The sequence below is a fragment of the Microbacterium sp. NPDC079356 genome, from assembly GCF_049545465.1.
In the GTDB taxonomy this organism is placed as follows: domain Bacteria; phylum Actinomycetota; class Actinomycetes; order Actinomycetales; family Microbacteriaceae; genus Microbacterium; species Microbacterium gawkjiense.
Genome location: NZ_JBMWDN010000004.1, coordinates 111,526 through 164,851, shown reverse-complemented (window position 1 = coordinate 164,851; position 53,326 = coordinate 111,526). Strand labels below are relative to the sequence as shown.

The window sequence follows — 53,326 nt, the reverse complement described above, 5'->3', positions numbered from 1 at the left end:
CGAAGTACGGGCCGCCGAGGCCCGGGAGGAGGATGCCGAGGGTGTTGGTGCGCTGATACGAGAGGGCGCGGCCGAGGGACGAGGGGGTGTATCCCAGGCGGTCGATCGCCTCGCGGACGCGCTCCTTCGTTTCGCCGGCGACGCGGGGGTCGTCGTGCGTCACGCGCGACACCGTCGCGACCGAGACGCCCGCGGCCCGTGCGATGTCGCGGATCGTGGGGCGGGAGCTGCCGCCGTGCGAGCGGGTGCGCGACCGGGGGGTCTGCGCGTCGTGCGTCGTCATGTCCCTCCGTCACCTCCTCGTGAGATCGGGATCCGGCGATGTAACCGGATACATCGAGCGACTGTAGCGCTGGTAACCGGTTACATCAAGACCTTGCGCCCGCAGAATGGAGGGATGAGCTCGCTTCTCGTCGTCGCGCATCCGGATCCGCAGTCCTTCACGCACCACGTCGCCGACCGCCTCGCCGCCGCTCTGCCGGCGGGCGAGGTCGAGATCGCCGATCTCACGGCTGAGGGCTTCGACCCCCGCTTCACGCTCGCCGATCGGCACGCGTACGCCGTGGCGGGGGAGTACCCCGCGGACGTCGCCGCCGAGATGGCCCGCATCGACCGCGCCGACCATCTCGTGCTCGTCTTCCCGGTGTTCTGGTGGTCGATGCCCGCCCTCCTCAAGGGCTGGATCGATCGGGTGTTCGCGAACGGGTGGGCCTTCGGCGTCGGCGAGGGCGGCGGCATCCGTCCCGGACTCGGCAGGCTCACGGTGCACCTGGTGCCCGTCGCGGGATCGGATGCCGCGCTCTACGAGCGGCGCGGGTACGACCGCGCCTTCGCGACCCAGATCGAGACCGGCATCCTCGACTACTGCGGGGTGCGTCGCGGGCGGACCGAGTTCCTCTACGACGCGGATGCCGGTGGTGCCGCCGCCGACGTCGATGCCGTCGTCGCGCGCATCGCCGCCGCGGTCCGCGCCTGACGCTGCAGGGGGGCCCCGGGGCCCGAACGAACCGCGGGGGGAGGTCGGCTCGACGGCCCGGGGCTCCCGGACGCGTCGCCATGACAGGGGAGAGGCGATTCCGCGCGGACGACCCGGGGCTGGGTTGCCCGCGACGATACGCGTGCATCCGCCCGAGCGGAAGGGGTGAGACCCGGCTGGAGGGGGGTCTCCCCCGGACCCCAGCCGGGTCGTGGTGCTGTAGCGGGGCCCGCATGCGGAAACGCCTTTTGTCCCCCAGAGACCGATCCGAGTGCGGGCAAACCAGCTCCCCAAATGATGGTCCTACAGCACGTGAGAATCTACTCATGTTGGGTGGCGTTCTTGTCCCCCTTTCGGGGGACAAGCGTCGTGTGGTAGAACTTTCGGCCGCCTACGAGGATCGGCGTCGGAACGCGTCGCCGAGCCAGCGGTCGTAGGCCGCCCACGGGTCGCCGATGCGCTCTCGCACGGCGTCGATGTGCGCCGCGAGCACCCCGGTGAGCGTGAACCATTCGCCGCCCTCGCGAAGCTCGGCGAACTCGCGGTGCCGCTGCTGTTCCAGAGGGCGGTCGCCCGGTTCGAAGGCCAGCAGCTCGTCGTGCATGATCGCGGCCAACCGGCGCCGTGGCGTCGCCGACGTGCCGATCTTCACGCGGTCGCGGTACCGCAGGTAGTAGACGACGTCGATGCGCGGCGGCGGGATGTCGGGGTCGGGAGCGTCGCCCAGCCGCCATCCGCAGCGCGTGCAGTACCAGGCGTCGTCGCGGCGCTCGCCGATCGTGCCGCCGCAGAGGCGGCAGCGCGAGGGCAGGGCATCGGGCACGTGAGCATGGTGGCATCGACGACCGACACCCTGTCGATGTCGACGTTCGCCCGGCCTGGATGTAACCGGATACATCGGGTACAGTCCCCGTGGTGATCCCGGCGGCCTGAGACTCGCGCGCCGTCGCTTCGCGAGGAGATGGAGGTTCCCGAGGACCGGTTCGAGCGGATGCCTCCTCTCGAACCGACATCTCCTCGCGAACGCGACAGGGGCGCGGTTCCCGAAGGACCCGCGCCCCTGCGATGGGTGCCGCGGGGCGGCATCCGCTCAGTCGTCGAGTTCGGTCTCCAGCACCGTGCCGGACGCGTCGAGGGTGACCTCGACGATCTGACGGTCGCCCGTGAGGATCGACACGTCGAACGGGGAACGGTTGTCGTCGTCGGCGTCGACGTCGATGATGCGCCCGGGCTGCTCCGCGAGGGCCGCGTCGACCATGGCCTGCAGCGTGGCGGTGTCGAGCACGTTCTGCGGCGCGCGGTCGTCGGCGTCGGGTCCTTCCGTCTCGCGCACGACCGCCTGGCCGTCCGCGCCGACGAGGACCTCGGTCTCGGACCCGTCCGCGCCCGTGAGGGTGACGTCCCAGCTGCCGTCGCGGTTCCCGTCGATCGCGGTCGGCTCGCCGTCGGCGACGCCCTGCGCAGCCTTCGCGATGCCGTCGAGCGCTGCGGCGTCGGACGCACCGAACTCGCCGGACGCGGTCGTCGCCGCGGTGTCGTCGTCGACGTCGGGCGCGTCATCGTCGGTGTCGTCGACGCGCGTGCCGTCGGCCTCGCCCTGCGTTCCGGCGGCGGGGTCCTGCGTGCCGTCGGCCGCGCCCTGCTGGCTGACGGCGACGCCGTCCAGGCGGTCGTCGTCGTCGAGTGCGGAGCCGATCGCGACGCCGCCGCCGACGAGCACGAGTGCGCCGAGCGCTGCGCCACCGGCGATCAGCGCGGTGCGGCCGCGCCGCTTCGCGGGCTTCTCCGCCGCCGGCTCGGCGGCGGGCGTGTATGGCTGGGTGGGGGTGGACGGGTCGGGGGTGATGGTGTTCTCGCTCATGCACCCAGAGTGCAGATCGGGCACTGAAGCCCACCTGAAGCGACCTGAAGCGGTCTTCAGGATGTCGGGATGCCAGGATCGAGGGATGTCCGAGAGCCTCTCCTCCGCCGCCTTCCCCCTCGATCGTGACGCCGCCGACCGGATGTGGGCCGACTACCGCGCCGCCCATCCCGCTGCCGCGGCGGCAGGACCGGACCACACGGTCGAGCACTTCGGCGACAGCCCGCGGCTCGCGGACCAGCTCCTCGACGCCGTGCTGAACGGTCCGAAGCGGGCGACCTCCGAACTGGTCGCGGAGTTCTTCGAGCACGGCGACCAGCTGCCGCGGATCGGTTCGCACTGGATCGCGTGCGACGGCACCGGCGCGCCGCGCATCATCATCCGCAGCATCGAACTGCGCGTCGGCCCGTTCGCGAGCGCCGACGCGGCCTTCGCGTTCGACGAGGGCGAGGACGACCGCTCCCTGGAGAGCTGGCAGCGCGAGCACCGCCGCTACTTCACGCGGGTCGCCGCCGCCCGCGGCGCGGAGTGGTCCGAGGACGACGAGATCGTCTTCGAGCGGTTCGCCGTGGTCTGGCCGCCCGAGCACGCCGACTGAGCGCTCCTGCCTGAGCGCTCCTGCCTGAGCGCCACCGCCGCCCTCAGTCCGCGGCGGGCAACCGGACCGTGAAGCGCGCGCCGCCCAGCGGCGATTCGCCCACCGTCACCGTGCCTCGCGAGGCCCGCACCACGCCGGCGACGATCGCGAGGCCGAGGCCGCTGCCCCCGGCATCCCTCGCCCGACCTTCGTCGAGACGCACGAAGCGCTCGAAGACGCGCTCGCGCTCCGAGGTGGGGATGCCGCTGCCGTCGTCGTCGACCGTCAGCACCGCGTCGGCACCGTCGCGGGCGACTCCCACCGCGATCCGGGATGCCGCGTGCCGCGCCGCGTTGTCGGCCAGGTTCCGGGCGATCCGCCCGAGCAGACGTTCGTCGCCCGTGACCTGCACCGCCGTGATCGCGGAGCCGTCGACGCTCACTCCGGCTGCGCGCAGGCGCGACACCTCGGCGAGGGCGAGGTCGTCGAGGTCCACGACACCCCGCTGCGAGGGGGCCCGCTCGTCGAGCCGGGCGAGCACCAGCAGGCCCTCGACGAGGTCCTGCATCCGAAGCCCCTCCTCCGTGACGACCTCGGCGAGGTCGTCGAGGCTCGTCGCCTCGGGGTGGGCACGCGCGAGTTCCGCGTGCTGGCGCATGGTCGCGAGCGGCGAGCGCAGCTCGTGCGAGGCATCCGACACGAACCGGCGCTGGGCGGTGGCGGACGCGTCGAGCCGGTCGAGCATGCGGTTCATCGTGCCGGCGAGGGCCGCGATCTCATCACCCGACGACGGCTCGACGACCCGCCGGTCGAGGCGGTCGCCGGTGATCTCGTCGACTTCGCGGCGGATGCGCTCGACGGGACGCAGGGCGCGGCCGACGACCCACCAGGTGACGGCCGCGACCACGACGGCGACGAGCAGGGTGGATGCCGCGAGCAGCCATCCGGCGGTGGCGAGGGTCGCGTCGTCGTCCTCGACGGGCACCGCCAGCACGACCCGCGCGTCGGCGGACGGCTCATCGTCATCGTCGTCGCTTTCGCGGCCGCCGTCGTCGTCGACGTCCGCCACGACGACGAGGACGCGTTCGCCGTCGTACACGACGGTCTCGCCGTCGCGGTCGGCGGGCAGCGCTCCCGCGCGGGCATCGTCCGAGGCGGCGACGACGGTACCCGCGCCGTCGACGACCTGCACGATGTCGTCGTCGAGGTCGTCGACGGCGTCGCCCCCGAACTCGTCGACGCGCACGGCGATCTCCCCCGCCCGTGTCTCGGCGGTCCGGGTCGTCGCGCCGCGGATCTCCGCGCCGAGCACGGCACTGAAGCTCAGCGAGGCGAGGACCATGACGACCGCGACGATGAGGGTCGCCGCGGCGGTGATGCGCGTGCGGAGCGACCTGACCCGCGGCATCCGCTCAGCCACCGTCGGCCGCCAGTCGGTACCCGGCGCCGCGGACGGTCTCGATCGCGTTCCGGTCGAAGGGACGGTCGAGCTTGCGGCGCAGATGCCCGACGTAGACCTCGACGATGTTCGGGTCGCCGTCGAAGTCGTCGTCCCAGACACCGGCGATGAGGTCGCGCTTGGAGACGACCTGGCCCTTGTGGCGGATGAGATGCAGCAGCACGGCGAACTCACGCGAGGTCAGCTCGACGGCCGTGTCGCCCCGGCGGACGCGGCGCGCGGCGGGGTCGACGTGCAGGTCGCCGGCCTCGAGCGCGACGGGACGTTCGACTCCGCCGCGGCGGATGAGGGCGCGCAGCCGCGCGACCAGCACGGGGTACGAGAAGGGTTTCGTGACATAGTCGTCGGCGCCCGCGTCGAGCGCGTCGACCTGGTCCCACTCGCCGTCTTTGGCGGTCAGCATGAGGACGGGGGTCCAATTCTCCTCGGCGCGGAGGGCCTCGCAGACCTTCCAGCCGCTCAGGCCCGGCATCATCAGGTCGAGCACGATCGCGTCGTAGCTCGTCTCGCGGGCGCGCCACAGCCCGTCGACGCCGTTGTGCGCGACGTCGACGGCGAACCCCTCGGCTTCGAGCCCGCGCCGCACGCCGTCCGCCAGGCGCACCTCGTCGTCGACCACCAGAACACGCATGCGCCCAGTGTGGCGTGCGCACGCTGAAGCGCGGCTGAAGCGGATGCCGGGGCGAGGCCGGCTTGTCCCGAGGGAACGGCGAATCGCGGCATCCGTTGTCGGGGTCATGCAGAACCGCTCATGCGTCGGGGTCTAGCGTGGGAGGGTGACCCCCTCGTTCGAGGCTCCGGCCGAAGCATCCGACGTCGTCCGCGTCCTCGCCGTCGACGGTTCGTACGACTCCTCCGACGCGGCTGAGCGCTACCTGCCGCTGATCGACGCCCTCACCGACACCGAGCTCGAGACGTTCTACCGCGACATGGTCGTGGTGCGCGCCTTCGACCGGCAGGCGACCAACCTGCAGCGTCAGGGCCAGCTCGCGCTGTGGCCGCCGTCCCTCGGGCAGGAGGCCGCGCAGGTCGGCTCGGCGAGGGCGACGCGCGCGCACGACCATGTCTTCCCGTCCTACCGGGAGCACGTCGTCGTCACGACCCGCGGCGTCGACCCGATCGACATCATCCGGCTGATGCGCGGGCTCACCCACGGCGGGTGGAACCCGGCCGAGCACCAGAACACGCACATCTACACGCTCGTCCTCGGCGCGCAGACCCTGCACGCGACGGGACTCGGCATGGGGCTCGTCTTCGACGGTCGCACCGGCACCGGCGACCCCGAGAAGGACGAGGCGGTCATCGTCTACTACGGCGACGGCGCCTCGAGCCAGGGCGACGTGCACGAGGCGATGGTGTTCGCCGCGAGCTACCGGACGCCGCAGGTCTTCTTCCTGCAGAACAACCACTGGGCGATCTCGGTCCCCGTCTCCACGCAGTCGCGCGTCCCGCTCGCCCGCCGCGGCGACGGCTACGGCATCCCCGCTGTCCGCGTCGACGGCAACGACGTCCTCGCGAGCTACGCGGTCAGCAAGGTCGCTCTCGACGAGGCGCGCGCCGGCGGCGGCCCCCGCGCGATCGAGGCGCTGACCTACCGTATGGGCGCACACACGACGAGCGACGACCCGACCAAGTACCGCACGAGCGACGAGGAGCAGTCGTGGCTGCGCCGCGACCCGATCGCACGCATGCGGGCCTTCCTGCAGAACCGGGGCGCCTCGGCATCCTTCTTCGACGAGGTGGATGCCGCAGCCGCCGCCTACGCCGACGACGTGCGCGTGCGCACCAACGCCCTGGGCGATATCCCCACCGGCGTCATGTTCGACCACGTCTATGGCGACGCCCACCCGCTCGTGCAGGAGCAGCAGCGCTGGCTCGCCGAGTACGAGGCATCCTTCGAGGAGGGGAACGCGTGAGCGACATCCAGACCCTGCCGTTCGCGAAGGCGCTCAACGCCGGCCTCCGCGCGGCGATGACCGCGGACGACCACGTCCTGCTCATGGGCGAGGACATCGGGCCGCTCGGCGGCGTCTTCCGCGTGACCGAGGGCCTGCACGCCGAGTTCGGACCGCAGCGCGTGCTCGACACGCCGCTCGCGGAGTCCGGCATCGTCGGCACGGCGATCGGCCTGGCGATGGCGGGGTTCCGTCCCGTCATCGAGATCCAGTTCGACGGGTTCGTCTTCCCCGCGTTCGACCAGATCACGTCGCAGCTCGCGAAGCTCGCGAACCGTCACGAGGGGCACGCGCACTTCCCCCTCGTCATCCGCATCCCCTACGGCGGGCACATCGGCGCCGTCGAGCACCACCAGGAGAGCCCCGAGGCGTACTTCGCGCACACCCCGGGTCTGCGGGTCGTGTCGCCGTCGACGCCGAACGACGCGTACTGGATGATCCAGGACGCGATCGCCTCGCCCGACCCGGTCATCTTCCTCGAGCCGAAGGCGAAGTACTGGATGAAGGGCGAGGTGGATGTCGCGGAGCGGGCGCTCCCGCTGCACGCCTCCCGCGTCGTCCGCCGCGGCACCGACGTCACGCTCGTCGGTCACGGTGCGATGGTGACGACGCTCCTGCAGGCGGCCGCGCTCGCCGAGGGCGAGGGCACCTCGTGCGAGGTCATCGACGTGCGCTCGCTGTCGCCGATCGACTACGAGCCGATCCTCGAGTCGGTGCGCCGCACGGGGCGCATGGTCTACGCACAGGAGGCCCCCGGCAACGTCTCGGTGGGCTCCGAGGTCGCGGCGACCGTCATGGAGAAGGCGTTCTACGCGCTCGAGGCCCCCGTGCTCCGGGTGTCGGGCTTCGACGTGCCGTTCCCGCCCGCCAAGCTGGAGGGGCAGTACCTCCCCGACGCGGACCGCATCCTCGAGGCCGTCGACCGCGCCCTCGCCTACTGACCCCTCCGACGATGCCTCCCCTACCCGCGACCCCCACACATCCGCGAGACTGCACGTGTGCATCGAGACTGCGGTTTCAGCCCGCGGTCTCGGCGCGCGTCTGCAGTCTCGCGGGGATGGAGATGACATGAGCACGCAGACCTTCCACCTGCCGGACGTCGGCGAAGGCCTCACCGAGGCCGAGATCGTGCAGTGGCGCGTCGCGCCGGGCGACACGGTCGACGTGAACGACGTCCTCGTCGAGATCGAGACGGCGAAGTCGCTCGTCGAGTTGCCGTCGCCGTTCAGCGGCACGGTGGGCGACATCCTCGCCGCCGAGGGCGCGACGGTCGAGGTCGGCGCCGCGATCATCACGATCGCCGGGGGCGAGGGACAGCCGGATGCCGACATCGGCCGCTCCGAGCACGGCGAGAAGCCCGCCGAGGAGCCCGGTGGCTCGGTGCTCGTCGGCTACGGCACCGGGGGCGAGGTGAAGTCGCGCCGCCGCAAGCCGGCCGAGAAGCCGGTGACGAAGGCGGTCGGCGTCGTCGCGAAGCCGCCGATCCGCAAGCTCGCCCGCGATCTGGGGGTCGACCTGTCGGACGTGACGCCGAGCGGCGCCGCCGGCGAGGTGACCCGCGAGGACGTCGTCCGTCACGCCGAGCAGGCGTCGGTGTTCCGCAACATCGCGACGCCGGAGCTGCCCGAGGAGCGCGAGCTGTCGATCCCCGTCGCGGCACCCGCGGCATCCGTCCCCGCCCCGTCGGCGCCACCGGCGGACGCCCGCGAAGAGGCCATCACCGTCAAGGGCGTGCGCAAGGCGACCGCCAACGCGATGACCTCGAGCGCGTACACCGCGCCGCACGTGTCGGTCTGGACCGACGTCGATGCGACCCGCACGATGGAGCTCGTCAAGCGGCTGAAGGCCTCGCCGGACTTCGCCGACGTGAAGATCTCGCCGCTGCTGATCTTCTCGCGCGCGGTCATCTGGGCGCTGCGCCGCACGCCGATGATCAACGCCGCGTGGGTCGAGACCGAGAACGGCGCCGAGATCCGCGTGCGCCACTACGTGAACCTCGGCATCGCGGCGGCGACGCCGCGCGGCCTGCTCGTCCCCAACATCAAGGACGCGCAGGACCTCAACATGCGCGGCCTCGCGAGGGCGCTCGAGAAGCTCACGGTGACGGCGCGCGACGGCAAGACGACGCCGGCCGATCAGCAGGGCGGCACGTTCACGATCACGAACATCGGTGTCTTCGGGATGGATGCCGGGACCCCGATCATCAATCCGGGGGAGTCCGGCATCATCGCCATGGGCACGATCCGGCAGAAGCCGTGGGTCGTCGACGGCGAGGTGCGTCCGCGCTTCGTGACGACGGTGTCGGGATCGTTCGACCACCGCGTCATCGACGGCGACGGCATCAGCCGGTTCATCGCCGACGTCGCCTCGGTGCTCGAGGAGCCGGCGCTGCTGCTCGACTGACGAGCGACGTCCACACCGACGGACGTGCTCGTCAACCTGTCGGGCCTGGCGGGCGTGTCGCTCACCCGCGGGTGACCGGAGCCGGTCGGTCGGTCGAGCCGCCCGCCCTGCCGTGGAACCATCCGCCGAGGGCGTCCGCCGACTCGCGGGTCGTCGCATCGTCGTCGGCGGTCCGGAGGGCGTCGACCGCGCCGTCCGATCCGTCACCGGGGGCCGTCGGCTCGTAGCCCATGGACCACGCCGCGTACTTGCGTTCGGTCGTCTGCTCCTCGAGCAGCACACGGACGTCGGTGTGGCGGGGATCGCGACCGATGCGCTCGAGGAGCGCACGGACCGCGGCATCCGGTCCTTCGAGGATCTGGATGAAGTCGAGGTCGCGGTAGACCAGCATCCCCGTGATGCCGTCGCGGGAGTTGTTCACGCGGCTCTGGCTCAGGAGGTCGACGAGGTCGTCGTGATCGAAGGGCTCGGCCGCACGGCTCGCATAGACGATGAAGGTCAGCTGCTCGGTCATGCTCGAACTCCCCGGAGTGGTGGCGCGCCGGAGGATGCGGGTGCCCCCGGTCCGATGACAGTAACAGGCGGCGAAAACCGGCTCGGGGCTCTTGCGCAAGCCCGTGGTCATGCGCCAAGGAAGGGTGATGTCGAGGACACGGACTGGCGCTTCTCGCTGATGAACTGGGGTCACGACCCCCTCAAGTAGGAGCCCCGGAAGCACCTCGACGATTTGAGAACGATTATCAACACCGCCTAGACTCGTGGCATGACCTCTCGTGTGCCCGCACTGCTCGCCCTCTCCGTCGGATCGGTCCTCGTGCTCGCGGGCTGCGCCACCGCGGCGAGCCCTGCAGCGGGCGGCGACGGCGATCGGCTGAAGGTCGTCGCGTCGACGAACGTCTACGGTTCGTTGGCCCAGGCCGTCGGCGGCGACGATGTCGAGGTCACCTCGATCGTCGATTCGCTCTCGCAGGACCCGCATTCGTACGAGGCGTCGGCGCGGGACCAGCTCACCGTGTCGCAGGCCGACCTCGTCATCGAGAACGGCGGCGGCTACGACGCGTTCGTCGACGCGCTGATCGATGCGAGCGGCACCACCGCCCCCGTCATCACCGCCGTCGAGTACTCGGACGACTACCCCGGCAACGAGGGGCACTCCGACGACGCGCACGCCGAGAACGACGCGCACGCCGAGGGCGACTCCCACGCCGAGGAGGACCACGCCGAGGGCGACGACCACGCGGGCCACGACCACATCGAAGGCTTCAACGAGCACGTCTGGTACGACCCGCACACGATAGAGCACGTCGTCGAGGACATCGCCCACGAACTGGGTGACCTGGATGCCGCCAAGGCCGACACCTTCGAGGCGAACGCGAAGAAGCTCATCGACGGCATCGCCGGCCTCGAGACCTCTCTCGAGAAGATCAAGGCCGACCACGCGGGCGAGAAGATCTTCGCGACCGAGCCGGTCCCGCTGTACCTCACGGCCGCGGCCGGGCTCGAGAACGCGACCCCCGAGGCGTTCAGCGAAGCCGTCGAAGAGGGCCAGGACGTCCCGCCCGCGACCATGCTCGAGGCGACGAAGATCCTCGGCTCGGGTGAGGTCCGCACCGTCATCGTCAACGCCCAGACCGGCGGCGCGGAGACGAGCGAGGTGGAGGGCCTCGCGACGAAGGCCGACATCCCGGTGCTGAAGTTCACCGAGCTCCTGCCCGACGGGCTGACCTACCTCGAGTGGATGCAGCAGAACATCGACGAGCTGGCCGGTAGCCTGACTCGGTGACCCGCCCCGACGACATCCCCCTCCGCATCCGGGGCGCCGCGCTCCGCCGCGGCGGGCGGGAGCTCTGGAGCGGCCTCGATCTCGACGTGCAGCCGGGCGAGCTGATCGCCGTGCTCGGCCCCAGCGGCTCGGGTAAGACGACTCTGCTCCGCGCGATCCTCGGCCTCGAGGACCTGAGCGAGGGCACGGTCGAGGTGGGCGGCAAGCGCGTCCACCGCGCCGGCAACCGGGGCATCGGGTACCTGCCGCAGACCCGGCCGTTGCCGCGCGACACGGCGCTGCGCGGGCGCGACCTCGTCGCGCTCGGGGTCAACGGGCACCGCTTCGGTCCGCCGATCCCGCGCCGCAAGGACCGCGAGCGGGTCGACGAACTGATCGCCGCCGTCGGAGCGACGGAGTTCGCCGACCGGCCCGTCGGCATCCTCTCCGGCGGCGAACAGCAGCGCCTTCGGGTCGGGCAGTCCCTCGCCGACGACCCGCGGCTGCTCCTGTGCGACGAACCTCTGACGAGCCTCGACCTCGCCAACCAGCAGGCCGTCGTCGGGCTCATCGACCGGCACCGCCGCAGCGGGGCCGCGGTCCTGCTCGTCACCCACGACATCAACCCGCTGCTCGGCAAGGTCGATCGCATCCTCTACATCGCGAACGGCCGCTTCACGCTCGGGAAGCCGAAGGACGTCCTCACCTCGCCGGTGCTCACCGACCTCTACGGCGCGCCCGTCTTCGTGCTGCGCGCCGGCGACCGTCTGGTCGTGGTCGGCGCGCCCGACGCCGAGGCATCCCACCACCATCACGAGGACCACGCATGAACTGGGACGACATCGCGAACGCCATGTTCGGCGGCGTGCCGGTCTACGGCGAGATCCTCGCGCTCGTGCAGAACTCGGTGTGGGCCGGGGCGATCCTCGGCTTCGTCGGCGGCCTCATCGGGGTGTTCGTACTGCAGCGCGACATGGCGTTCGCCGTGCACGGCATCAGCGAGCTGTCGTTCGCGGGGGCGGCCGCCGCGCTGCTGATCGGAGCCGACGTCGTCACCGGGTCGATCGTCGGCTCGATGGTCGCCGCCGCCCTCATCGGGTGGCTCGGCGCCCGCGCCCGCGACCGCAACTCGATCATCGGGGTGCTCATGCCGTTCGGCCTGGGCCTCGGCATCCTCTTCCTCGCCCTCTACAACGGGCGCAGCGCCAACCGGTTCAGTCTGCTGACCGGACAGATCGTCTCGGTGCAGTCCGACCAGCTCACGTGGCTGATCGTCATCTCCGCCGTCGTGCTCGTCGCGCTGTTGCTCATCTGGCGACCGCTGCGCTTCGACTCGCTCGACCCGCAGTCGGCGGCCGCCCGCGGCGTCCCGACGGGGCTGATCTCGCTCGCCTTCATGCTGCTGCTCGGTCTCGCCGTCGCTGTCGCCGTGCACATCATCGGCGCGCTGCTCGTCCTCGCCCTGCTCGTGACGCCCGCCGCGGCCGCCGCCCGCATCGCGCACGGTCCCGTCGCCGTGCCGCTGCTGGCCGCCCTCTTCGGCGTGGTCTCGGCGGTCGGCGGCATCCTGCTCGCCGTCGCGGGCACCCTCCCCGTGAGCCCCTACATCACGACGATCTCGTTCGTCATCTACCTCGTCTGCCGCGTCGTCGGCGACCGTCGGGGGCGGGTGCAGCGGACGGATGCCGCCCACGGCGCCCAGGCCGTCGCCAGCACGCGGGCGTAGAATCCGGCCATGGCCCAGCGCAACACCTGGCAGCGCGAGCGCGTGCGTTCGGCGCTGTCCGACGCCCCCGGATTCGTGAGCGCCCAGGACCTGCACGCCGCCCTGCGCGACGAGAACACCGGCATCGGGCTCGCGACCGTCTACCGCGCCCTGGCCACCCTCGCCGCGAGCGGCGAAGCCGACCAGCTGCAGTCGCCCGACGGCGAGGCGATCTACCGCGCGTGCGCCAGCACGGGACACCACCACCACCTCATCTGCCGTGTCTGCGGCAAGGCCGTCGAGATCCAGGCCGACGAGGTCGAGACGTGGGCAAAGCGCATCGCCGCGGCGAACGGGTTCACCGACGCCGAGCACGTCGTCGACATCTTCGGCACGTGCGCGGACTGCGCCCGCACAGCGGCATCCGGGGCCCGTGCGGACTGAGGTCCGCCCCGCGGAGCCGCGTTCGACGTCGACCTCCCCCGCGGGGTCGGCCGGCCGCGGCGGGCTCTGGCTGGGGGTCGGGTTCCTCGCCGTCCTCGCGCTGATCGGGGTGGCGCTGTGGAGCCCGTCGCCCGAACTCCCGACGCGCGCACAGGACGGGCTGACGCTCGCCCTCAGCGTGCTCATCGAGTCGCTGCCGTTCGTCGGGCTCGGCGTGATCCTCTCGATCGTCGTGCAGGTGTGGGTGCCGCCGGGTGTCATCGAACGGTGGATGCCGCGCAACCCCTGGGGCCGTCGCGCCGTCCTCTCCCTGCTCGGCATGCTGATCCCGGTGTGCGAGTGCGGCAACGTGCCCTTCGCGCGCGGGCTCATGATGCGCGGCTTCTCGGTCGCCGAGACGCTGACCTTCCTGGTCGCGGCGCCGATCGTCAACCCGATCGTGATCATCACGACCCACCAGGCATTCGGGTTCGATGACGGCATCCTGGTCGCCCGCCTGCTCGGCGGCTACCTCATCGCGAACGTCATCGGGTGGCTGTACAGCCGGCATCCCGATCAGGACGCCCTCGTCACCGACCGCTTCCGCGACGCGTGCCTCGCCGAGCAGGGCGTGACGGGCGACCGGGGGCGGCGCAGCCTCGCCCAGTTCGTCGTCGAGCTGCGCGCGGTCATGCCGGCGCTCATCATCGGATCGGCGGTCGCCGGAGCCGTGCAGGTCGTCGTGCCGCGCGACGTGCTGCTGTCGATCGGATCGAACCCCGCGCTGTCGATCGCGGCGATGATCCTGCTCGCGATGATCGTGTCGATCTGCTCGAACGTCTCGCCCTCCGGCGGGGCGCCCGTCGAGCTCGGCAACGCGATCGGCATCGACGACCTGGCCGGAACGACCGCCTTCATCGAGCGCGTCGATGGCCCCGCCGTGGTGGACCTGACGACGGCGGACGAGAAGCCGTTGCCGCCGACGCCCGCCGACCTCGGCCAGACCGGGTCGGTGACCGCGCTCGCCGACGGCTCCACGCCCCGCGCCCTCACGCCCTTCGACGGCATGACGCCGCTCGCGACGACGATCACACGAGTGGATGCCGACGGTGCCGCCACTCCCGCCGCCGAGGTCGCGCCGACCGACGCGCTGCTGCAGACGTGCGTGTCGCCGAGCGGCCGGTACGCCGCCCTCGTCGTCGCGCCCGACATCGTCACCGACACGTACGACGGGTACCTGCTGCCGCTGCCCACGAAGCTCGAGACCCGGATCTACACGCTCGACGGCACGCAGGTCGTGGCGCTGCGCGGATTCGACATCTCCTGGTGTCGCAAGGCCCCGGCGCTGTGAGCGCCCTCGTCCCCGCGACGCGTGAGGCCCTGGAGGGGCTCCCGGCCGACGTCGCGCCGACGCTGCTCGGTGGTGAGCTGCGGGTGACGACGGCGGGCGGGCTCGTCGCGTTGCGGATCACCGAGGTCGAGGCGTACCACGGGCACGGCACCGGCGCGCTCGCCGACCCGGGCTCGCACGCGCGCATGGGACCGACCGCCCGCAATGCGACGATGTGGGGCGAGCCCGGCCACCTGTACGTGTACCTGAGCCACGGCATCCATTCGTGCGTCAACGTCGTGTGCGGCCCCGAGGGTGTCGCCGGCGGAATCCTGCTGCGCGCGGGCGAGGTCGTCGAGGGGCAGGATGCCGCGCACGCCCGTCGACCCGCCGCGCGCCTCGCACGCGACCTGGCCCGCGGACCGGGCAGGCTCGGCGACGCGGTGGGGCTGCGGCATCCGATCCACGACGGCATCGACGCCGTCACCGGCGCGGAGCAGGCCGGCGCGCGGGCGCGGCTCTCCGTGCGCGCGGAGCCGCTCGGCGAGATCGCGACCGGACCCCGCGTCGGGGTCGCGGGCGTCGCCGGGACGGACGCGTTCCCGTGGCGCTTCTGGATCCCGGGCGACCCGACGGTGTCGGCGTTCCGCTGGGGGCGCGGTGCGCGCGAGGCCGCCGGCGGGTGAACCGGTGACGGTTGCCGAGGAGATGACGGTTATCGAGGAGCGGATGCCGCGGCTCGGCCCTCGGGAGCCTCCATCTCCTCGCGGAGCGACGGCTAGGCGGCGCGGGTCGCGAGGATGCTGGTCGTTCCGCTGGTCCCGGTGTTCCTGACGTTCGTCGTGCTCGTCCTGGCCCTCACCGTCTGGGCCGGCGCCGTCGTCCTGCGCGAGAGCGCTCGCTGACGCGACGGCCGGCGTCGGCGTCGTCCGCGAAGCGACGCGGGAACACGCGCGGGTGCCCGGGTGTTCGGGACAGGGTGGGATGCCGCATCCCCCCGACTCCGTGAGGTGATCCCCATGACCGACGCTCCGATCGACGCCGCCGCCCGGCTGGAGGCCGCCCTCGCGTCGCTGGATCCGTCGGCGCGCGTGCAGGCCGCGATGACGGCGGGCACGCACCCGCGGTCGGAGTACATCCCGGTGCTGGTGGCGCAGTGCCGCATCGAGCCGCAGTTCCTGGTCCGCGAGATGCTGACCTGGGCGCTGACCCGTCACGACGCCGACGAGGTGCTCGACCTGCTGATCGGCGAGCTGCGCTCGCGCGGTGCGCAAGTGCGTGCGCAGGCGCTGCACACGATGTCGAAGATCGGGGGACCGCGGGTGTGGCCGGCGGTCACGACCGAGCTGCTGAAGGATGCCGACGACACGGTCGCGCGCACCGCGTGGCGGACCGCGGCGCGGCACGTGCCGGCAGCCGAGGCATCCGCTCTCGCCGATGTGCTGGCGACGCAGTTCGCGCGCGGCGAGGATGACACCCGACGGAGCCTGAGCGAGGCGTTCGCGACGATCGGCGAGCCGGCGCGGCCGCAGGTGGACTGGGCGCTGGCGACCGGTGGTCCGTACACGCGGGCGCACGCCGCGGTGACCGCCCGGCTGATGGACGACCCCGAGGTGACGTACGCCGAGGCGGTCGTCGCGGTGGCGGAGTCGGCCTGAGTCAAGGCGACACGCCCGGCCGTGCTAGACTGACTCTTCGTCTGCGCGCACTCCAGCACGCAGTTCGCATCCCACCTCCGGAAGACGGCTCTTGAGTCGTGTCCGGATGCGGGGTGCAGACAAGGGATCTTGGGTGGGGCCGTCCGGCTTCACGGTACTAAGGAGACATCACCATGGCAGCAGTGTGCCAGGTGACTGGAGCAGTTCCCGGCTTCGGTCACAACATCTCGCACTCGCACCGCCGGACGAAGCGCCGCTTCGACCCGAACGTGCAGAAGAAGACCTATTTCGTTCCTTCGCTTGGTCGCAAGATCACGCTGAACGTCTCGGCTAAGGGCATCAAGGTCATCGACGCCCGCGGCATCGAGTCGGTCGTGAAGGACCTCCTCGCGAAGGGTGTGAAGCTCTAATGGCGAAGAAGGCTCAGGACGTCCGTCCGATCATCAAGCTGCGCTCGACCGCCGGCACGGGGTACACCTACGTGACGCGCAAGAACCGCCGCAACAACCCCGACCGCATCGTGCTGAAGAAGTACGACCCGGTGATCCGCAAGCACGTCGAATTCCGAGAGGAGCGCTGATCTCATGGCCAAGAAGAGCAAGATCGCGCGCAACAAGCAGCGTGAGGTCGTCGTCGCTCGCTACGCCGAGAAGCGTGCCGAGCTGAAGAAGACCCTCGTCGACCCGAACGCGACCGACGAGGCCCGCGAGGCCGCCCGCGTCGGCCTGCAGAAGCTTCCCCGCAACGCGTCGCCCGTGCGCCTGCGCAACCGCGACGCCATCGACGGACGCCCCCGCGGCCACCTGTCGAAGTTCGGCATCTCGCGTGTCCGCTTCCGCGAGATGGCGCACCGTGGCGAGCTGCCCGGTGTCACCAAGTCGAGCTGGTAAGCGACAGCATCCGCACGAAGCCCCCGTCCTCGGACGGGGGCTTCGTCGTTTGCCGGGGGTGGATCCGCTCGCCGCGTCGCGGTCAGACGAGACTCGCGACGAGCTCTTCGACCCGTCCTCGGATGTCGTCTCGGACCTCCCGCACCACGTCGATGGGCTGGCCGGCGGGGTCGGTGAGCTGCCAGTCCTCGTAGCGCTTGCCGGGGAAGATGGGGCAGGCATCGCCGCATCCCATGGTGATCACGACATCGGCCTGGCGGACGGCATCGGTCGTGAGGATCTGAGGCACGGCGCCGGTGAGGTCGATGCCCTCCTCCGCCATGACGGCGACCGCGTTCGGGTTGATGGCGTTGCCGGGCTCGCTGCCGGCGGAGAACACGTCGACGCGGTCGCCCGCGATCGCGCGGAGGTAACCGGCGGCCATCTGCGATCGGCCCGCGTTATGGACGCAGACGAAGAGGACGGCGGGCTTGGTGGTGTCGGTCATGAGTGCTCCTGCGGTGTGGTGTCGGGTCGGATGGGGACGACGGCGCGGGCGGCGGTGCGATCGGCCGTCGGGTAGAGGACGAGAAGGAGCGCGACTCCGACGGCGGCGCCGACGAGTTGCGCCAGGATGAACGGCATCGCGGAGGCGGGGGCGATCCCGGTGAACGTGTCGGTGAAGATCCGGGCGACGGTGACGGCGGGGTTCGCGAACGAGGTCGAGCTGGTGAACCAGTAGGCAGCACCGATGTAGGCCCCGACCGACGCGGCGGTCACAGCGGCCGTGGTCGTGCGCGCGAGAGCGAACACCAGCAGCACCAGTCCCGCAGTGGCGACCACCTCCCCGACCAGCTGCCCTGCGGTCGCGCGGGGAGTGGTCGAGAGCGTCGGGGCGACGTTGAACATGACGCTCGCCAGCAGGGTGCCGGCGACACCGCCCGTGATCTGAGCGGCGACGTACGCGCCGAGGTCGGTCGACGAGAGGCCGCCGGCACGACGGCGCGACAGCACCCAGTCGGCGAGGGAGACGGCGGGGTTGAGATGGGCTCCCGACACGGGGCCGATCAGGAGGATCAGCACGGCGAGGCCGAGGGCGGTGACGAGGCTGTTCTCGAGCAATTGCAGGCCGACATCGTTCGGAGACAGTCGCTGCGCGGCGATCCCCGATCCGACGACGACCGTGACCAGCATCCCGGTCCCGAGGAACTCGGCGGCCAGGCGGCGCATCAACGGCGGTCGCACCGACGACGGCGGGCGCGGTCCGGCATCCATGATCAGACGGATGCCGGGGACCGGCCGACCTGCAGCAGCGCGGCGGGCGGGGCGCAGCATGCACCACCGAGCGAGGATCCGGCTGCGTCGAACAGTCCCGTACCCCCGCACACACCGGTGTCCGGCAGGGACAGCTCGACACGGCGGGCGGCCTCGCGGTCGCCGGCGAGCTCCGCCACGACGCTTCGCACCTGCTCGTAGCCGGTCAGGGCGAGGAACGTCGGCGCGCGCCCGTACGACTTCGCTCCCACGAGGTAGAAGTCGGGTTCGGGCTGGGCGAGGTCCGCGGCACCGGTCGCGGCGACGGACCCGCAGGAGTGTACGTTGGGGTCGATCTCGGCGGCTATCCGGACGGGTGCCTGCAGCGTCGGGTCCAGCTCCAGCCGCAGCTCGGAGAGGAATGACAGATCGGGACGGAACCCGGTCAGCACGACCACCCGATCCGCAGTGAGGGTGCGGCCGTCCTCAGCGACCAGGACGGCGCTTTCGCCCGCGCGAGTGACACGCTCGAAGCGGAACCCGGTGACGAGCGAGACGAGTCCGGCGTCGACGTACTCCTTCGCCGTCTTCCCGAGCGCCCCGCGAGCGGGCAGCTCGTCGGCGTCGCCCCCGCCGAAGGTGTTGCCGGCCGTCGCTCGTCGCAGCGCCCACGTCACGGTGGTCGACGGATCGCGCCGCGCCATGCGCGCAAGGGCGAGGACAGCGGTGACAGCGGAGTGGCCGGAACCGATCACGACGGTGTGCGTGCCGGCGAACCCGGCTCGATCTCGGAAGTCCGGGATGCGGTAGGAGAGCAGATCCGCTGCGGCAGTCTCTCCCAGCGCCGGGAGCCCGTCAGCGCCGGCGGGGTTCGGGGTGGCCCACGTGCCCGATGCGTCGATGACGGCACGAGCCTGCAGCCGATACTCCTCCCCCTCCGTGGGAGCGACGTGAACTGTGAACGGCTGATCCCCGCGTCCCGCGTCGACGAGCCGATCCCGGCCGAGACGCGACACGCCCGTGACGCGGGCACCGAGGCGGATGCGATCGCCCAGGGCCGCTGCGAGGGGGGCGAGGTAGGTCTCGATCCACTGCTCCCCGGTGGGGTACCCCGCGGTCGGTGCCTGCCATCCGGTGGCGCTCAGGAGGCGCGCTGCGGCCGCGTCGATGAGTTCGGGCCATTCGGAGAACAACCGGACATGCCCCCACTCGGCGACAGCCGCGGCAGGGGAAGCGCCGGCTTCGAGCACGATGACCGGCAGGCGCCGCTCGACCAGGTGTGCGGCCGCCGCCAGCCCCTGCGGGCCTGCGCCGATCACGACCACGGGCAGTGCGTTCTCCATCTGGACCTTCCGATACACATCGACGAACCTCGATGGATTGAGAATGCCCAACGCATCGACAGATGTCAATACGACGTGAAAGGATGGGCTCATGCCCACGCATCTCCCGCTTCTCGCACCCACGGACGGGGCGGTGTGCTGCGGCATGGTCACGGGCAGTGTGATCTCGGTCGCGGATGCGGAGCGTATCGCGCGGGTCTTCAAAGCCCTCGGGGACCCGACCCGCGTGCGACTGCTCTCGCTCATCGCCGCATCCGACGATGGAGAAGCCTGCATTTGCGACCTCACCGAACCGGTGGGTCTGTCCCAGCCGACCGTCTCGCATCACATGAAGCAGCTCGTCGACGCGGGACTGGCCACCCGCGAGCAGCGCGGCCGTTGGGCCTACTACCGCGTCGTCACCGACGCCCTCGACGCGGCATCCCAGGCTCTTCGCCCATGACCCACGCGACCATCCGTGCCATGACTGCGAACGATTGGCCACAGGTGGAGTCGATCTACCGCGAAGGCATCGCCGCGGGAAACGCCACGTTCGAGAGCGAGCCCCCGTCGTGGAGCGACTTCGATCGAGGAAAGCTCCCTGTCGGCAGGCTCGTCGCGACAGACTCCGATGGCGCCGTGCTCGGCTGGATCGCCGCGTCCCGGGTCTCGGCGCGAGAGGTCTATCGAGGCGTCGTCGAACACTCCGTGTACGTCGCGCATGACGCCCGCGGGCGCGGGGTCGGGAGAGATCTCCTCGCCGCGTTCCTGAGCGAGGCCGCACCCGCCGGCATCTGGACGGTTCAAGCCAGCATCTTCCCCGAGAACGCCGCCAGCCTCACTCTGCACGAGCGGGCGGGCTTCCGCCGCATCGGCCACCGCGAACGCGTCGCGTACATGACCTACGGCCCCTGGGCGGACACCTGGCGCGACACGATCCTCATCGAACGCCGGCTGGGCTGAACGGCCCCGAAACCCTCTTTGGCGGATTGTCGATGGCGGATGACGCAGCTTCTGACGACGAGCGATGGCTTGTCATCAATGGACGTCGATGGCGACGCACCGACCCGTCGCTGCCCGCGGAACTCGTGGCGGCGCTGACCTCCCATCTCGGGCGCGGCAGATCAGGGGTGCGCCGCGCTCAGGGTGATCCGGATGCCTTGGCAGCCGCCCGCAGACGCGTCGACCTGGCCAAGCACGGGCTCGGCGAGCGAGGTCCCTACTGGTGGGACGAGCCGGAGAGCGAGCGGCTGCACCGAGCGAGGCAGGCGCTCGCCGAGCTGAAAGGACTCGAGGACTGACGGGTCTCGACGCGTCGGCGCACCTCGCGGCATCCCTCACCGCGGTCGAGTCCGCGCCCGACGACCCGGGGCTACGCTCGAACGGTCGGAGGGAGCCCCATGCCGCTGGATCCGTTCTTCCGCGAGCGACTGCGCACGCACCGCCGCTACCTCGTGAAGAAGGCGTGGACCGAGCTGACCGCGCGGTTCCGGCGGGCGAAGCCGTCAGCGCCGGCATCCGCTTCAGCCACGAAGACGAAGCCGCTCACGCCGCGCGAGCGTCACCGTCGCGCGGCCCTCAACTGGGACCGCATGGAACTGCGGACCGCCGGCATCCCGGGTCCCGACATGGAGACGACCGAGCACACCGTGCCGGTCGACGGGTACCCCGACGTCCGCATCCGCATCTACCGCCCGGCCTCGGCCCCGACCCCGGCACCGGCGTGCCTCGTGATCGGCGGCGGTGCGTTCCGCATCGGCGGCATCGATTACCCGACGGCGGATGCCTCGTGTCGCCGCCGCGCCGACCGTTCCGGCGTCGTGCTCGTCGCGGTCGGCTACTCGCTCGCGCCCGAGCACCGCTACCCGACGCAGGTCGAGCAGGTCCACGCCGCGTGGGTGTGGCTGCACGCGCACGCCGCCGAGCTCGGCCTCGATCCGGACCGGATCGGCCTGAACGGTGCCTCAGCGGGGGGATGCCTCGCGGCATCCCTCACTCTGATGAACCGCGACCGCGGGACCCGACAAGCGACCCTGCAGATCCTCGAAGTCCCCGTCACCGACCTCACCGGCCGCTGGATCGACCTGCGCGCGACGTACGCGCTCGGGGTGTCGGCGTTCATCGCGCTGCGCGAGCTGCGCTCGGTCGCCCGCACCTACCTCGGCGACCGGTCCCGCGCGCGCGAGCAGTACGCCTCGCCGATGCGCGCGGCGTCGCATGCGGGACTGCCGCCCGCCGTCATCCTCACCGCGGAGTACGACCCGCTCCGCCGCGACGGCGCGACGTACGCGGCGAAGCTCCGCGACGCCGGGGTCGACGCCAGCGCGACGCGCTACCTCGGCGTCACGCACGACACCCCTCTCTATGTCGGCGCGCTGCCCGCCGCGCGCCGCTGGGAGGACGACGTCGTCGCCGCCCTGCGCCGCATCTGACGCGGATGCCGCGACACCGACCGCGGAGTTTCGCCCCGCATCCGGCCGTCACCCCGCCCAGGCGCCCGGATTGCGCCGAATCTCCGCGGCTGTTGCCGCCGCTCGCCCGTCGCCCGCCGCATCCGAATCCCGCGCCGTTCTCCGAATCCGATGACAGGCGACGGATGCCGACGGCACAACCGCGCGCAAAAGCAACCCCTCCCGCGGAAATCCGCGGAATCCGCCCGAATCGGCAACATCAGCCTCAAAAACCCCTTCTGACACACGACACGCCGGTCGATTACGGTCCAGATGACCGAAGATCCGCGGAATTCCGGGGTTCGTGGGTATATTCGGGACCGGTCGCAACGACCAACCGGCGGAATCCCGTCGGTCCGAGTAACTGAAGACGGCGACCCGCCGTCTGGAGGAGCACCATGGCCATCACCAAGACCGAACTCGTCGCCAGCATCGCCAGCGCCACCGGCGAGAGCCAGGCCACCGTCTCGCGCGTCGTCGACGGCCTGTTCTCGTCCGTCTCCGAGGCCGTCGCCAAGGGCGAGAAGGTCTCGATCCCGGGCTGGATCGCGTTCGAGCAGGTCGAGACCTCGGCTCGCACGGGCCGTAACCCGCAGACGGGTGCCGAGATCAACATCCCCGCCGGCAAGCGCGTCAAGGTCAGCGCCGGCTCGAAGCTGAAGGCTGCCGTCAAGTAAGACGCTGCAGACGTACGAAGGGGGATGCCGAGAGGCATCCCCCTTCGGCGTTCCCCCACCCACCTGCGCGTAGGCTTGACGGGTGAACCCGCGTGCTCTCCGCTTCGCCGGCCCGGTGATCCTCGCGGGCGCGGGTCTCGTCGCGCTCCTGCTGGGCCTGGCCTACGGTGGCGGCGCCGCGCCGCTCGTGATCGGCGACCCCGGTCCGGTCGTCCGCTGGGGTCTCCCGGTGGCGGAGCTCGTCGTCAACCTCTCGGCCGCGCTCCTCGTCGGTTCGCTCGTGCTCGCCGTGTTCGCATTCGCGTCGGGCACGAAGGAGTTCGACCTGGCATTGGATGCCGCCTCCGCCGGCGCGGCGATCCTCACCGTCTCGGCGGGCACGACGGCCTACCTCACCTTCCTCAAGGTGATCCCGGCGCGACCGAGCGCCGACGCGGCGTTCGGCGAGCAGCTCGGCAGGTTCCTCGTCGACACCGATCCGGGTCGCGCCTGGCTCATGACCACGGTGGCGGCTGCGGCGCTGACCGTCCTCGCCTTCGCCGTCCGCGGATGGCTCGCGACGCTGCTTGTCACGATCCTGGCGATCGCGGCGATGGTGCCGATGGCGACCGCCGGCCACACCGGCAGCGAGGCCAACCACAACTCGGCCGTCACCTCGCTCTCGCTCCACATCATCGCGGCGGCGGCGTGGCTCGGCGGGCTGCTGCTGATCGTGCTGCTGCGACCCGTGCTGTCGCGCGACAAGCTGGTCGTCGTCCTGCAGCGCTACTCGAGCATCGCGCTCGCCGCCTTCATCGTGGTCACCCTCTCGGGTGTCGCCCGTGCCCTCATCGGGCTCGTCAGCCCCGCGAACGTCTTCTCGCCGTACGGCGCGCTCGTCATGGTCAAGGTCGGTGCCCTGCTCGCGCTGGGTGTGCTCGGCGCGATCTACCGCCGACGGCTGATCGCCGGCATCCGCGACACCGCCGTCGCCGCACGCTTCTGGATCCTCGTCGCCGTCGAGGTGCTCTTCATGGGCATCGCCTCGGGCGCGGCGGTCGCGCTCTCGCTCACCCCACCGCCGGTCGACACGACGATCCCCACCGACGCGACGCCCGCAGAGGTGCTCACCGGCTCACCGCTGCCGCCCGAGCTCACCCCGCTGCGCTTCGTGACGATGTGGGACGTCGACCCCATCTGGGCCTTCGCCGTCGGGTTCGGCCTGTTCTTCTACCTCGCGGGGGTGCGCCGGCTCGCCCGCCGCGGCGACCGCTGGCCGATCGGCCGCACCGTCCTGTGGGTGACCGGGCTCCTGCTCCTGCTGTACGTGACGTGCGGACCGGTCAACGCGTACCAGGACTACCTCTTCAGCATGCACATGGTCGGACACATGCTGCTGTCGATGGCGATCCCGATGTGCCTCGTCTTCGGTGCGCCCGTGACCCTCGCGTCCCGCGCCATCCGCAAGCGCGACGACGGCACGCGCGGCGGCCGCGAGTGGATCCTCTGGGCCGTGCACAGCCCCTACGCGAAGATCATCACGCATCCGCTCGTGGCGGCGGCCCTGTTCATCGTGTCGCTCTGGGCGTTCTACTACACCGACATCTTCCGCTGGACGCTGTACGACCACCTCGGTCACGAGTGGATGGTGCTGCACTTCCTCACGGTCGGCTACCTCTTCGTCCTCTCGCTCGTCGGCATCGACCCCGTGCCCTACCGGCTGCCGCACGCCGGCCGCCTTTTGACCCTCATCGGCGTCATGGCGATGCACGCGTTCTTCGGCATCGCGATCATGATGTCGTCGGGACTGTTCGTCGCCGAATGGTTCGGCTCGATGGGGCGGACGTGGGGCCTCGACCCGCTCGCCGACCAGTACATGGGCGGCGGCATCGCGTGGTCGATCGGCGAGATCCCGACGCTCATCCTCGCGATCGTCGTCGCCGTGCAGTGGAGCCGGTCGGACGAGCGGCGGCAGCGACGCGACGACCGGCAGGCCGATCGCAGCGGCGATGCGGAGCTCGAGGCGTACAACGCCCGGCTCGCCGCGATCGCCGAACGGGATGCCCGGCGCGAAGCCGCGCGCTGAGCCCGGTCAGTCCGCGGCCGACACCGCGATCGACGCGGTGCCGTCGGGGAGGATCGTGATCTTGCCCGTCAGGAAGAACGGGACGAGTTCGGTCACGTCGTAGATCGAGCCGTCGAAGATCGACTGGATCTGCACGTCGATCTTGGCGACCGCCTGCGTCCGGGTGATCGCCCACCCGGCGCCGTCGGGCTCGAGGGTGACGACCGGGTTCTCCTCGATCGACCACGTGGGCGGCTCGACGATGCGGTTGCGCACGTAGTACCCGAAGGGGCATCCCGTCGGCTGCAGTACCTTCTGCGTCGCGCACTCCGCGAGGAACGCGTCGACCTCGCGCTGGACCACGCCGACGAACTCGTCGGTCGGCTCCGCCTGGAACGAGACCGGGATCTCGGCGAGCGGGGTGTCCGACAGCACGGCGACCCCGGGGCTCGTCGTCGCCGCGGTGTCGACGGTGATCGAGTAGAGCCCCGGCGAGAAGGCGAGCATCGGGATCGGCTCGAGCGGGTCGGCCTCCTCGGCCTCGGGCGAGACCTGACGCTTGTCGATCTCGAAGCCGTTCACCTCGAACTGCATGGACCCGCGGACCCCGAGCTCGATCACCGCGAGAGGGCTCTGCGCGAACCGCCAGCGGGGGAGGATGCCGCCCTCGTCGTCGTCGCGCTCGACCTCGAGCGTCGTCTCGCCGGCGTGACCGCCCACGCGGTAGGTGACGGTGACGGCCGTCGTGCCGTCGGCATCCGTCTCCTCCGACACCGGCTCGACGTCGGACAGCGGCGTGAGGGTGCTGCCGCGCAGCAGCGCCGCGCTGGCATCGGCCGGCAGGCCCGCGGCGGCGAGGTCCTTCGACGTGGCCGAGACGCCGGGCACGAGCAGGGCGTCGGTCGCGCGCCCGTCGGCGAGCAGGTGCAGGTAGTCGAGCACGAACGCGGTCGGGCTGTAGAGCTGGCGGTACAGGACGGCTGACGTCGCGCCGACGGCACCGAGGAAGAGGATGCCGACCACCCCCAGCACCGTCAGGTCGAACGCGAGCTTGCGGCGCCGACGGGGTCCGGCGACGGTGGCCGTGCGGGTGCGGGCCGCGGGGGCGTCGGGCGCGGCGGCATCCGTCACCGCCTCTTCCCCCTCGCGTTCCACACGCTCAGTCTAGGAAAGCCCGGCAAATAGCTAGCATTGTTCCGGTGAGCACGCCGCCCCTGTCTCCTGAACAGGACGCGCTTTTCCGTCTCATCGAGGACACCCGCGAACACGTGTTCGTCACGGGTCGTGCCGGCACCGGCAAGTCGACGCTGCTGCAGCACCTCGCGTGGAACACGAACAAGCAGATCGCCGTCTGCGCACCCACCGGCGTCGCCGCGCTCAACGTCGACGGTCAGACGATCCACTCGCTGTTCAAACTGCCGATCGGGCTCATCGCCGACAGCGAGATCGAGCAGACCGACGCGACGCGCAAGATCCTCAACGCCATCGACACGCTCATCATCGACGAGGTGTCGATGGTCAACGCCGACGTCATGGACGCGATCGACCGGTCGCTGCGCCAGGCCCGCCGCCGACGCGCCGAGGCGTTCGGCGGGGTGCAGGTGGTCATGTTCGGCGACCCGTACCAGCTCTCCCCGGTGCCGCCGCGCGGCGACGAGCTGCGCTACATCCAGGACCACTACCGCTCTTTCTGGTTCTTCGACGCGCAGGTGTGGGCAGGGCCCCGAGCGGATGCCGGGGCGATCCGCTCGGACGGGCTGCTCGACCTCGGCCGGGTCGGCGCTCCGCTGCACATCGCCGAGCTGCGCGACATCCACCGCCAGTCCGACGACGCGTTCAAGGCGATGCTCAACGCCGTGCGCCACGGGATCGTGACGGCCGACATCGCGGGAGCCCTCAACGCGGCGGGAGCCCGCAAGCCCCCCGAGCCCGCCGCCGGCGAGGTGCCGATCATCACCCTCGCGACCCGCAACGACATCGTCTCGCGCATCAACCAGCGCCACCTCGACGCGCTGCCCGGTCCTGCCCAGACCGCCCGTGCCGAGATCAGCGGCGACTTCGGGCGCGGCGACGCCTACCCCGCCGACCAGGAGCTGCAGCTGAAGGTCGGGGCGCAGGTGATGTTCCTGCGCAACGACATCGGCGGGTTCGGCGGCGACGGTCCGCGCTGGGTCAACGGGTCGATCGGCACCGTCACGCGGATCGCGGGCGGCACCGTCCGCGTCGAGCTCGACGGCGAGGAGCACGACGTCGAACCGACGGTGTGGGAGAAGTTCCGCTATGCCTACGACCCCGGCACCCGCAAGCTCACCCGCGAGATCGTCGCCGAGTACACGCAGTTCCCGCTGCGTCTCGCGTGGGCGGTCACGATCCACAAGTCGCAGGGCAAGACGTACGACCGCGCGATCGTCGACCTCGGCAACGGGGCGTTCGCGCCGGGGCAGACCTACGTCGCGCTCTCGCGGCTGACCTCGCTCGAGGGGCTCTACCTGTCGCGGCCGCTGCGCCCCGCCGACATCCTCGTCGACCGCGACGTGCGGCGCTTCATGGCCGGGGTGCGGGCGGCGCAGAACGCGGGGTGAGGCGCGGCATCCGCTCGTCGGGTCAGGCGGCCGAGGTGCGTTTCGCGGCCGCGAGGTCGGCGAACAGCTCGGTGTTGAAGCGGTAGGCGAGCAGCACCTCGTCGATCACGCGCTCGCGCTCGGCGGCATCCCACGGCACCGCGTCGAGCTGCTCGCGGTAGACGTCCTTGAACGCGGCGGGATCGGCGATGTCGTCGAAGACGTAGAAGCCGATGCCGTTGGTCTCGAAGCCGAAGCGGCGCGACATGACCCGCGCGATGAACTGACCGCCCGACAGGTCGCCGAGGTAGCGCGTGTAGTGATGGGCGACGAAGCCGCCCGGCCAGGTCGCACCGACCTCGGCGATGCGTGCGACGTAGCGGGCGGTCGTCGGCAGCGGCGCGATGCGCTCGCGCCAATCGGTGCCGATGAGGAACTCCAGATCGGCCTCGAGGGCGGGCAGGCGGGTCAGCTTGTCGCTGAGGAACCGGGATGCCACGGGGTCGCCGCTCATGCGGGCGGCCGCTGTCTCGAGCGCCTCGTAGATGAACCAGTGCTGCGCCACGAGGGCGACGTAGTCCTCGCGGGAACCCTCGCCGCGCATGAGGTCCGACGTGAAGTCGGCGCCCTCGCTCGACGAGTGGGCGCCGGCGGAGCGGGCGCGGACGGCGGCGGAGAAGGGGACGGGCTCGGACATGGCCCCGAGCGTACAGTAAGGCTCAGCTAACCTGAAGGTCGGATATCTACGAATGCGGGCGGGGCTCCACGCCGAGCCGGGCGCAGGCCGCGTCGTAGAGCGCGACGATCTCGCGCCGGACCTCGGCGCGCTCGGTGATCGCGCCGCCGGGCCAGGGGATGCGGATAACGTCCTCGGCCCCGTCCGCGGTGATCACGTGCCACTCGCCCGCGTCGCCGTCGAAGGTCGTCATCGTCGCCGCGATGACGTCGGGGAGTGGCGAGAACGCGCGCGCGATGAGCACGTTGTCGTCGGTGTGGTCGGCGTTCATGTGGTGGAGCACGGCGCGCTGCACGGAGTCGTCGAAGACGGCGGTCATGCGCACAGCCTAGGAGGGTGCGGTCGGGCGAACGGGAGGCGGCCGACGGGTGTGCTGTAATCATGGGACAGGAAAAACGGGGGTGATCTGCGCGTGGCAGGACGAGTGTCGAGGCGAGTGGTCGCAGCGGTGACGGCGCTCGGTCTCGCGATCGGTCTCGGAGCGTGCTCACCCGGACCCGCGCGGATCGACATCGGCGTCGACCAGGTCGACGGGGCGCTCCCGTCGGATCTGACCGACCAGATGCAGACCTTGACCGAGACGGCGATGACCGCCGTCGGCGCGAGCGGGGCCATCGTCTCGGTGTCGGTGCCCTGGTCGGGCCAGTGGGTCGCCGGTGTCGGCACCTCGGGTGAGGGCGGCCCGAAGGTCGACCCCGCGATGACCTTCAAAGCCGTGAACGTCACCCGCGCGATGACCTGCGACGTCCTGTACGCCCTCGTCGAGAAGGGCACCGTCGCCCTCGACGACAGCATCGCGGAGTACGTCGATTCGTACCCAGGCGAGAGCAACATCACCCTCGGCGAGCTCTGCGACAGCACGAGCGGACTGCACGGATACCTCGGCGCGATCTTCGAACGGGTCCTCGCGACGCCCGAGCGCACCTGGAACCCGCGCGAGCTCGTCGCCTACGGCCTCGGCCAGCCGCGCGCCTTCGAGCCCGGCGCGCGCTTCGCGGAGTCCGACACCGGGTACGTGCTGCTCGGCATCGTGCTCGAGCGTGCCGCGAACACGCCGCTGAACGAGCTCTTCGACGAGTACGTCTTCCAGCCGCTCGGGATGACCTCCAGCTCCCTCCCCGCCGGGGTCGGCGGGGGCGACCGGCTGAAGGGCTCGTACCTCGCGTCCGGTGAGGACGGCAAGGCCGACTGCAGCGCCCCGACGGACATGACGGACCTCACCTCGAGCGTCGGCGCAGCGGCGGCCGGCGCCGTGTCGAGCGTCGCAGACCTCTCGACCTACGTCCGCGCCCTCGCCGTCGGCGCCCGCCCCTACGACGTCGAGCAGCGCCTCGCCGACGCCCGTCCCGTCGCCGACTCGCAGCCCACCTGGTTCACGGCCAAGGGCGGCACGTATCAGGGCGACAGCCTCGTCGGGCAGTACGGCTCCCTCCCGGGCTACATGGTCGCGGCCTTCGCCGACCGCGAGACCGGGATGTCGGTCGTCGTCGTGCTCAACGACTCGCGCGCGTCGTCGAACGTCGCGCGCCTGCTCGCCTGGCAGCTCGCCGCCCTCGCGTCGAAGGCTCCTGCCGCCGACGGTCGCACGGCTCCCGAGCTGGGCCTGCCGTGGACGGTCGAGAGCCTCGGCGAGGAGCTCGCCGGCTACGCCATCTGCGGCGAGTGACCGCACGCACCGCCCCGACGACCGCGGTCGTCCTGGTGGTCGTCGGCCTCTGCTGCCAGGAGGTCGGTGCCTCGCTCGCCGTCCTGCTGTTCCCGCAGGTCGGCCCGCTCGGGATGGTGATGCTGCGCCTCGTGTTCTCGGCGGTCATCCTGTGGCTCATCGCCCGTCCGTCGCTGCGCGGGCACAGCCGCGCCGCGTGGACCGCCGTCGTGCAGCTCGGCGTCGCGCTCGCCGTCATGAACGGCTTCTTCTACCTCGCGCTCGAACGGCTCGCGCTCGGCGTGACGGTCACGATCGAGATCCTCGGACCGCTGGCGCTCTCGATCATCGCGAGCCGGCGCGCGTCGGCGTGGCTGTGGGCAGGGCTGGCGCTCGTCGGCGTCGTCGCACTCGGCGGCGGCGGCTTCGACCGGCTCGATCCGCTCGGGGTCGTCTTCGCCCTGGGCGCCGCCGTCAGCTGGGCGTTCTACATCCTCGCCTCGGCGAAGGTGGGCGCCGCCATCCCCAAGCTCGACGGCCTGGCGCTCGCGATGGCGGTCGGTGCCGTCCTGTCGCTGCCCTTCGGGATCGTGGATGCCGGTGCGTCACTGCTGCGCCTCGACCTCGTCGCGCTCGGCGTCGCCGTCGCGGTGCTGTCGTCGACCATCCCGTACGCGCTCGAACTCATCGCGCTGCGCCGACTGCCCGCGGCGGCGTTCTCGATCCTCATGGCCTTGGCCCCCGCGACGGCGTCGTTCGCCGGGTTCCTGCTGCTCGGCCAGCACCTGAGCCTGCTCGAGGTCGCGGGCATCGCGCTCGTTATCGTCGCGTCGATCGGCGCCGTCCGTGCCGCCGGCCGCCGCGCACGCGACGTCGCGGAGCCCGTCGGCTGACGCGCCGGGGATTCGCGCGCCGGGCGCGGCGTGCGCCGCGAGAGCGTGCGTTGCTGCCGAGCGCGCCGGTTGGTGAGCGTGCGGGGGAGGCGATCTCGGCACGGAGGGGCGCTTTCGCGGGCGGCGCGGGGTGGATGCGGCGCGCGCGGCGCGCGGGGTGGGTCAGGCGGCGCGGGTGAGCGGGGCGGCGGCGGCGAGGTAGCGCTCGACGACGACCCGGGCGACGAGGTCGTCGGGCGCCAGCGGCGCCGTGACGAGGTCGGCGCCGGATCGGGCGATGACGTCGGCGAAGAAGCCGGGGGCGAGGACGTAGCTCGCGGCCACGACGCGGGGGGCACCGGCATCCCGCGCCGCAGCGACGGCGGCCCCGATGCGGGTTCCCGCGCCCGCGGCGAAGCCGACCGACACCGGGCCGTCGACGCGCTCGCGCAGCAGGTCGGCCATCGCGGCGACGTCGACGGATGCCGCGGGGTCGGTCGATCCCGCCGCCGCGAGCACCACCGCGTCGCCGGGAGCCGTCCCCGCCTCGCGCAGACGCGTCGCGAGCAGGTCGGCGAGCAGCGGATGCGGCCCGAGCGGCGCCGTGGCGGAGGCGCGGCCCCCGGCATCCGTCACCGCGCGGGCGATGTCGACCTTCGTGTGGAACCCCGTCGACAGCAGGAGGGGGACCACGACCGCGGCGCGCGGCGCGGTCGCCCGCACGACGTCGTCGATCTCGGGTTGCTGCACGTCGACGAACGCTTCCTCGACGGCGACGTGCGGAAGGAGCAGCCGCACCTTCTCGACGAGGGCCGAGATGGCGGCGCGGCCCGCGAGCGAGCTGGTCCCGTGCGAGCAGGCGATGAGGACGGGCGTCACGGTGTTCCTTCCGGGGCGAGCACGTCGAGGCGGTACCCACGCTTGACGACGGTGCGGATGAGGGTCGGGATGCCGAGGGCTTCGCGCGTGCGCGCGATCGCCACGTCGACGGCGTGGGCGCTGTCGGCACCGGAGCGCGGCAGCGCGGCGGCGAGTTCGGCCCGCCCGACGACGCCGCCGCGGGCGGCGAAGAGCAGCGCGAGGATCGACGCCGGCGTGCGCGACAGGGGAAAGACCTCGCCGTCGAGGACGGCGGCGCCGCTGCGCAGCTCGAGGCGCCCGGCGGGCGTGGCGAGCGACGGCGCGCCCCCGCCGCCGAAGTGGGTGACGACGGCGCGGACGAGCGAGCCGAGCCGGCCGCGCTCGGCGACGAGCGGCGCGGCTCCCACGGCGACGAGGGGGCCTGCGGTGATCGGGCCGACGGCCGCCAGCAGGAGGGTGCCCTCGGCCGAGCGCTGCACGACGTCCTCCAGCACGCCCTCGCGCCGCGCGGTCTCGATCCACTCCGCGGCCCCCGGCGCCGAGGTGAACAGCACGGCGTCGACCTCGCCCTGCGCGGTCTGGACCACCGAGCGCGCGACCGCGGCGGCATCGGGCGGCGGCCCCCAGCGGTAGACCGTCAGGCTCACGACGTCGGCGCCCGCTTCGGTGAACAGTTCGTCGAGGCCGTCCGCGCCCGAGCCGTGGTGCTGCACCGCGACGCGGCGCCCCTCGAGACCCTCGGCGAGCAGGAAGGCGCCGAGCTCCTCGGAGGTCTCGGACTCGGCGACCCAATCCGCCGTCAACCCGGCCTGCTGGATCGCGCCGCGCGCCTTGGGGCCGCGTGCGACGATCTGCGCCCCCGCGAGCGCCTCGTGCAGCGCGCCCTGCAGGCCCGCCTCGTCGGCGGCCTCCATCCACCCGCGGAACCCGACCCCCGTCGTGGCCACGACGATGTCGGGCGGGGTGTCGATGAGCTGCTGCGTCGCCCCGATGAGCGCCTCGTCGTCGATGTGCGACACGATCGTGAGCGCCGGAGCGTGGCGGACGGTCGCCCCGTGCCGCTCCAACGCCGACGCGAGCTCGGCGGATCGACGATCGACGGCGATGACGATCGTGCAGCCGCCGAGCGCGGCCGAGAGGGCGGGGCGAGGGGTCGTCACCGGTCGGGATCCCCTCCTCCCGCCGAGACCGCGGCCGCGTCGGGCAGGAGCAGGCCCGCGGCGGCGACCTCGCCCACCACGATGACGGCAGGGTTGCTCACACCGGCGGCCGCGGCATCCGTCACCGCGGCCGACAGGGTCGTACGGGTCGTCCGCTGCGTCGGGGTGTGACCCCGTTCGACGATCGCGACGGGCCGGTGCGCGGGCGCCCCGGCCGCGAGCGCGGCGGCGACGAGCTTCGGCAGGGCGGCGACGCCCATGAGCACGACGGTCGTGACGGTGTCGTCGGCCAGCGCGGCGCGGGTCGCCGCCGACACCGGGCCCTGGCCCATCGTCACGTGCAGTCCCGCGGCGGTGCCGCGGTGGGTGACCGGGATGCCGGCGGCCTGGGGCACCGACACGACACTCGTCAGCCCGGGCACCACCTCGACGGGGACGCCCGCCGCGAGGCACGCGGCGACCTCCTCGCCGCCGCGGCCGTAGACGAACGGGTCGCCGCCCTTCAGGCGGACGACGCGCTTGCCCGCGCGAGCGTGTGCGACGAGGATCGCGTTGATCTCGTCCTGCGGCACGGGGTGGTGTCCGGGTGCCTTGCCGACGTCGATCACCTCGACGTCGGGGTCGAGTTCGGCGAGGACGTCGGTCGGCCCGAGCCGGTCGGCGACGACGACGTCGGCCTCGGCGAGCAGCCGGCGACCGCGGACGGTCATGAGGTCGGCGGGGCCGGGGCCGCCGCCGACGAGGTCGACGCGACCGGCGGCGGTGCGACGGCGCCGCAGGGGCAGCATCCCGTCGCGCAGCGCCGCCGCGATCGCGTCGCGCAGCCGCGCGGAGCGGCGGGGGTCGACGCCGGCGTCGGACGCGACGGCGACGATCACGTCGCCCGATCGGGTCTCGGCACTCAGGCGGGCCGACCCGTGGGCGCCGTCCGACGCGTTGACGCAGAACACACGGACGTCGTCGCACCACGCCGCGACGACGGAGTCGACGGATGCGTCGCCCGTCGCCGCGTGGACGAGCCAGGCATCCGTCACGTCGTCCTGCCGGGCGGGACGCTCCACCCACCTGACCCGGCCGGCGGCGACGTGCGCGCGCAGGGCGTCGCCGAGCGCCGGCGCGACCACCGTCACGAGCGCGCCCTCGTCGAGGAAGCGGCCGACGCGCCGTCCGGCGACGGCGCCGCCGCCCACGAACACGACGCGTCGTCCCGTCAGGGAGAGACCCAAGAGGGTGGTCATCGCTGCTCCTCCCGGACGTAGACGATGCCGTCCTCGACGGCGGCGGGCCACACCCGCAGCGTCTTCGCGTCCTTGCCCTGCGTCTCGAGGCAGACCCCGGTGCGCAGGTCGAAGACCTGCTTGTACATCGGCGACGCCACCGTCGGGACCTCGCCCCGGGTGCCGACGATGCCGCGCGAGATCACGTGCGCGTCGCTGTACGGGTCGAGGTTCTGCACGGCGTGCACGCGGCCCGCGTGGGTGACGAAGAGGGCGATCTGCTCGTCGCCGAGCAGGGCGGCCCGGCCGCGCTCGACCTCGAGGTCGGCGAGGGCGCACACCGCGGTCCAGCCGGCCGGCACCGAGGCATCCGTCTCGTGCACCATCATCGTCATCGCCGCACCTCCAGGGTCGTCCCCGCGATGAGGACGCGGCCGTCCTCACGCTCCTCGGGCGTCGCGGGACGGGCCTGCCCGCGCTCGACCGTGTAGGCGAGCGAAGGGTCGGGCGTCGTCGGAGCGTTGACGAACGAGGCGAACCGGCGGAGCTTCTCGGGGTCGTCGAGGGTCGCCTTCCACTCGTCCTCGTAGTTGTCGAGGTGGCGGGCCATGGCGGCATCCAGATCCGCGCAGATCCCGAGCGAGTCGTCGAAGATCACACGGCGCAGCTCGTCGATGCCGCCCTCGAGGTCCTCGAACCAGGGGGCGGTGCGCTGCAGGCGGTCGGCCGTGAACACGTAGTACATGAGGAACCGGTCGATCGCCTGCAGCAGCCCGGCGTCGTCGAGTCCCTCGGCCAGGAGCACCGCGTGGCGGGGCGTGAAGCCGCCGTTGCCGCCGACGTACATGTTCCAGCCCGCCTCGGTCGCGATGACGCCGACGTCCTTGCCGCGGGCCTCGGCACACTCGCGGGCGCAGCCCGAGACGCCGAGCTTGATCTTGTGCGGCGAGCGCAGCCCGCGGTAGCGCAGCTCGAGCTGCACCGCCATGCCGACCGAGTCCTGCACGCCGTAGCGGCACCACGTCGACCCGACGCACGACTTCACCGTGCGGAGCGACTTGCCGTAGGCGTGGCCCGACTCGAAGCCCGCGTCGACCAGTCGCTTCCAGATCTCGGGCAGCTGCTCGAGCCTCGCGCCGAACATGTCGATGCGCTGGCCGCCGGTGATCTTCGTGTACAGCCCGAAGTCCTGCGCGACCTGCCCGATGACGACCAGTCCCTCGGGGGTGATCTCGCCGCCCGGGATGCGCGGAACGACCGAGTAGCTGCCGTCCTTCTGCATGTTGGCCATGACGTGGTCGTTGGTGTCCTGCAGGGTCGCGTTCTCGCCGTCGAGCACGTGCCGGCCGGTGAGGGTCGACAGGATGCTGGCCAGCACCGGCTTGCAGATGTCGCAGCCGCGGCCGGTGCCGAACCGGTCGATGACGGCGCTGAAGGTCGACAGTCCCGACACGCGGACCGCGTCGAAGAGCTGCCGCCGCGACATCGCGAAGTGCTCGCACAGCGCGGTGCTGAGGGCGGCGCCGGTCTTCGCGAGCTCGCTGCCGAGCAGCTTCGTGATCATGCCGACGCACGACCCGCACGCCGCGCCCGCCTTCGTGCAGGCCTTGATGCCCTTCACGTCGGTGCAGCCCTCGTCGTGGACGGCAGAGCGGATGCCGCCGGCCGTGACGCTGTTGCAGGAGCACACGAGCGCCTCATCGGGCAGGTCACCGGTGGGGGCGGCGACACCGTCGGAGGGCAGGAGGTAGGCGACGGGGTCGCCGCCGAGGGCGCCGCCGACGAGGGGACGGAGCGACCCGTAGGCCGACGCGTCGCCGACGAGGATGCCGCCGAGCAGGGTCTTCGCGTCGTCCGAGACGACGAGTTTCTTGTAGACCCCCGCGATCGGGTCGGCGTAGACGACATCGAGGGCGCCGGGTGTTTCGGCGAACGCGTCGCCGAAGCTCGCGACGTCGACGCCCGACAGCTTGAGCTTCGTCGACACGTCGAAGCCCGCGAACGAAGCTTCGAGCCCCAGCAGGCGCGCCGCGGCGACTTCGGCCATGGCGTAGCCGGGGGCGACGAGACCGACGCACTGGCCCTCGAAGCTGGCGACCTCGCCGATCGCGAGGATCGCCGGGTCGGAGGTGTCGCAGCCGGCATCGATGACGACACCGCCGCGCGGGTCGACGGCGAGCCCGGCCGTGCGGGCCAGTTCGTCGCGCGGGCGGACCCCGACGGTGAAGACGACGACGTCGGTGCGCTCCCACGACCCGTCGCGGAACTCGAGCCCGACGACCTGCCCGCTGCGGTCGGCGTCGAGGCGCGTCGTGATCGCCGACGTGCGCACCCCGATCCCGCGCTGCTCGATGAGTCGGCGCAGCGCGTCGCCGGCGGGCAGGTCGAGCTGCGCCGACATGAGCCGGTCGGAGGACTGCACGACGGTGCAGTCGACGTCGAGGCCCTGCAGCGCGCCGGCCGCCTCGAGGCCGAGCAGCCCGCCCCCGATGACCGTGCCGACCAGGCGGCGGCCGAGCTCGGCCGACCGGCGCTGCACGAACCGCTCGAGGGCCTCGACGTCGTCGAGCGTGCGGTAGACGAAGCAGCCGTCGTGGTCGTACCCGTCGACCGCGAGCCGGGCGGCGTACGAACCGGTCGCGAGCACCAGCCGGTCGTAGGCGATGCGCTCGCCGCGGTCGGTGACGACCTCGGCGCGCTCGCGCTCGATCCGCGTGACGGCGACGCCGCGCAGGAACCGCACCCGCTCGTCCGAGAGCGGACCCTCGTCGAGGGCGAGGTCGTCGGCCGAGGCCCCGGCGAAGAACGACGTGAGACCGACCCGGTCGTAGGGATGCCGCTGCTCCTCGCCGATCACGGTGACCCGCCACGGCTCGTCGGTGCGGCTGAGCAGGCTCTCGACGAAGCGGTGTGCGACCATCCCGGCACCGACCACGACCACGTGGGGCGGGGTGGGGCCGGTGGAGCTCATGTCGTGACGGTATGCGAGCGAGGTTGCCTGGGTGGTCACGTCGTGTTGCGGTCTCTTTACGATGCCGGCCACGTCGGTCACCGGGTGGGGACGGCGGAGCCCACGGCGACGGCGCGGGCGGCGGCGGCTTCGCGACGCGACGGGCGCACGCGGCGGGGGGCGGCGGGGCGTCCGTAGGTCACGTACAGCGGGATGCCGACGAAGAGCAGTCCGCCCACGAGGTTGCCGAGCACCGTCGGGATCTCGTTCCAGATCAGGTAGTCGCCGATCGTGAAGTCGCCGCCCAGAAGCAGCCCCGACGGGAAGAGGAACATGTTCACGATGGAGTGCTCGAAACCCATGAAGAAGAACAGCATGATCGGCATCCACATCGCGACGATCTTGCCGATCACGTCCTTCGACACCATCGCGAGGACGACTCCGGTGGCGACCATGGCGTTGCAGAGCACGGCGCGGACGAAGAGGGTCAGCATCCCGTTGGCACCGTGTTCGGCGTAGCCGACCGTGCGGCCCTCGCCGATGTGGCCGATCGCCTGACCGACCTCGTTCGGCGGGGTCGAGAAGCCGTTCGTGAAGACGATCGCCATGAGCAGCGCGATCGAGAACGCGCCGATGAAGTTGCCGAGGAAGACGAGTCCCCAGTTGCGCAGGATGCCGCCGAGCGTGACGCCCGGGCGCTTGTCGAGCCACGCGAGGGGTGCGAGCACGAACACGCCGGTGAGCAGGTCGTAGCCGAGCAGGTAGAGCATCACGAACCCGATGGGGAAGAGTACGGCGCCCAGCAGCGGCATGCCGGTGGTGACGCTGACCGTGACGGCGAACGCCGCCGCGAGCGTGAGCAGCGCGCCGCCCATGATGGAGCGGACGAGGGTGTCACGGGTGGAGAGCATGACCTTCGACGCGCCGGCGTCGATCACGGTCTGGACGAGCTCGGTGGGCTTGACGTACGTCATCGCAGATGCCTTTCAGTCGTGGAGCCGGGTGTAGGGCTCGACGCTAAAGGGCGGGTGTTTCCCCCGACCGCACCGGGATCGACCGCTTTGGTTACCTCTTCCTCTCTTCGGAGGGAGGCGCGATGTGAGATCGGATGCGTCCGGTCGTCGGCCTCCGGAGCAGAGACCGATGGTTGAATGAGCGCATGACCGTCGTCGTGTGCGGGCCCGCCACCTGGAACCACCTGATCGAACTCGATCGGCTCCCCGAGCCGGCACCCCACATGCAGTTCGCCACCGGATCGGTGCGGACGGTCGGCGGCACATCGGCGGGCAAAGCGGTCCACCTTGCGGGGCTCGGCCTGGACGTGAAATTGCACGCGCTTCTCGGAGCGGATGCCGAGGGTGCCGCCGTCGCGAGCGGGCTCGCGCGTGCGGGCGTGCGGCTGGCGCGCCACGCGTCCGAGGCCACGGAGCAGCATGTCAATCTGATGACTCGGGCGGGCGAGCGGGTCTCCCTGTACGTCGCGACGCCTTCGGCGGCGGATCCGGCGATCGTCGCGGAGATCGGTGACGATCTGGACTCCGCCGCTGTCGCGGTCGTGGACCTCAGCGCGCTCGGGGCCGAGCTCGTGGCGCGCGGCATCGACGCGCCGGTCTGGACGGACCTCCACGACTACGACGGGAAGGCCGCATTCCATGAGCCGTTCCTGCGCGCCGCGGAGGTCGTGTTCATGAACGACGATGCCGTCGATGACCCGTGGCAACTGCTGGAGTCGTGTCTGCAGCGCGGCCCCCGTCTCGCGGTGTGCACGCGCGGAGCGTCAGGGGCGATCGCGATGGACGCGGCTCGCCGTCGGTACGCGGTCGCCGCAGTAGAGGTCGACGTCGTCGACAGCAACGGGGCCGGCGATGCCTTCTTCGCGGGATTCCTCGCTGCGCATGGTGCGGGTTCGGACGTCGATGCGAGCCTCGAGGCCGGTGCGCGACAGGCTGCGGTCGCCCTCGCGTCGCCTCACCTGCATCCGGCGCTCAGCGAGCCGGACGCGGGCACGCGGGCCGGGTGAAGACCGCTGCCGGAGGTCAGTCGACGTCAGTCTCCTCGTGGCCGACGGAGCGGGCTTCGAGGTAGGCGCAGAGCTCCGCGGCGACGGACAGCTCGACGGCCATCGCGTGCAATTGGTGGCTGTTGAGGATCGTCGTGTCGGGTTGCGGCTCGATGGTCACGCGCCACGACGCTGCCCCGACCTCGGCCGGTTGCATGAAGATCGTGACGGTCGCGTTCTCGAGGGGGACGACCACCAGGCCGGTGTCGGCGCCGTCGGTGCCGTCCTGCACGATGACCTTGATGCGCTCGCCGGCGCCGCGGGCCTCGTGGAACTCGTCGACCCAGCGTTCGAGGGTCTCTTTGCTTCGGAACGGCATGGGCTTCCCCTCTCGCGGTTGCGGGAGAGTAGCGGATCCGGGGACACGTGGCTACTGGCGGCTGTCCGCCCGCTCCCATCACCTATTCTCGACGAAGTCGTCGCATTTCGGCGCGACCGGTAGGGAGTGGATGTGGCGGACGGCGAGGACAAGGCCGGCTACTGGTATAACGAGGCCCCCGGCGAGCGGGATCGTGCGCGTCGTGTCCTGGAGGCCCTGCGCACCTATCGTGCCGCCGAGGCCGCCATGCGTCGCCGCACCCGGGACTCGATGGCGATGGGTGAGAACGAGCTTCTCGCGCTTCGCTACCTTCTGCGTCAGCCCGACCACTCCGCCCGTCCCGCCGAGCTCGTGAAGTATCTCGGGGTCACCTCGGCGTCGATCACGACGATGCTCGACCGGCTCGAGAAGACCGGACGCGTCCAGCGGATCGCGAACCCGACCGATCGGCGCAGCATCTTCGTGCGGGCGACGCCGCACGCGAACGAAGAGGTGCGCGAGACCCTCGGGCGCATGCACGGGCTCATGTACGACGTCGCCGTCGGGATGACCCCCGACGAACAGGAGCACGTGGTCGCCTTCCTGCAGAAGATGACCGATGCGGTGGACGACGTCGCCCCCGTGACCGCCGAGGCCTGACCGCGGCATCCGCTGTACCCGCCGCGGAGCGGGAACGCAACCATTCCCGTGATTCCGTTGCGACGCCCATAGTGGGCGTATGAGATGCATCACGTACGCCGGCGAGACCGTGGTCACGACCGATGACGTCGCGGAGGCTCTCGTCACGTTGACGGCCGCCGTCGCAGAGCGCGGACGGGCCGATGCCGTCACGATCCCGATCGTCTTCGAGAAGAGCGGGGAGATCGGCGAGGCATCCCTCGTCATCGGCGTCGGCAACGACGTGCTCTCGGTCGCGACGGAGTGGGACCGCCCCGAGCCCGACTTCTCGTTCGCTGCCGCGCAGCTGCGCCACCACCCGCATTTCCCTCGCGCCGACGGCGGCTCGGGTGACAGTATGTACGACGAGGGGCCCGAAGCGTACTGGGACCCCGACCTCGACGGGTTCGGCCGGGCCTGACGCGAGCGGTCAGTCGACGACCCCGGGCGGGGGCGCGCCGAGCGACTCGACGGCGTCGAAGAACGCCTCGGGCACCTCGGCCTCGACGAGGGGGCCGAGGGCGTCGAGGCGGGCGGTCGAGGTGATCCCGACGACGGTCGCGTCGACGAGGGCACTGCGCATCGAGAACTGCAGCGCCGCGGCGGCGAGGTCGACCCCGTGCTCGTCGGCGAGGCTGCGGACGCGACCGACATGGGCGGCGAAGTCGGCGGGCATCGGGCGGTAACCGAACGAGCCGTCGCCGTTTGCGAGCGTGCCCCCGCCGAACGGCGCCGCGTTGAAGACCGTCATGCCGTGCGCGCGGGCCGCCTCGAAGACGGGCTCGGCGGTGCGCGTCACGAGCGTGTAGCGGTTGTGCGAGAGGACGACGTCGAACGCACCGGTGTCGACGTACTCCCGCACCTGCGACAGCGTGCCCGACGCGATGCCGATCGCGCCGATCACGCCCTGGTCGCGGAACTCGATCAGGGCGGGGACGGCACCGCCCGGACCCATCGCCTCGGCGAGCGTCAGGCCGTAGGGGTCGTGCAGCTGGTACAGCGGCAGGCGGTCGAGCCCGAGGCGGGTCAGCGACTCGTCGAGCGAACGCTTCACCCGGTCGCCGTCGAAGACGCCCGTATCGGGGTCGCTGTCGGCCTTCGAGTAGATCCGCGCCGGTCCGGGCAGTCCGCCGGCGCGCCGGATCGCGTCGCCGAGCGCCTGCTCGCTGCGTCCGCCGGCGTAGTTGTTGCTCGTGTCGACGTCGCCGAGGTCCGAGCGGATCAGTGCGTCGGCGAGCTCGGCCGCCCCCGGGCGGTCGCCGAGACGCGAGGCCCCGAGGATGACGGGGGTGGGGGAGAGGGCGTTCATCGGTGCCTCCCGGCTTCGGTGCGCGGTCGCCTCCGACGATACCCACGGTCGCGCGCGTAGCGTGTGACAGGACGGATGCGGCGACCCGCGGCTTCCGTCGATCGATCAGCAAGGAGAACCCATGCCCACCGTCGCCGCGTACGCAGCCCCTTCGGCAACCGACCCCCTCATCCGCACGACGATCGAGCGTCGCGAGACGGGACCGCGCGATGTGCTCATCGCCATCCGTTACGCGGGGATCTGCCACTCCGACATCCACACCGTCCGGGGCGACTGGGGTCCGGTGACCTACCCGCAGGTCGTGGGGCACGAGATCGCCGGCGAGGTCGTCGAGGTCGGATCCGAGGTCACGGGTTTCGCGGTCGGTGACCGGGTGGGCGTCGGCTGCATGGTGAACTCGTGCCGCGAGTGCGAGAACTGCCGGGCCGGCATGGAGAACTACTGCCTGAAGGACAACACGCAGACGTACGCGTCGGTCGACCGCGACGGCACGATCACGCAGGGCGGCTACTCGACCCACGTCGTCGTCGATCAGGACTTCGTGCTCCGCATCCCCGAGGCGCTCCCGTACGAGTCGGTCGCACCTCTGCTGTGCGCCGGGATCACGACGTACTCCCCCCTCGCGCACTGGAAGGTCGGCCCCGGCTCGAAGGTCGCCGTCGTCGGCATGGGCGGGCTCGGGCACCTCGCGGTCAAGATCGCAGCCGCGATGGGTGCCGAGGTGACCGTGCTGTCGCAGACGCTGTCGAAGCAGGAGGACGGCCTGCGCTTCGGTGCGACCCACTACTTCGCGACGAGCGACGACGCCACCTTCCGGACCCTCGCCAACACGTTCGACCTCATCCTCAACACGGTGAGCGCGCCGCTGAAGCTCGACTCCTACCTGCGGATGCTGCGCCTGGACGGCACCATGGTCAACGTCGGCGCCCCGCCCGAGCCGCTGCCGCTGCGCGTGTTCACGCTGTTCGGCAACCGGCGGTCCTTCGCCGGTTCCAGCATCGGATCCATCGCCGAGACGCAGGAGATGCTCGAGTTCTGCGCCGCCCACGGCATCGTGCCCGAGACCGAGCTGATCGGCGTCGACGAGGTCAACGAGGCGTACGAGCGGGTGCTGCGATCGGACGTCCGCTACCGCTTCGTCATCGACATTGAGACCTTGAAGGACTGAGTCTGAAAACCCGGCGGGATCTGGTCACCTCGGGGTGTTACCCTCGCGTCAGAGCGTGACATATCCCGCCGGGTCCACCGGCGCGGTCGCGCACGGGAAGACGGACACATGCCGTACCGCAGCCGCGCCACCCTCCAGCTCTGGCTCGAGGACTTCATGTCCGCGCGCGAGGACGGCGACCTCATCAAAGTCGTGATCCAGGACGATTCGTGGGGCGACGACGGCGGGCTGGTCGTCGTGCCGCTGCGCAACGCCTCGACCACGGTGTACGTGCGCCCGCCGATGGGCGAGGACTCCCGCTGGCGGGTCGTCTTCGAGCCGCAGCTCGACGAGGTCGCCCTCTCGGTCGAGGAGACGGCTGCCCTCGTGGCCGAGCTCGGGACGGCCGCCGAGCTGTGCGGCTACCTCGAGGTCCGCTCGGTCGCGCACAACGAGGCCGCACCGTCGGCCTGAGGGGACCATACGTCCGACCCGGATCAGCGAGGAACTCCCTCACCCCTGCTTCCAGAAGGGCCTTCGACCTCGCGGGCACCGGTGCAGGACGATCTTCCACGACTGCACCATGCCATCTGGGCGAACCGTTCGGTCATTCCCATTCCCACGGCGTGGCCGGGATCGGCTCCCAGCTCGCGGCCGTCTGCTGCGTGGCGATACTCACGCTGCTGATCGAGGTGATGAGCAGGCGCACGTCGACGGCTTCCGGTGTCTGGAAGGTGACGAACTCCGCTCCGGATCTTGCAGCCGCGGCGACACTCCTCGCCAATTCGTCCACATCGGTGTCTGCCGCGAGCCGGAAGACGGCGCCATCGACGGCGATTGTCGTCTGGGGCTTCTCCGGCTCGGTCACCCGGCGAAGATACCTCATTTCGCTAGACGCCCTAGCGAAAACACCACTCTCCGGACTCTTCGGCGTTGATGCGCGCGAGCTCCGTCGGGCTGAACACCCATCGGCGGCGATCTCGTCCACCAGACCCTCGCGCGAGAGGTCGGTCTCGATCCCCCCGCGTTCGGCACCGTTCCTGCGGGACGGGTGTCAGGATGAGGCGCATGGAGCCGCTCGAAGGATCCCGATTGGTCGTCACCGGTGCCGCAGGACTCATCGGTCGTGCGCTCCGCCAAGCTCTCCGGGACCGTGAGGTCCTGCTCGTGTCGACGGTCGAGTTGAGCGGGAGCACGGCGGCGGAGTTGGCGCTCATGGCGGAGCGGTTCGAGCTCGCCTGGATCGCGTGAAGGACGGCTCCAGCGGCGGCGGAGTCTCCAAACCTCTTCGTAAGACGCGGTAACGGCTCGTCACGGAACGTCCCGCACCGGACGGGCCGGTGCCCCGCGGGTTAGGAATGTGTCTCAGCCACACACCCACAGCTCGCACGAAGGAACGCCGCACCATGTCCGACCAGCCCCAGCACCCACAGAACGACCTCCGAACGGCGGTCGCCGGAGAGAAGAAGCGCACTCGCGTCGTGCTCTCCGTCGCCATCGGAGTGGTCGCCGTCGCCGCCATCGTGGGCGGCGTCGTGCTCGCCACCAACGCGTTCCGCACTCCGGCGGCCGGCGCGGCCGGTGAGCCCGCCGCTGCGGCGGAGCCCCTCAGCGTCAAGATCGCCGTGTCCGAGGACAGCCCGTTCCAGGACGCCGTCAAGGAGGTCGCGGCCGAGAAGGGCCTCGACATCGAATGGGTCAACGTCGAGGACTGGGTTCTTCCGAACACCGAACTGGCGGCCGGTACGGTCGACGCCAATGCCTTCCAGCACATCCTCTACCTGAGCGCGTTCAACGCCGAGAACAACGAGGACCTGACTCCCGTCTTCTCGACCCTCATCACGCAGTGGGGCATCTTCTCGGCCTCCCTGGGCTCGGTCGAGGACGTGCCTGACGGCGCGAAGATCGCCATTCCGGACGACCCGTCCAACGGCGGCCGCGCGCTGAACATCCTCGAAGCAGCCGGCCTGATCGAGCTCTCGCAGGACAAGGGCGACTTCCCCTCGACCGATGACGTGACCGGCAATCCGAAGAACCTCCAGTTCGTGGAGATCGCGGCGACCTCGATCGCGCAGCAGTTCGACGACCCGAGCCTCGCGGCGGTCGTCGTGGGCACCTCCTACTTCGACCCCAGCCAGGGCATCACGACCGATGACGCACTGTTCCTCGACGACTCGCTTTCCGAGCAGAACCTCCCTTACGTGAATGTCATCGCGACGCGCGACGACAACAAGGACGACCCGGCGTGGGCGATCCTCAAGGAGGTCTACGCGGACGATCGTGTCGCGGACGCGAATGTCGAGGAGAACGCCGACACGACGGTGCTGGTCGACGTGCCCGTCGAGAAGCTCCGCGCCAAGCTGGCCGACCTCGAGGAGCAGGCAGCTTCTCAGTAAGCCGCTGCCGCACCATCCCTCTCGGGGCCGTGGCGGACGCTCGTCCGCCACGGCCCCCTCGACCGGAGAAGAGCACCCATGAGCACCGCAATATCCTTCGAGAACGTCTCCAAGTCCTTCACGGTGAAAGGACGGACCTTCACCGCCCTGAACGACGTCAGCCTCACGGTCGAAAGGGGCGAGATCTTCGGCATCGTCGGATTCTCCGGCGCCGGCAAGTCCACTCTCCTGCGCACCGTCAACGCTCTCGAGCGACCGACCAGCGGCCGCGTCGTCGTCGACGGGCGGGAGATCTCCGCCCTGCAGGGCAAGGCGCTGTACGCCGCGCGCCAGAGCATCGGCATGGTGTTCCAGCAGTTCAACCTGCTGGAATCGCGGAACGTCTACAAGAACATCGCCTACCCCTTGCGGCTCGCGGGCCTCTCCGCGGACGAGACGCTGGACCGCGTCGAGGAGCTCCTGCGCTTCGTCGGGCTCACCGACAAGGCGTTGGCTTACCCGTCGCAGCTCTCCGGTGGACAGAAACAGCGCGTCGGCATCGCTCGCGCTCTGGCCACCCGGCCCGACGTCCTCATCTCGGACGAGGCGACCAGCGCCCTCGACCCCCAGACCACGGGCGAGGTCCTCGACCTCCTCCGCCGCGTGAACGAAGAGTACGGCGTGACGATCCTGCTCGTGACCCACGAGATCGATGTGATCCGCGAGATCGCCGACAAGGTGGCCGTCATGGAAGACGGAGAGGTCGTCGAGCACGGCAGCGTTTACGACGTCTTCTCCGCACCGCAGCATCCCACGACGAAGCGGTTCGTCTCGTCCGTCCTGCACCACCTACCGTCACCCGACGCGCTCGACAAGATCCGTGCCGTCCACCACGGTCGGCTCGTGCAGTTGCACGTCGAGGATCGGGACACCAATCACCCGTTCCTGTCTCAGGTCGCCCGTGACCACGGCGTCGACCTCAACGTCGTCTTCGGGGGCGTCGACGAACTGCAGGGACGCCTGTTCGGCAGCCTGACCGTCGAGCTGATCGGCGCCGATGAGGCAGTGGATGCCGCGATCGGCGGACTGCGGCGGACGACGTCCGTCACCGAGCTCGACGCACGTATACCGGGGGTGGCTCATGCGTGATTTCGACCCCGATGCCTTCTTCCCACGGCTGTGGGATGCCATCGCCGAGACCGGCCTCATGGTGACCGTCGCTTTCGCGGGCGCAGCCGTCATCGGAGTGTTGCTGGGGCTCCTGCTCTACGCGAGCCGCCCGGGCAACCTGCTGCAGAACCGATTCGTCTTCGGCGTGCTCAATTTCGTGATCAACGTGATCCGTCCGATCCCGTTCCTCATCGTCGCCATCGCGGTCATCCCGCTCACGCGCGTGATCTTCGGGACGGGCCTCGGCCCGCTCCCGCAGACGATCCCGCTCATCATCGTCGCGTGCGTCGCCATCGCCCGCGTCTCGGAGTCCAACCTCGTCGCAGTCAGTCCGGGATCGATCGAGGCGGGCGCGGCGATGGGGGCGAGCCCCGCGCGAGTGCTGTTCTCCATCGTCGTGCCGGAGGCGCTCGGCCCTCTCACCCTGGGCCTCACCTACATCCTCGTCGCGCTCGTCGACGCGACGGCGGTGGCGGGCGTCCTCGGGGGAGGCGGGCTCGGGTCGCTCGCGATGAACTACGGGTACCAGCGCTTCGACTGGATCTCGGTGGCGATCGTCGTCCTCGTCCTCATCGCCCTCGTCCAGGCGGCGCAGTTCCTCGGCAATGCGGTGGCTCGGAAGGTGATGCACCGATGACCCTCGCCTTCGATGAGTTCCTGGCACGCGTCGCGCCTGACGCGGCTCGGCGGGAGCGCGATCGGTGTCTGCTGACCGCCGAACTCGCCGAGCTGCGCGGGATCGGCTTCGGCGCGTGGCGAGTGCCGGCGGCCTTCGGCGGGTCGCCCCTGCGCCTCGAAGAACTGTTCGCCCGCCTCATCCGTCTCGCCGGCGCCGACGCGAGTCTGGGGCATGTCTGGCGCGGTCACATCGCCTTCGTGGAGTCGCTGCGACAGCAGCCGGCGGCCGTCGCGGCACCGTGGTTCGAACGCATTCTCTCGGGCGATTTCGTCGGCAACGCCCAGTCGGAGCGTCACGACACCGCTCGGCTCGAGACCCGCATCGATCGCTCCGCTGGTTCCCCTCTCCTTTCGGGCACGAAGTACTACACGACAGGGAGTATCTACGCCGACTGGATCCATCTCGCAGCGTTGGACGGTGACGAGCGGGTCGCCGTCACCGTGTCGGCGCACCACGACGGTGTGCGCTCGACCGACGATTGGGATGGCTTCGGTCAGGTGCTGACCGGCAGCGGCACGACCGTCTTCGACAGTGTGCCGGTCGGCGTGGACGGCATCCTTCCGCCCTCGAGTGATACCGCCGATTCGCGGTGGCATCACCTCGGATCGGTTCTCCAGCTGGCGCTCATCGCCGTCGTCGCAGGAATCGCGCAGCGCGCTCTCGACGACACCGTCGCCTTCGTGACGCCGCGCCGTCGCACCTTCGGGTTCGCCGGCGAGACCCTGCCCCGGGAGGATCCGCTGGTCCAGCTCGTGGTGGGCGAACTCAGCGTCGCCGCGTCGACCGCGCGGCGGCTGGTGCTGTCGGTCGCGGCCGACCTCGGGGATGCGTCGGAGTCGGGCGCCAGCGTCGAGCGCATGCGCGACATCCAGTTCGACGTGTTCCGACTACAGGAGCTCGTCCCCCGGCTCGTGCTCGATGCGACGACCCGGCTGTTCGAGGTCGGCGGAGCCTCGGCGGTCGGCAACGGCTACGCGCTCGACCGTCACTGGCGCAACGTCCGCACGATCGCGTCCCACAACCCGGTCATCCAGCGGACCCGTGCGCTCGGACAGTTCGCGCTGACCGGCGATCTCCCCGACTGGCAGGCGCCCGCTGCGGACCGCTCGGAGGTATCCCGATGACCCTTCCCTCGATCACGCTCGGCGACGGGCTCATCGTTCCCGCGCAGGGCTTCGGGACGATGTCGCTCACACACGCCTACGGGCCGGCGGATGAGCAGGAGTCGATCGCCACACTTCACGCCGCTATCGACGTGGGGGCGTCCCTCATCGACACCGCCGACATATACGGCAACGGCGCGAACGAGGAGCTCGTCGGACGTGTGGTCCGCGCCCGCCGCGACGAGGTCGTCCTCGCCTCGAAGTTCGGCTTCCTGCCCGACCCGGATGCCGACGGTCTGCGGGTCCGCGGAGATAGGCCTTACGTCCGCGCGGCCGTGCAGCGGAGCCTCCGGAGGCTCGGTGTGGAGCGCATCGACCTGTACTACTACCACCGGGTCGACCCGCGGGTGCCGATCGAGGACACCGTGGGCGCGATGGCGGAGCTCGTCGATGACGGACTGATCGGTCACATCGGCTTGAGTGAGGCGACGGCTGCGGAGCTCGCGCGCGCACACGCCGTGCACCCCATCGCGGCCGTGCAGAGTGAATGGTCGATCTGGAGCCGGGATGTCGAGGATCACGTCATCCCTACGGCGGTGGACAGGGGAGTGGGCTTCGTGGCGTACTCGCCGCTCGGGCGAGGTTTCCTGACCGGGGCCGTCAGCGCGGATGCGCCGCCGGATCCGACCGACAGCCGTCGCAACTTTCCGCGTTTCGACGCGGAACGTCTCCGCTCGAACGAGGTGATCGCCGATGCGGTGCGTCGACTCGCGGACGACGAGGGAGTGAGCCCCGCCCGGCTTGCATTGGCCTGGCTGTACGACCGGGCGGATGCGCTTGGTGTGACGCTCGCGGCGATTCCCGGCACGCGTCGCGCCGACCGGGTCCGGGAGAACATCTCCGCGCTCGGGTACCGCCCGTCCACCGACACGGTCGTAGAGCTCGATCGCCTCGCGGCGCTGGTGCACGGGGATCGGGCGCGCGATCCGCTCACGATCTCGCAGGGGCGCGAGCGGACCGCTGGCGCATGAGTCGCACCAGAGATGCCGTCCGGAGGTTCAGCGCCGTCTTCGACGAGGTGGGCCGGGAGGCCGTCACCCGCGAACGCGACCGGCGGCTTCCGCACGCCGAGGTGTCAGCGCTGCGCGAGGCCGGCTTCACGAAAGTGACGCTTCCCGAGGAGTACGGCGGTGGAGGGGAGACGCCGTCTGTCCTGTTCGAGCTCCTCGCCGAGCTCGCCCGTCGGGACCCGAACCTCGCGCAGCTGTTCCGTTCGCACTTCTCCTTCGTCGATCGCACCGTCCTCGCGGCGCCGTCACCGCAGCGCACCCGCCGCCTCGAACTGATCTCGTCGGGCGCGATCGTCGGCAACGCCAGTCATGAACGGTCGGCCGCGAAGGTGGGGACTCTGGCCACGACGCTCAGCGACTCGCCGGACGGACTCGTGCTGGACGGCACGAAGTACTACAGCACCGGCACCCTGTTCGCAGACCTCGTGTCCGTCGCCGCCCAGGATGAAGACGGTGCTCTCGTGTCGGCGCTGGTCCCCACGAACGCCGCGGGCGTCGAGGTCATCGATGATTGGACGGGATTCGGCCAGCGCATGACCGGGAGCGGTACGACGATCTTCCGCGCCGTCGCCGTGGCGGAGGATGCCGTCTCGCGCCGGCTGCTCGGCGGACCCTCGCACGGCGGGGCATTCGTGCAGTTGGTCCTGCTCGCGACGGTCGCGGGCATCGGTCGGGCGATCGTCGACGACGCCGTTCGGTTCGTGCAGACCCGCACCCGCACCTACAGCCACGGCTCGGCGCCGACGGCCCGCGAAGACCCGATCGTGCAGGAGACCGTCGGCAGGCTGTCCGCTCTCGCCTTCGCGGCCGACGCGGCGCTCGCCGCCGCCGCCGCGGGCGTGGACGCGTCGACCGAGGCTCAGCGGAGCGGTGCGTCGGGAGAAGAGCTGCGTGCGATCATCGAGCCCGTGGAGGCATCCACCACTCGTGCACAACTCGTCATCCTTCCGTCGGTCCTCGACGCCGCCACTCTTCTCTTCGAGGTGGGTGGGGCGAGCGCGGTCGACACGGGTCTCGCCCTCGACAGGCACTGGCGCAATGCCCGGACGATCGCGTCGCACAACCCCACCCCCTTCAAAGCCAGAGCCCTCGGCGATCTCCTCCTCAACGACATCCCCGTCCCGGGATGGTGGAGCACCGGTGAGGCGTGACGAAGACCCGGAAAGGCACAGAATGACCGAGCCCAAGAAGCTCATCCTGAACCTGTTCGAGATGAACACGGTGAGCCACATCACGCACGGTCTCTGGTCATTGCCGGAGAACAATCGGCACCGTTTCAACGACATCTCGTACTGGCTCGAACTCGCTCAGATCCTCGAGCACGGTGGGTTCGACGGTGTGTTCCTGGCCGACGTGATCGGAGCGTACGACGTGTTCCGCGGCGGCCCCGAGACGGCGATCCGCGAGGGACTCCAGATCCCGTCGAATGACCCGCTTCTGGTCATCCCCGCCATGGCGGCGGTCACGGAGAGGCTCGGGTTCGGGGTGACGTTCTCGACGAGCTACGAGCCGCCGTTCGCCTTCGCACGCCGCATGTCCACCCTGGATCACCTCACCGGAGGGCGGGTCGGGTGGAACGTGGTCACCTCGTACCTCCCGAACGCCGCGCGCAATTTCGGTCTCGCCGACGAGATCCCGCACGACCGCCGCTGCGCCATCGCCGACGAGTTCCTCGACGTCGTCTACAAGCTCTGGGAAGGGTCGTGGGATGACGACGCCGTCGTCGCCGACGCGGTCGGGAAGACGTACACCGACCCGTCGAAGGTCCGATACATCGACCATGTCGGCGAGAACTTCCGTGTCGCCGGCCCGCACCTCAGTCAGCCGTCCCCGCAGCGGACCCCCGTTCTGTATCAGGCGACCGGGTCGCCGGCGGGCATCGCCTTCGCCGGTCGTCACGCCGAGCTCGTCTTCACCGGCGGGCGGTCGACAGCGGACTTCATCCAGAACGCCGAGCGGATGCGGGAGGCCGCCGCGCGTCACGGGCGCACGGCAGACGACCTCAAGTTCATCGTGCAGGCGGGCGTCGTCGTGGGGCGCACGGAAGCCGAAGCGTCGGACAAGTGGCGCACCTATCGCGAGCAGACCAGCCTGGAAGGCATCCTCGCCCACGCCGGGTTCCCCTTCGATCCGACGGTGTTCCCGCGGGAGACCCTCGTTCGCGATGCTCTCGCGCAGGCCGGCGTCGCCGAGAAGGCGGTGCCGAGTGCGGGCCCCGACACGACGATCGGTCAGCTCATCGACGGGATCGCAGGCGGACGGGAGGGCCGGTTCTTCGTCGTCGGGACGCCGGGCGTCGTCGCCGACGAGATCGAACGGTGGCTGGACGAGGACGGCATCGACGGGATCAACCTGCGCCAGTACCACTCCTTCGACACGGCTCGTGACTTCGCTGAGCTCGTCGTGCCCGAGCTGCGCGCGCGGGGGCGGTTGCTCGAGGGCGGACCGACGCTGCGGGAGCGTCTGTTCGATCGGGGACCACGACTGCCCGAGAATCACATCGCCGCACGCTACCGCGGTGGGGCGAATCTCACCGTCCCGGTTCCGCCCCTCTTCGGCTGAGGGAGTGCGCGGACGCCTCGGACGGTCGCGCGTGTGAATGAATATGACGAACCTCTACGTCGTGTTTCGCGTGCCCGTTCTGGGTCGGCGCAACGCCTGGACGATGGGAGGATGTCGCACCTGGTCACTGTCGAGGAGCTCGCCACCGAGCTGTCCTCCGGTGCGCCCCTCCGTCTGCTGGACGTGCGGTGGCGGCTGAATGAGCCCGAGGGTCGTCCGGCGTACTTGAGCAGCCACGTTCCTGGGGCCGTGTACGTGGACCTCGAGCGCGAGCTCTCACGACCCGGACACCCGGAGGAGGGTCGCTACCCGCTGCCGGACACCTCGCAACTCGAACAGGCGGCACGTCGCTGGGGTCTCAACGGCGGTGACCGCGTGGTCGTCTACGACGACAACGACGGAGTGGCGGCCGCTCGTGCGTGGTGGCTTCTCCGGGGCTACGGGGTGGACGTTCGGCTCCTGGACGGCGGCTTCCCCGCATGGCTGCACTCAGGGAATCGGCTCGCACGCGGCGACCACATCTCCACTTCGGGAGATGTGACCCTCAGCGCTTCATCCCTCCGTACCGTCTCGATCGGCGAGGTCGCGAGCGCCGTGCGCCCGGGCTTTCTCGTCGACGTGCGAGCGCCGCAGCAATATCGCGGTCAGGTCAGCGGCCTCGAGGCCGTCGCCGGGCACATTCCGGGAGCTATCAACATCCCCACGGTGACGCACATCGACTCACGCGGGCGTCTGCTGTCGCCCGACCGCATCCGCGAGACGCTGAGGTCCCACGGCCTGGAGCCGGGCGCTCCCGTCACCGTCTACTGCAACAACGGGATCGCTTCGGCCCATTCGGCGCTCGCGTTCGAGTCGGCGGGCTATCAGCCACAGCTCTACCCCGGCGGGTGGAGCCAGTGGAGCCGATCACCTGGGCGTCCGATCGCCATCGGACGCACTCCTGCCGACGTCATCGTGGCGGCGTGACACTCGACATGCGTTGATCGAGCCGTGGCCGCTCGATGAGCATCTGCTCAGTCTCGACGCCACGCTGCGCCCAGGGAGGACGTGCGAGGGATGAGTCGCGGCTCGAGGGTCACCGTCCGGTTCCGGTGGGTCGGGTTCTCGATGCGCTCCAGCAAGAGGTCCGCCGCCGCGTGACCCATCTCTTCACCTGGCTGGGCGACCGTCGAGATCGGCACGGCGCTTTCGGAAGCGAAGTGGTTGTTGTCGTAGCCGGTGACGGCGATGTCTTCGGGCACCGAGCTTCGCGACTTCGCGTCCGTGACGGATGTTGAGACCCCGGGTTTCGATGACGTCGAGCGTGGCACCGGGAACGTTGGCGACAGCTTCCCTCGCACCGTCAAGACGAGAGGAGACCGCCGACAAGAAGAGAGGTCCACCTGTGAACAGCAGTCGCCGTCGGCCGAGAGCGAGGAGATGCTCCGCCGCCAGGCGTCCGCCGTGATGCCAACATCGCTCTGAAGCTGGAGTCCGAAGCCCCGGGATACCCTCTCGGCTTGCGGCGAGGGTTCATCACGCTTCTGTGGCGGGGACGGGGCGCTGCACAGGTGTGCATTTCGCTCGATGGCAGCATTTGCCACCGTAGATTGGCGGTCGCGCAGCGGGAATGAGCCCGCTGCTCAGGAAGGATCCGATGGCGGGTCCGCGTGTGAAGGAGCACTCCTCGATGAGGCGACAAACTTTCCGGCGTAACGGCTTTTGGCTGGTTATCTCTTTGGTTCTGATGTTGGTATCCAGCATTGGTGCCTCGCTCGTGCAGACCGTCGGCGGTAGCGTCGCCGTCGAGGACATGCGCTGGGAGGCTGCATCGGGCCGCGAGATGAGCGCCCTGTTGTTCAAGCCGGCCTCCGTCTCGGCCGAGAATCCGCGCCCGGCGATTGTGGTCAGCCACGGCTGGTGGAACAACCGTGAGATGCAGGACGCCAATTACGTCGAGCTCGCCCGGCGCGGGTACGTCGTGCTGTCGATCGACATGTACGGGCACGGCAACTCCGACCCGCTTCCCGCCGGCCAGGAGGCCGTCGGTGGCACCGGCATGTACGACGCCGTGAAGCTCATCGCGGACCTGCCCTACGTCGACCCGAGCCGGATCGGCGTGACCGGTCACTCGAATGGGGCGCGTGCGGCGAACTTCTCGGTCGCCCTC

At 70.8% G+C, this 53,326-nt stretch carries 61 protein-coding genes (2 of these 61 running past the window's edge); 39 read left to right on the top strand and 22 right to left on the bottom strand.

The window, feature by feature from the left end; translation table 11 throughout:
* On the bottom strand, positions 1–283 hold the 5' end (the start) of the coding sequence (locus ACPEH0_RS11285; protein ID WP_366214581.1) for a LacI family DNA-binding transcriptional regulator. It extends 767 nt beyond the left edge of the window; the window shows 283 of its 1,050 coding nt (coding positions 1–283); its start codon is at positions 281–283; its stop codon lies beyond the left edge, outside the window.
* Between the two features lie 114 nt (positions 284–397).
* Here ACPEH0_RS11285 and ACPEH0_RS11280 point away from each other — a divergent pair, with 114 nt between their 5' ends.
* Positions 398–976, top strand: coding sequence for an NAD(P)H-dependent oxidoreductase (locus ACPEH0_RS11280; protein ID WP_359918560.1), 579 nt, complete (start codon positions 398–400; stop codon positions 974–976).
* A gap of 391 nt (positions 977–1,367) precedes the next feature.
* On the opposite strand, the gene ACPEH0_RS11275 is transcribed toward ACPEH0_RS11280, so the two are convergent.
* Both ACPEH0_RS11275 and ACPEH0_RS11270 read right to left on the bottom strand, forming a co-directional pair.
* Positions 1,368–1,799 carry a GIY-YIG nuclease family protein gene (locus ACPEH0_RS11275; RefSeq protein WP_366214580.1) on the bottom strand — a complete coding sequence of 144 codons (432 nt, stop codon included), beginning with the start codon at positions 1,797–1,799 and terminating at the stop codon, positions 1,368–1,370.
* Between the two features lie 267 nt (positions 1,800–2,066).
* The gene (locus ACPEH0_RS11270) at positions 2,067–2,837 is read right to left on the bottom strand and encodes a PepSY domain-containing protein (RefSeq protein WP_366214579.1); all 771 of its coding nucleotides are present in this window, start codon (positions 2,835–2,837) and stop codon (positions 2,067–2,069) included.
* Positions 2,838–2,922: 85 nt separating this feature from the next.
* On the opposite strand from ACPEH0_RS11270, the gene ACPEH0_RS11265 reads away from it, so the two are divergent.
* Entirely contained in the window at positions 2,923–3,435 is a 513-nt protein-coding gene (locus tag ACPEH0_RS11265) for an ASCH domain-containing protein (protein ID WP_366214578.1), read from the top strand.
* Between the two features lie 43 nt (positions 3,436–3,478).
* Here the strand turns inward: ACPEH0_RS11265 and ACPEH0_RS11260 are convergent, their stop codons facing one another.
* Together ACPEH0_RS11260 and ACPEH0_RS11255 are read right to left on the bottom strand one after the other, a co-directional pair.
* On the bottom strand, positions 3,479–4,822 hold the full coding sequence (locus tag ACPEH0_RS11260) for a sensor histidine kinase (protein ID WP_366214576.1): 1,344 nt from the start codon (positions 4,820–4,822) through the stop codon (positions 3,479–3,481).
* Between the two features lie 4 nt (positions 4,823–4,826).
* On the bottom strand, positions 4,827–5,504 hold the full coding sequence (locus ACPEH0_RS11255) for a response regulator transcription factor (protein WP_366214575.1): 678 nt from the start codon (positions 5,502–5,504) through the stop codon (positions 4,827–4,829).
* A 145-nt stretch (positions 5,505–5,649) separates the two neighbouring features.
* Between ACPEH0_RS11255 and ACPEH0_RS11250 the strand changes: the two genes are divergently transcribed.
* The 3 genes from ACPEH0_RS11250 (at position 5,650) to ACPEH0_RS11240 (ending at position 9,231) form a co-directional block, all read left to right on the top strand.
* Positions 5,650–6,789 carry a thiamine pyrophosphate-dependent dehydrogenase E1 component subunit alpha gene (locus tag ACPEH0_RS11250; RefSeq protein ID WP_366214574.1) on the top strand — a complete coding sequence of 380 codons (1,140 nt, stop codon included), beginning with the start codon at positions 5,650–5,652 and terminating at the stop codon, positions 6,787–6,789.
* Positions 6,786–7,769 (top strand): alpha-ketoacid dehydrogenase subunit beta, encoded by a 984-nt coding sequence (locus ACPEH0_RS11245; RefSeq protein WP_311286403.1) that lies wholly within the window; start codon positions 6,786–6,788, stop codon positions 7,767–7,769. Before ACPEH0_RS11250 ends, ACPEH0_RS11245 begins: the two co-directional genes overlap by 4 nt.
* Positions 7,770–7,896: 127 nt before the next feature.
* Complete coding sequence (locus tag ACPEH0_RS11240) at positions 7,897–9,231, top strand: dihydrolipoamide acetyltransferase family protein (protein WP_366214573.1); 1,335 nt, start codon at positions 7,897–7,899, stop codon at positions 9,229–9,231.
* A 61-nt stretch (positions 9,232–9,292) separates the two neighbouring features.
* On the opposite strand, the gene ACPEH0_RS11235 is transcribed toward ACPEH0_RS11240, so the two are convergent.
* Complete coding sequence (locus ACPEH0_RS11235) at positions 9,293–9,745, bottom strand: BLUF domain-containing protein (RefSeq protein ID WP_366214572.1); 453 nt, start codon at positions 9,743–9,745, stop codon at positions 9,293–9,295.
* A 249-nt stretch (positions 9,746–9,994) separates the two neighbouring features.
* Here ACPEH0_RS11235 and ACPEH0_RS11230 point away from each other — a divergent pair, with 249 nt between their 5' ends.
* From ACPEH0_RS11230 to rpsN, 10 genes are all read left to right on the top strand, one after another.
* On the top strand, positions 9,995–11,014 hold the full coding sequence (locus ACPEH0_RS11230; protein ID WP_366214571.1) for a metal ABC transporter solute-binding protein, Zn/Mn family: 1,020 nt from the start codon (positions 9,995–9,997) through the stop codon (positions 11,012–11,014).
* Positions 11,011–11,823: a metal ABC transporter ATP-binding protein gene (locus tag ACPEH0_RS11225; RefSeq protein WP_366214570.1), complete on the top strand. Its 813-nt coding sequence runs from the start codon at positions 11,011–11,013 to the stop codon at positions 11,821–11,823. The genes ACPEH0_RS11230 and ACPEH0_RS11225 overlap by 4 nt, the downstream gene beginning before the upstream one ends.
* Positions 11,820–12,719, top strand: coding sequence for a metal ABC transporter permease (locus ACPEH0_RS11220; RefSeq protein WP_366214569.1), 900 nt, complete (start codon positions 11,820–11,822; stop codon positions 12,717–12,719). Before ACPEH0_RS11225 ends, ACPEH0_RS11220 begins: the two co-directional genes overlap by 4 nt.
* Positions 12,720–12,728: 9 nt before the next feature.
* The gene (locus ACPEH0_RS11215) at positions 12,729–13,142 is read left to right on the top strand and encodes a Fur family transcriptional regulator (RefSeq protein WP_064002682.1); all 414 of its coding nucleotides are present in this window, start codon (positions 12,729–12,731) and stop codon (positions 13,140–13,142) included.
* The gene (locus ACPEH0_RS11210; RefSeq protein WP_366214568.1) at positions 13,132–14,472 is read left to right on the top strand and encodes a permease; all 1,341 of its coding nucleotides are present in this window, start codon (positions 13,132–13,134) and stop codon (positions 14,470–14,472) included. The genes ACPEH0_RS11215 and ACPEH0_RS11210 overlap by 11 nt, the downstream gene beginning before the upstream one ends.
* The gene (locus tag ACPEH0_RS11205) at positions 14,469–15,137 is read left to right on the top strand and encodes a DNA-3-methyladenine glycosylase (RefSeq protein ID WP_366214567.1); all 669 of its coding nucleotides are present in this window, start codon (positions 14,469–14,471) and stop codon (positions 15,135–15,137) included. The genes ACPEH0_RS11210 and ACPEH0_RS11205 overlap by 4 nt, the downstream gene beginning before the upstream one ends.
* 333 nt (positions 15,138–15,470) lie before the next feature.
* Complete coding sequence (locus ACPEH0_RS11200) at positions 15,471–16,109, top strand: HEAT repeat domain-containing protein (protein ID WP_064002677.1); 639 nt, start codon at positions 15,471–15,473, stop codon at positions 16,107–16,109.
* Positions 16,110–16,282: 173 nt separating this feature from the next.
* Positions 16,283–16,519 (top strand): 50S ribosomal protein L28, encoded by a 237-nt coding sequence (rpmB, locus tag ACPEH0_RS11195; RefSeq protein ID WP_018187658.1) that lies wholly within the window; start codon positions 16,283–16,285, stop codon positions 16,517–16,519.
* Complete coding sequence (rpmG, locus tag ACPEH0_RS11190; protein WP_005051772.1) at positions 16,519–16,689, top strand: 50S ribosomal protein L33; 171 nt, start codon at positions 16,519–16,521, stop codon at positions 16,687–16,689. Before rpmB ends, rpmG begins: the two co-directional genes overlap by 1 nt.
* Positions 16,690–16,693: 4 nt before the next feature.
* Positions 16,694–16,999, top strand: a complete 306-nt coding sequence (gene rpsN, locus ACPEH0_RS11185; protein ID WP_064002676.1) for a 30S ribosomal protein S14 — start codon at positions 16,694–16,696, stop codon at positions 16,997–16,999.
* 82 nt (positions 17,000–17,081) lie between these two features.
* On the opposite strand, the gene ACPEH0_RS11180 is transcribed toward rpsN, so the two are convergent.
* Genes ACPEH0_RS11180 through ACPEH0_RS11170 form a run of 3 tightly spaced genes read right to left on the bottom strand, consistent with a single transcriptional unit; the run spans position 17,082 to position 19,575 of the window.
* Positions 17,082–17,486: an arsenate reductase ArsC gene (locus ACPEH0_RS11180; protein WP_217528686.1), complete on the bottom strand. Its 405-nt coding sequence runs from the start codon at positions 17,484–17,486 to the stop codon at positions 17,082–17,084.
* A complete protein-coding gene (locus ACPEH0_RS11175) occupies positions 17,483–18,208 on the bottom strand; it encodes an MIP/aquaporin family protein (protein ID WP_366214626.1) in 726 nt (241 codons plus the stop codon). Before ACPEH0_RS11175 ends, ACPEH0_RS11180 begins: the two co-directional genes overlap by 4 nt.
* A 47-nt stretch (positions 18,209–18,255) precedes the next feature.
* Positions 18,256–19,575: an NAD(P)-binding domain-containing protein gene (locus ACPEH0_RS11170; RefSeq protein WP_366214566.1), complete on the bottom strand. Its 1,320-nt coding sequence runs from the start codon at positions 19,573–19,575 to the stop codon at positions 18,256–18,258.
* A gap of 91 nt (positions 19,576–19,666) precedes the next feature.
* On the opposite strand from ACPEH0_RS11170, the gene ACPEH0_RS11165 reads away from it, so the two are divergent.
* The 6 genes from ACPEH0_RS11165 (at position 19,667) to ACPEH0_RS11140 (ending at position 24,746) form a co-directional block, all read left to right on the top strand.
* A complete protein-coding gene (locus tag ACPEH0_RS11165; RefSeq protein WP_423719463.1) occupies positions 19,667–20,017 on the top strand; it encodes an ArsR/SmtB family transcription factor in 351 nt (116 codons plus the stop codon).
* Positions 20,014–20,517: a GNAT family N-acetyltransferase gene (locus tag ACPEH0_RS11160; protein WP_366214565.1), complete on the top strand. Its 504-nt coding sequence runs from the start codon at positions 20,014–20,016 to the stop codon at positions 20,515–20,517. Before ACPEH0_RS11165 ends, ACPEH0_RS11160 begins: the two co-directional genes overlap by 4 nt.
* A gap of 32 nt (positions 20,518–20,549) precedes the next feature.
* Complete coding sequence (locus tag ACPEH0_RS11155; protein ID WP_366214564.1) at positions 20,550–20,855, top strand: biopolymer transporter Tol; 306 nt, start codon at positions 20,550–20,552, stop codon at positions 20,853–20,855.
* Between the two features lie 99 nt (positions 20,856–20,954).
* Positions 20,955–21,986, top strand: coding sequence for an alpha/beta hydrolase (locus ACPEH0_RS11150; RefSeq protein ID WP_366214563.1), 1,032 nt, complete (start codon positions 20,955–20,957; stop codon positions 21,984–21,986).
* Between the two features lie 416 nt (positions 21,987–22,402).
* Complete coding sequence (locus tag ACPEH0_RS11145; protein ID WP_064002669.1) at positions 22,403–22,681, top strand: HU family DNA-binding protein; 279 nt, start codon at positions 22,403–22,405, stop codon at positions 22,679–22,681.
* Positions 22,682–22,763: 82 nt separating this feature from the next.
* Positions 22,764–24,746: a cytochrome c oxidase assembly protein gene (locus ACPEH0_RS11140; protein ID WP_366214562.1), complete on the top strand. Its 1,983-nt coding sequence runs from the start codon at positions 22,764–22,766 to the stop codon at positions 24,744–24,746.
* Positions 24,747–24,752: 6 nt separating this feature from the next.
* On the opposite strand, the gene ACPEH0_RS11135 is transcribed toward ACPEH0_RS11140, so the two are convergent.
* Positions 24,753–25,880 (bottom strand): hypothetical protein, encoded by a 1,128-nt coding sequence (locus tag ACPEH0_RS11135; RefSeq protein ID WP_366214561.1) that lies wholly within the window; start codon positions 25,878–25,880, stop codon positions 24,753–24,755.
* Positions 25,881–25,924: 44 nt separating this feature from the next.
* Here ACPEH0_RS11135 and ACPEH0_RS11130 point away from each other — a divergent pair, with 44 nt between their 5' ends.
* Entirely contained in the window at positions 25,925–27,307 is a 1,383-nt protein-coding gene (locus tag ACPEH0_RS11130) for an ATP-dependent DNA helicase (protein ID WP_366214560.1), read from the top strand.
* Between the two features lie 22 nt (positions 27,308–27,329).
* On the opposite strand, the gene ACPEH0_RS11125 is transcribed toward ACPEH0_RS11130, so the two are convergent.
* Both ACPEH0_RS11125 and ACPEH0_RS11120 read right to left on the bottom strand, forming a co-directional pair.
* Complete coding sequence (locus ACPEH0_RS11125) at positions 27,330–27,983, bottom strand: heme oxygenase (biliverdin-producing) (RefSeq protein WP_366214559.1); 654 nt, start codon at positions 27,981–27,983, stop codon at positions 27,330–27,332.
* A gap of 46 nt (positions 27,984–28,029) precedes the next feature.
* The gene (locus tag ACPEH0_RS11120; RefSeq protein ID WP_253035960.1) at positions 28,030–28,341 is read right to left on the bottom strand and encodes a DUF2470 domain-containing protein; all 312 of its coding nucleotides are present in this window, start codon (positions 28,339–28,341) and stop codon (positions 28,030–28,032) included.
* Between the two features lie 93 nt (positions 28,342–28,434).
* On the opposite strand from ACPEH0_RS11120, the gene ACPEH0_RS11115 reads away from it, so the two are divergent.
* Together ACPEH0_RS11115 and ACPEH0_RS11110 are read left to right on the top strand one after the other, a co-directional pair.
* Positions 28,435–29,688: a serine hydrolase domain-containing protein gene (locus tag ACPEH0_RS11115; RefSeq protein WP_366214558.1), complete on the top strand. Its 1,254-nt coding sequence runs from the start codon at positions 28,435–28,437 to the stop codon at positions 29,686–29,688.
* Positions 29,685–30,560 (top strand): EamA family transporter, encoded by an 876-nt coding sequence (locus ACPEH0_RS11110; protein ID WP_366214557.1) that lies wholly within the window; start codon positions 29,685–29,687, stop codon positions 30,558–30,560. The genes ACPEH0_RS11115 and ACPEH0_RS11110 overlap by 4 nt, the downstream gene beginning before the upstream one ends.
* Before the next feature lie 162 nt (positions 30,561–30,722).
* On the opposite strand, the gene ACPEH0_RS11105 is transcribed toward ACPEH0_RS11110, so the two are convergent.
* The 6 genes from ACPEH0_RS11105 to ACPEH0_RS11080 all read right to left on the bottom strand — a co-directional run bounded on the left by ACPEH0_RS11105 (position 30,723) and on the right by ACPEH0_RS11080 (position 37,701).
* Positions 30,723–31,418 (bottom strand): sirohydrochlorin chelatase, encoded by a 696-nt coding sequence (locus tag ACPEH0_RS11105; protein ID WP_366214556.1) that lies wholly within the window; start codon positions 31,416–31,418, stop codon positions 30,723–30,725.
* Positions 31,415–32,560 (bottom strand): uroporphyrinogen-III synthase, encoded by a 1,146-nt coding sequence (locus ACPEH0_RS11100; protein ID WP_366214555.1) that lies wholly within the window; start codon positions 32,558–32,560, stop codon positions 31,415–31,417. The genes ACPEH0_RS11105 and ACPEH0_RS11100 overlap by 4 nt, the downstream gene beginning before the upstream one ends.
* Complete coding sequence (cobA, locus tag ACPEH0_RS11095; RefSeq protein ID WP_366214554.1) at positions 32,557–33,798, bottom strand: uroporphyrinogen-III C-methyltransferase; 1,242 nt, start codon at positions 33,796–33,798, stop codon at positions 32,557–32,559. The genes ACPEH0_RS11100 and cobA overlap by 4 nt, the downstream gene beginning before the upstream one ends.
* Complete coding sequence (gene nirD, locus ACPEH0_RS11090; protein ID WP_423719462.1) at positions 33,795–34,172, bottom strand: nitrite reductase small subunit NirD; 378 nt, start codon at positions 34,170–34,172, stop codon at positions 33,795–33,797. Before nirD ends, cobA begins: the two co-directional genes overlap by 4 nt.
* On the bottom strand, positions 34,169–36,748 hold the full coding sequence (nirB, locus tag ACPEH0_RS11085) for a nitrite reductase large subunit NirB (RefSeq protein ID WP_253036139.1): 2,580 nt from the start codon (positions 36,746–36,748) through the stop codon (positions 34,169–34,171). Before nirB ends, nirD begins: the two co-directional genes overlap by 4 nt.
* Before the next feature lie 77 nt (positions 36,749–36,825).
* Entirely contained in the window at positions 36,826–37,701 is an 876-nt protein-coding gene (locus ACPEH0_RS11080; RefSeq protein WP_253036140.1) for a formate/nitrite transporter family protein, read from the bottom strand.
* Positions 37,702–37,886: 185 nt separating this feature from the next.
* Between ACPEH0_RS11080 and ACPEH0_RS11075 the strand changes: the two genes are divergently transcribed.
* Positions 37,887–38,747, top strand: a complete 861-nt coding sequence (locus ACPEH0_RS11075) for a carbohydrate kinase family protein (protein ID WP_366214553.1) — start codon at positions 37,887–37,889, stop codon at positions 38,745–38,747.
* Between the two features lie 16 nt (positions 38,748–38,763).
* On the opposite strand, the gene ACPEH0_RS11070 is transcribed toward ACPEH0_RS11075, so the two are convergent.
* Positions 38,764–39,105, bottom strand: coding sequence for a hypothetical protein (locus ACPEH0_RS11070; RefSeq protein WP_253036142.1), 342 nt, complete (start codon positions 39,103–39,105; stop codon positions 38,764–38,766).
* Between the two features lie 132 nt (positions 39,106–39,237).
* On the opposite strand from ACPEH0_RS11070, the gene ACPEH0_RS11065 reads away from it, so the two are divergent.
* Both ACPEH0_RS11065 and ACPEH0_RS11060 read left to right on the top strand, forming a co-directional pair.
* Positions 39,238–39,744 carry a MarR family winged helix-turn-helix transcriptional regulator gene (locus ACPEH0_RS11065; RefSeq protein ID WP_311286374.1) on the top strand — a complete coding sequence of 169 codons (507 nt, stop codon included), beginning with the start codon at positions 39,238–39,240 and terminating at the stop codon, positions 39,742–39,744.
* A 79-nt stretch (positions 39,745–39,823) separates the two neighbouring features.
* Entirely contained in the window at positions 39,824–40,183 is a 360-nt protein-coding gene (locus ACPEH0_RS11060) for a hypothetical protein (RefSeq protein WP_366214552.1), read from the top strand.
* A gap of 9 nt (positions 40,184–40,192) precedes the next feature.
* On the opposite strand, the gene ACPEH0_RS11055 is transcribed toward ACPEH0_RS11060, so the two are convergent.
* A complete protein-coding gene (locus ACPEH0_RS11055; protein WP_366214551.1) occupies positions 40,193–41,071 on the bottom strand; it encodes an aldo/keto reductase in 879 nt (292 codons plus the stop codon).
* A 121-nt stretch (positions 41,072–41,192) separates the two neighbouring features.
* Between ACPEH0_RS11055 and ACPEH0_RS11050 the strand changes: the two genes are divergently transcribed.
* Positions 41,193–42,239 (top strand): NAD(P)-dependent alcohol dehydrogenase, encoded by a 1,047-nt coding sequence (locus tag ACPEH0_RS11050; RefSeq protein ID WP_423719461.1) that lies wholly within the window; start codon positions 41,193–41,195, stop codon positions 42,237–42,239.
* A 108-nt stretch (positions 42,240–42,347) separates the two neighbouring features.
* Positions 42,348–42,692, top strand: a complete 345-nt coding sequence (locus tag ACPEH0_RS11045; RefSeq protein WP_366214550.1) for a hypothetical protein — start codon at positions 42,348–42,350, stop codon at positions 42,690–42,692.
* Between the two features lie 133 nt (positions 42,693–42,825).
* Here ACPEH0_RS11045 and ACPEH0_RS11040 read toward each other — a convergent pair whose 3' ends face one another.
* Positions 42,826–43,086, bottom strand: a complete 261-nt coding sequence (locus tag ACPEH0_RS11040; protein WP_366214549.1) for a hypothetical protein — start codon at positions 43,084–43,086, stop codon at positions 42,826–42,828.
* 200 nt (positions 43,087–43,286) lie between these two features.
* Here ACPEH0_RS11040 and ACPEH0_RS11035 point away from each other — a divergent pair, with 200 nt between their 5' ends.
* The 9 genes from ACPEH0_RS11035 to ACPEH0_RS10995 all read left to right on the top strand — a co-directional run bounded on the left by ACPEH0_RS11035 (position 43,287) and on the right by ACPEH0_RS10995 (position 52,143).
* The gene (locus ACPEH0_RS11035; RefSeq protein WP_366214548.1) at positions 43,287–43,469 is read left to right on the top strand and encodes a hypothetical protein; all 183 of its coding nucleotides are present in this window, start codon (positions 43,287–43,289) and stop codon (positions 43,467–43,469) included.
* Positions 43,470–43,624: 155 nt separating this feature from the next.
* Positions 43,625–44,614: a MetQ/NlpA family ABC transporter substrate-binding protein gene (locus ACPEH0_RS11030; RefSeq protein ID WP_359918623.1), complete on the top strand. Its 990-nt coding sequence runs from the start codon at positions 43,625–43,627 to the stop codon at positions 44,612–44,614.
* A gap of 78 nt (positions 44,615–44,692) precedes the next feature.
* Positions 44,693–45,742 (top strand): methionine ABC transporter ATP-binding protein, encoded by a 1,050-nt coding sequence (locus ACPEH0_RS11025; RefSeq protein WP_366214547.1) that lies wholly within the window; start codon positions 44,693–44,695, stop codon positions 45,740–45,742.
* Complete coding sequence (locus ACPEH0_RS11020; protein ID WP_217528626.1) at positions 45,735–46,400, top strand: methionine ABC transporter permease; 666 nt, start codon at positions 45,735–45,737, stop codon at positions 46,398–46,400. Before ACPEH0_RS11025 ends, ACPEH0_RS11020 begins: the two co-directional genes overlap by 8 nt.
* The gene (locus tag ACPEH0_RS11015; RefSeq protein ID WP_366214546.1) at positions 46,397–47,566 is read left to right on the top strand and encodes an acyl-CoA dehydrogenase family protein; all 1,170 of its coding nucleotides are present in this window, start codon (positions 46,397–46,399) and stop codon (positions 47,564–47,566) included. Before ACPEH0_RS11020 ends, ACPEH0_RS11015 begins: the two co-directional genes overlap by 4 nt.
* Complete coding sequence (locus tag ACPEH0_RS11010) at positions 47,563–48,576, top strand: aldo/keto reductase (RefSeq protein ID WP_359918627.1); 1,014 nt, start codon at positions 47,563–47,565, stop codon at positions 48,574–48,576. Before ACPEH0_RS11015 ends, ACPEH0_RS11010 begins: the two co-directional genes overlap by 4 nt.
* Complete coding sequence (locus tag ACPEH0_RS11005; RefSeq protein ID WP_366214545.1) at positions 48,573–49,766, top strand: acyl-CoA dehydrogenase family protein; 1,194 nt, start codon at positions 48,573–48,575, stop codon at positions 49,764–49,766. The genes ACPEH0_RS11010 and ACPEH0_RS11005 overlap by 4 nt, the downstream gene beginning before the upstream one ends.
* 22 nt (positions 49,767–49,788) lie before the next feature.
* The gene (locus ACPEH0_RS11000) at positions 49,789–51,177 is read left to right on the top strand and encodes an NtaA/DmoA family FMN-dependent monooxygenase (RefSeq protein WP_366214544.1); all 1,389 of its coding nucleotides are present in this window, start codon (positions 49,789–49,791) and stop codon (positions 51,175–51,177) included.
* Between the two features lie 111 nt (positions 51,178–51,288).
* Positions 51,289–52,143, top strand: a complete 855-nt coding sequence (locus ACPEH0_RS10995) for a sulfurtransferase (protein ID WP_366214543.1) — start codon at positions 51,289–51,291, stop codon at positions 52,141–52,143.
* 47 nt (positions 52,144–52,190) lie between these two features.
* Here ACPEH0_RS10995 and ACPEH0_RS10990 read toward each other — a convergent pair whose 3' ends face one another.
* Positions 52,191–52,418, bottom strand: a complete 228-nt coding sequence (locus tag ACPEH0_RS10990; protein ID WP_217528616.1) for a substrate-binding domain-containing protein — start codon at positions 52,416–52,418, stop codon at positions 52,191–52,193.
* A 485-nt stretch (positions 52,419–52,903) separates the two neighbouring features.
* Here ACPEH0_RS10990 and ACPEH0_RS10985 point away from each other — a divergent pair, with 485 nt between their 5' ends.
* Positions 52,904–53,326, top strand: the 5' end (the start) of a protein-coding gene (locus ACPEH0_RS10985; protein WP_366214542.1) for an alpha/beta hydrolase family protein. Its footprint extends 1,368 nt past the window's final position; only the first 423 of its 1,791 coding nucleotides appear in the window; it begins with the start codon at positions 52,904–52,906; its stop codon lies off the right edge, out of view.

What these genes read in the sequence shown, in the direction of transcription:
- ACPEH0_RS11280 (WP_359918560.1), top strand. Translation starts at nt 398, where the DNA reads ATGAGCTCGCTTCTCGTCGTCGCGCATCCGGATCCGCAGTCCTTCACG.
- ACPEH0_RS11270 (WP_366214579.1), bottom strand. Translation starts at nt 2,837, where the DNA reads ATGAGCGAGAACACCATCACCCCCGACCCGTCCACCCCCACCCAGCCA.
- ACPEH0_RS11265 (WP_366214578.1), top strand. Translation starts at nt 2,923, where the DNA reads ATGTCCGAGAGCCTCTCCTCCGCCGCCTTCCCCCTCGATCGTGACGCC.
- ACPEH0_RS11260 (WP_366214576.1), bottom strand. Translation starts at nt 4,822, where the DNA reads ATGCCGCGGGTCAGGTCGCTCCGCACGCGCATCACCGCCGCGGCGACC.
- ACPEH0_RS11255 (WP_366214575.1), bottom strand. Translation starts at nt 5,504, where the DNA reads ATGCGTGTTCTGGTGGTCGACGACGAGGTGCGCCTGGCGGACGGCGTG.
- ACPEH0_RS11240 (WP_366214573.1), top strand. Translation starts at nt 7,897, where the DNA reads ATGAGCACGCAGACCTTCCACCTGCCGGACGTCGGCGAAGGCCTCACC.
- ACPEH0_RS11235 (WP_366214572.1), bottom strand. Translation starts at nt 9,745, where the DNA reads ATGACCGAGCAGCTGACCTTCATCGTCTATGCGAGCCGTGCGGCCGAG.
- ACPEH0_RS11230 (WP_366214571.1), top strand. Translation starts at nt 9,995, where the DNA reads ATGACCTCTCGTGTGCCCGCACTGCTCGCCCTCTCCGTCGGATCGGTC.
- ACPEH0_RS11220 (WP_366214569.1), top strand. Translation starts at nt 11,820, where the DNA reads ATGAACTGGGACGACATCGCGAACGCCATGTTCGGCGGCGTGCCGGTC.
- ACPEH0_RS11215 (WP_064002682.1), top strand. Translation starts at nt 12,729, where the DNA reads ATGGCCCAGCGCAACACCTGGCAGCGCGAGCGCGTGCGTTCGGCGCTG.
- ACPEH0_RS11200 (WP_064002677.1), top strand. Translation starts at nt 15,471, where the DNA reads ATGACCGACGCTCCGATCGACGCCGCCGCCCGGCTGGAGGCCGCCCTC.
- rpmB (WP_018187658.1), top strand. Translation starts at nt 16,283, where the DNA reads ATGGCAGCAGTGTGCCAGGTGACTGGAGCAGTTCCCGGCTTCGGTCAC.
- rpmG (WP_005051772.1), top strand. Translation starts at nt 16,519, where the DNA reads ATGGCGAAGAAGGCTCAGGACGTCCGTCCGATCATCAAGCTGCGCTCG.
- rpsN (WP_064002676.1), top strand. Translation starts at nt 16,694, where the DNA reads ATGGCCAAGAAGAGCAAGATCGCGCGCAACAAGCAGCGTGAGGTCGTC.
- ACPEH0_RS11180 (WP_217528686.1), bottom strand. Translation starts at nt 17,486, where the DNA reads ATGACCGACACCACCAAGCCCGCCGTCCTCTTCGTCTGCGTCCATAAC.
- ACPEH0_RS11175 (WP_366214626.1), bottom strand. Translation starts at nt 18,208, where the DNA reads ATGCGCCGCCTGGCCGCCGAGTTCCTCGGGACCGGGATGCTGGTCACG.
- ACPEH0_RS11170 (WP_366214566.1), bottom strand. Translation starts at nt 19,575, where the DNA reads ATGGAGAACGCACTGCCCGTGGTCGTGATCGGCGCAGGCCCGCAGGGG.
- ACPEH0_RS11165 (WP_423719463.1), top strand. Translation starts at nt 19,667, where the DNA reads ATGCCCACGCATCTCCCGCTTCTCGCACCCACGGACGGGGCGGTGTGC.
- ACPEH0_RS11160 (WP_366214565.1), top strand. Translation starts at nt 20,014, where the DNA reads ATGACCCACGCGACCATCCGTGCCATGACTGCGAACGATTGGCCACAG.
- ACPEH0_RS11155 (WP_366214564.1), top strand. Translation starts at nt 20,550, where the DNA reads ATGGCGGATGACGCAGCTTCTGACGACGAGCGATGGCTTGTCATCAAT.
- ACPEH0_RS11150 (WP_366214563.1), top strand. Translation starts at nt 20,955, where the DNA reads ATGCCGCTGGATCCGTTCTTCCGCGAGCGACTGCGCACGCACCGCCGC.
- ACPEH0_RS11145 (WP_064002669.1), top strand. Translation starts at nt 22,403, where the DNA reads ATGGCCATCACCAAGACCGAACTCGTCGCCAGCATCGCCAGCGCCACC.
- ACPEH0_RS11125 (WP_366214559.1), bottom strand. Translation starts at nt 27,983, where the DNA reads ATGTCCGAGCCCGTCCCCTTCTCCGCCGCCGTCCGCGCCCGCTCCGCC.
- ACPEH0_RS11120 (WP_253035960.1), bottom strand. Translation starts at nt 28,341, where the DNA reads ATGACCGCCGTCTTCGACGACTCCGTGCAGCGCGCCGTGCTCCACCAC.
- cobA (WP_366214554.1), bottom strand. Translation starts at nt 33,798, where the DNA reads ATGACCACCCTCTTGGGTCTCTCCCTGACGGGACGACGCGTCGTGTTC.
- nirD (WP_423719462.1), bottom strand. Translation starts at nt 34,172, where the DNA reads ATGACGATGATGGTGCACGAGACGGATGCCTCGGTGCCGGCCGGCTGG.
- nirB (WP_253036139.1), bottom strand. Translation starts at nt 36,748, where the DNA reads ATGAGCTCCACCGGCCCCACCCCGCCCCACGTGGTCGTGGTCGGTGCC.
- ACPEH0_RS11080 (WP_253036140.1), bottom strand. Translation starts at nt 37,701, where the DNA reads ATGACGTACGTCAAGCCCACCGAGCTCGTCCAGACCGTGATCGACGCC.
- ACPEH0_RS11075 (WP_366214553.1), top strand. Translation starts at nt 37,887, where the DNA reads ATGACCGTCGTCGTGTGCGGGCCCGCCACCTGGAACCACCTGATCGAA.
- ACPEH0_RS11070 (WP_253036142.1), bottom strand. Translation starts at nt 39,105, where the DNA reads ATGCCGTTCCGAAGCAAAGAGACCCTCGAACGCTGGGTCGACGAGTTC.
- ACPEH0_RS11060 (WP_366214552.1), top strand. Translation starts at nt 39,824, where the DNA reads ATGAGATGCATCACGTACGCCGGCGAGACCGTGGTCACGACCGATGAC.
- ACPEH0_RS11055 (WP_366214551.1), bottom strand. Translation starts at nt 41,071, where the DNA reads ATGAACGCCCTCTCCCCCACCCCCGTCATCCTCGGGGCCTCGCGTCTC.
- ACPEH0_RS11050 (WP_423719461.1), top strand. Translation starts at nt 41,193, where the DNA reads ATGCCCACCGTCGCCGCGTACGCAGCCCCTTCGGCAACCGACCCCCTC.
- ACPEH0_RS11045 (WP_366214550.1), top strand. Translation starts at nt 42,348, where the DNA reads ATGCCGTACCGCAGCCGCGCCACCCTCCAGCTCTGGCTCGAGGACTTC.
- ACPEH0_RS11035 (WP_366214548.1), top strand. Translation starts at nt 43,287, where the DNA reads ATGGAGCCGCTCGAAGGATCCCGATTGGTCGTCACCGGTGCCGCAGGA.
- ACPEH0_RS11030 (WP_359918623.1), top strand. Translation starts at nt 43,625, where the DNA reads ATGTCCGACCAGCCCCAGCACCCACAGAACGACCTCCGAACGGCGGTC.
- ACPEH0_RS11025 (WP_366214547.1), top strand. Translation starts at nt 44,693, where the DNA reads ATGAGCACCGCAATATCCTTCGAGAACGTCTCCAAGTCCTTCACGGTG.
- ACPEH0_RS11020 (WP_217528626.1), top strand. Translation starts at nt 45,735, where the DNA reads ATGCGTGATTTCGACCCCGATGCCTTCTTCCCACGGCTGTGGGATGCC.
- ACPEH0_RS11015 (WP_366214546.1), top strand. Translation starts at nt 46,397, where the DNA reads ATGACCCTCGCCTTCGATGAGTTCCTGGCACGCGTCGCGCCTGACGCG.
- ACPEH0_RS11010 (WP_359918627.1), top strand. Translation starts at nt 47,563, where the DNA reads ATGACCCTTCCCTCGATCACGCTCGGCGACGGGCTCATCGTTCCCGCG.
- ACPEH0_RS11005 (WP_366214545.1), top strand. Translation starts at nt 48,573, where the DNA reads ATGAGTCGCACCAGAGATGCCGTCCGGAGGTTCAGCGCCGTCTTCGAC.
- ACPEH0_RS11000 (WP_366214544.1), top strand. Translation starts at nt 49,789, where the DNA reads ATGACCGAGCCCAAGAAGCTCATCCTGAACCTGTTCGAGATGAACACG.
- ACPEH0_RS10995 (WP_366214543.1), top strand. Translation starts at nt 51,289, where the DNA reads ATGTCGCACCTGGTCACTGTCGAGGAGCTCGCCACCGAGCTGTCCTCC.